This window comes from Variovorax sp. WDL1 (genome assembly GCF_001541225.1).
GTDB lineage: Bacteria > Pseudomonadota > Gammaproteobacteria > Burkholderiales > Burkholderiaceae_C > Variovorax.
The window spans coordinates 55,188-97,721 of sequence record NZ_LMTS01000247.1; the positions used below are offsets into that span (position 1 = coordinate 55,188).

The following is a 42,534-nucleotide window of genomic DNA, read 5'->3' on the forward strand; positions in this document are numbered from 1 at the left end:
GTGCCCACGGGTGTGGCGGTGACGTAGCTGCCGGCGGCTCGTCGGTTGATGGCGATGCGGTTGGCCATGTCGTTCAGCAGGATCAGCGCCTGCGAACGCTGGTAGGCCTCCATCTCGGACACCTGCAGGCGCGATTGCAGGCCCACCAGCCCGAGCAGGCCGAAGGCGATGATGACCAGCGTGACCAGGGCTTCCAGCAGGGTCGCGCCGCGCTGCGAATGAAGTTTCACCATTTTTCTGGGGGCTCCTTGAGGCCCTCGTTGTTGAGCTTGAGCGTGACGTCGCTGGCCTGGCTGCCCTTCGGCGTGAAGGTCACGGTGAAAGCCGGTACGGCGCCGGTGCCCAGGGTGATGGTGTAGTCGTAGCCAGTACTTACCTCGGCCGGCAGGATGTAGCCGCCGGCTTCCAGCGCGGTCTTGTCCGCATAGCCGCGGTTGGCGAGCATGTACTGCTGCTGCCGATTGGCGATATCCATCATCTGCGCCTGCGCCGCCGACCGCTTGGAACGAATGACGTACTGCTGGTAGCTGGGCAGGGCGATAGCGGCCAGGATCCCGACCACCGCTATCGTGATGACCAGTTCGATCAACGTGAACCCGTGCTGTTTGCGCATCAACTCTCCAACGGCCTTGCTCGAAGCGAGCTGTTCAGGGTAGCGGTCACCCACCACACTTGAGAAATGTGACGATATGTTAAGAATGTGAACTTATCACATGACGCCGTCAGAAAGCGCGACAAATGGTGGGTTCCGCCCGACAAGCGGCGCAGGGGCGTAGTCAGAAGCACACAAACGCAGGCCGAACGCGGTAGCGCGGTGGGGGAGACTTGTTACACCTTGTGATGCCTTGAACCCACCGACCGAAGCGCCGTCGGCTTCCAGGGCTCCCGCAGCACGGGGGAGCTCACCCGAGCTCCGCTGGGGCACGATGTCCATCGCGCACCGCACAATGGCGCAAGGGCGGCCAATGTCATTACCGGGCTTCGGCGACGGTCAATCTTGACCGCGCCGATGTCGCCGCCGGCCTGGAGCTTGTGCAGCGCTGGCCTGCGGCCACATACATTCCCGAAGTGGCGTCCGAGGCGCGGGCCGAGGAAGCGCTTCGGTTTCTTGTTTGATATTTGGAGGAAGACATCATGAGCGGCAGGAAGCGTATCGCCGTGATCGCCGGAGACGGCATCGGCAAGGAAACCATGCCAGAGGGGCTGCGCGTGCTCGATGCGGCGGCACGCAAGTTCGGCGTCGATCTGCATTTCGACCACTTCGATTTCTCGAGCTGGGATTACTGCGAGAAGCACGGCAAGATGCTGCCTGACGACTGGAAGGACCAGATCGGCGGCCACGACGCGATCTATTTCGGCGCTGTCGGCTGGCCCGAGAAGATTGCGGACCATGTCTCGCTCTGGGGGTCTCTGCTGCTGTTCCGCCGCGAGTTCGACCAGTACATCAATCTGCGGCCTGCGCGCCTGATGCCCGGCATCATCGCGCCCGTGGTGCGGCGCGACGGCTCTGCGCGGCAGCCCGGCGAGATCGACATGTACATCGTGCGCGAGAACACCGAGGGGGAGTACTCGAGCATCGGCGGGCGCATGTATGAAGGCACGGCGCGCGAGATCGTGATCCAGGAGACGGTGATGTCGCGCACGGGCGTGGATCGCGTTCTCAAGTTCGCCTTCGAGCTGGCGCAGTCGCGTCCCGGCAAGCACCTGACCAGCGCGACAAAGTCCAATGGCATCTCGATCACGATGCCGTACTGGGACGAGCGCGTCGCTGCGATGGCGAAGAGCTACCCGGACGTCAAGCTCGACAAGTTCCACATCGATATCCTGACGGCGCATTTCGTGCAGCGCCCCGACTTCTTCGACGTGGTGGTCGCCAGCAACCTGTTCGGCGACATACTGTCTGACCTGGGCCCTGCCTGCACCGGCACGATCGGCATCGCGCCGAGCGCCAACCTCAACCCTGAGCGCAGCACCCCGTCGCTGTTCGAGCCGGTGCACGGCTCGGCGCCGGATATTGCAGGCAAGGGCATCGCCAACCCGATTGGCCAGATCTGGTGCGGCGCCATGATGCTCGAGTTCCTGGGATACAAGAACGCGCACGACGCGATCCTTGCCGCGATCGAGAAGGTGCTAGCGCCGGAAAGCGGCGCGCCGCGCACACCGGATATCGGGGGCAGCGCGGGCACCATCGACCTGGGCCGCGCGATTGCGCAAGCGCTCTGAACGAAGCCGCATGGGAAAAATGGACTGCGCAAAACATCACTAGAATCGCGGGCCTCGCTGGTTTGCGCGGCGTCGCGTCGTATTGACACCCCGTGGACCAGTGGTTGTAATCCTTCTCGGCAGTGCGCTGCCGGCGCACCAGAACTGCCATCCTTCTTCTTAAACGAACCCCGTGGCTTCGTCACGGGGCCGGCACCGCTTCTGACGCCACCCGATCAACTATTTATCCTGCAAGGGGTCCTTGTGAACAAAACCGAACTGATTGAGCACATCGCAAAAAACGCCGACATCTCGAAAGCCGCTGCCACGCGCGCACTGGAATCGACCATCGGCGCCATTCGTACCACGCTCAAGAAGGGCGGCTCGGTCTCGCTCGTCGGTTTCGGCACTTTTGCTGTGGGTAAACGCGCTGCACGCACGGGGCGCAATCCGCGCACCGGCGACGCGATTAAAATCAAGGCCGCCAAGATCCCGAAGTTCCGCCCCGGCAAGGCGCTGAAAGATGCGCTGAACTGAGAGTCGGATCCCGGTGGGGTGCTTAGCTCAGCTGGTAGAGCGGCGCCCTTACAAGGCGTAGGTCGGGGGTTCGAGCCCCTCAGCACCCACCAACCGATGCAAAGGCGAACACTCAGTTCGCCTTTTTTGTTTTTCGCTGGAGAGACCCCCATCCATGTTCGATTTCATCCGACAGCACAACAAAATCCTGATGGCCGTCTTGTTCCTGTTGATCGTGCCGTCATTCGTGGTGGTCGGCGTGCTGGACCGCTACAGCGGTGCCGGGGACAAAGGCGAAAAGGTCGCCAGCGTGGCGGGCGAGAGCATTCATCGTCCGGAGTGGGACGCGCAGCATCGCAACGATGTCGATCGCATTCGCCAGCAGAGGTCGGATGTGGATCCCGCGATATTCGATACGGATGCGCAGCGCTACGGGACGCTGGAGCGGATGGTGCGCGAGCGCGTGCTGGCCGCCGCCGCGGCCCAGGATCATTTCGTGGTGACCGAGCAGCGCCAGCTGGAGATATTCCAGAACGATCCGGGGCTGGCGAGCTTCGTCGTCACCAAGGATGGCCAGCGCCAGTTCGACCGCGATCTGTTCTTGCGCGCCACGGGCATGACACCCGAGCAGCACCAAGCCGCGCTCGCTGCGCAGATGGTGCGCCAGCAGGTGCTGAAGGGCATTACCGATACCGCCCTCGCGACACCGGCGCAGACCGCCGTCATGCTCGACGCCTTCTATGACCGGCGTGAGGTCAAGGTGGCGCGCTTCACTCCCAGCGAGTTTGCGACCAAGATCACTGTCAGCGATGCGGACCTGGATGCCTATTACAAGCAGCATGTCGCGCAGTTCCAGGTGCCGGAGCAGGCGAGCATCGAATACCTCGTGCTGGATCTCGATGCTGCCAAGAAAAACATCGCCATCAACGAGGCCGACGTGCGCGCCTACTACGAACAGAACCGCGAACTTCTCGGCACGAAGGAGGAGCGGCGTGCCAGCCACATCCTGATCAGCGTGCCTTCGGGCGCCCCCGCCGCCGAGCGCGAAAAGGCGCGCGAGAAGGCGCAGGGATTGCTGGCCGAGGTCAAGAAGGCGCCAGGCAACTTCGCGGAGATCGCACGCAAGAATTCGCAGGACCCCGGCTCGGCGGAAAAGGGCGGCGATCTCGACTTCGTGACGCGCGGGGCGATGGTGAAGCCGTTCGAGGACGCGATGTTCGCGCTCAAGAAGGGCGAGATCAGTGACTTGGTCGAGACCGAGTTCGGCTTCCACATCATCCAGCTCAACGACATCAAGCCGGGCGTGGTGCCGCCCTTCGAGCAGGTGCGCGCGAAAATCGAGGATGAGGTGCGCAGCCAGCAAGCGACTCAGGAATTCGCCAAGGCGGCCGAGACCTTCACCGATGCCGTCTACCAGCAGCCCGACAGCCTGAAGCCGGCCGCCGAGAAGCTGAAGCTGGAGATCCGCACCGCCGACAAGGTGGCACGAATGCCGGCGCCTGGTGCAACGGGGGCGCTAGCCAGCCGCAATTTCCTGAACGCCCTGTTCGCAGCCGATTCGCTGGAGCGCAAGCACAACACGGAGGCGATCGAGATCGGTCCCAACCAGCTCGCGTCCGGGCGCGTGACGCAATACGCCCCCGCACGGGCGCAGCCTTTCGATGAAGTCAAGGACAAGGTCCGGGCACAGCTCGTTGCCGAACGCGCGGGAGCTCTGGCCAAGACCGAAGGCGAAGCCAAGCTCGCGGCCTGGCAATCGAACGCGGCCGGCGCGAACTTCGGCGCCGCGCTGACGGTTTCGCGACTGGAGTCGCAGTCGCAGCCGATGCCGGTCATCGAGGCAGCACTGCGCGCCGATCCGGCCAAGCTGCCCGCGATGGTGGGAGTGGACCTCGGCGCGCAGGGATATGCCGTCGTTCGCGTCAACAAGACCGTGCCGCGCACGCCGCCCCCAACTGAGATGGCGCAGCAGGAAACCCAGCAAGTCGCGTTGGCCACGTCTGCCGCGGAGGCGGCCGCCTACTACGAACTGCTCAAGAGCCGGTTCAAGGCTGAGATCCTGGTGCCGAAACCGGTCGATGCGGGCATTGCCATCGGACGCTAGCTTTTTTCCGGCTACAATTGCCGGCTCTGCGGTGGCTGTAGCTCAGTTGGTAGAGTCCCAGATTGTGATTCTGGTCGTCGTGGGTTCGAGTCCCATCAGCCACCCCAAACCCATTCATGCAAAGCGCCGGTCATTCGACCGGCGCTTTTTTTTTGGCGCGCGCGATGCTTGCGGCAATTCAGACTTGAATTAGAATTCGGCCTTCCTAATTCGGAGGAACCTGCACCAATGGCCTCAACACTTGCCGACATCAATTCCCAGATCAAGAAGCACGACGAGCAGATTGCGCAATTGCGCAAGCAAGCCGAGGAACTGCGCAATCAGGAGCGCGCGGGCGTGGTCGAGGAGTTGCGGAAGAAGATTGCCGAATACGGCCTGACGGCGGCCGATTTGAAGCTCGGGTCGCGCGGCACCAGACGGGGCGCTCCCTCGGCCGCGCCAAAGTCCGCTGCGAAGTACCGCAGCCCGACCGGAGAAACCTGGTCAGGCGGTCGCGGCCGCAAGCCGCGCTGGATCACCGAAGCACTGGCCGCCGGTAAATCGCTGTCCGAGTTCGAGATCCACTGAGGCATCTCGTCACCTTAAAAAGGGCCCGCGATGCGGGCCTTTTTTTGGCGCTCAGTTGACCATGACGAGCTTTCCCTTGACGCCCCTCGAGCCCATGCGGGCATAGGCCGTCTTGAGCTCGGCCATGGGCATGGTGCCGTCGATCACCGGCTTGATCTTGCCTTGGCCATACCATTTCACCAATTCGGCCATCATCTGCGCATTGGCCTTGGGCTCGCGCTTGGCGAAATCGCCCCAGAACACGCCGACCAGCGATGCACCTTTGAGCAGCATCAAATTGAGCGGCAGTGAAGGAATCGGTCCGGAAGCGAATCCCACCACCAGATAGCGCCCCCGCCAGCCGATCGAACGGAACGCGGGTTCCGCGAATTCGCCGCCAACGGGGTCGTAAATCACGTCGGGACCTTTGCCGTCGGTCGCCGTCTTGATTGCATCGCGGAAGCCATTGGGAAGCGCGTGCGTGGTGTAGTTGATGGCGAGGTCCGCGCCGATGGATTTGCACAGTTCGCATTTCTCATCCGTCGACGCCGCGGCAATCACCTTGGCGCCGGCAGCTTTGGCGATCTGAATGGCGGCGGTACCGACGCCGCCGGCTGCGCCGAGTACCAGCACGGTCTCGCCGGGCCTGAGCTGCGCCCGGTCCATCAGCGCGTGCCAGGAGGTGGCATAGATCATGATGAAGGCGGCCGCATCGACGTGGCCGAAACCCTCCGGCAGGGGCATGCAGAGGGCCGCGGGCGCCAGGGTGTGGGTACCGAAGCCGCCCGTGCCCGACAGACAAGCAACATTCTGGCCCACGCGCAAGTCGCTGACTCCTTCGCCAATGGCCGCAACCATGCCCGCGTACTCCGACCCCGGTACGAAGGGGAGCGGCGGCTTGATCTGGTATTTGTTCTGCACGATCAGCAGATCGGGAAAGTTCAGGCTGGCTGCCTTGATCTCGATCAGCACCTGGCCGGGGCCAGGCGCGGGGGTCGGCAGTTCCTTCCAGGTCAGCGCATCGACGCCGGTCGGGTTCTCACAGAGCCATGCATGCATGCTCGGGTCTCCTTGGGTGAATCTGAGGGCAACGGATCCGGTTCATGATAGGGCGGACTGCGGGCGGTCATTGTCCCTGCCGTGACGCGTCCGCCGCCTACAATCGCGCGCACTATCAAAGCCATGAAGATACTGATTTCGAACGACGATGGCTTCCAGGCTCCCGGCATCGTGGCATTGCACGATGCACTCAAGGATGTAGCGGAAGTCGAAGTAGTTGCGCCAGAGCACAACAACAGCGCCAAGTCGAATGCGCTCACGCTCGCGGCTCCGCTCTACGTGCAAAAGGCGCACAACGGTTTTCGCTACGTGACCGGCACGCCGGCGGATTGCGTGCATATCGCGCTCAAGGGGCTGCTTGACTATCGTCCCGATCTTGTCGTGTCCGGCATCAACAACGGTGCCAACATGGGCGACGACACGATCTATTCGGGCACCGTCGGAGCCGCCATGGAGGCGTACCTTTTCGGCATTCCTGCAATTGCCTTCTCGCAGATCGAGAAGGGCTGGGCGCATGTCGACGCAGCGGCGCGCGCTGCGCGAAGGCTGGTCGAACAGATCGAGCGCGATCGCATGCTCGGAGGGCCTGCTTTCCTGCTCAACGTCAACGTGCCGAACCTGCCCTTCGAGGAGCTCAAGCCCATCAGGGTCTGCAGGCTGGGGCGCCGCCATGCCGCGGAGAAGGTCATCACCCAGGACAGTCCGCGCGGCGAGACCATGTACTGGATCGCCGGCGCCGGCGGCGCGAAAGACAGTGGTGAGGGCACCGACTTCCACGCGACGGCCGCCGGCCACATCGCGTTGACGCCGCTGCAGATCGATCTGACCGACCACGCCAATCTGGAACAGTGGCGCCTGACAGTGGCACGACTGGGCGGGCCTTCCTGATCATGGCCAGCCAGCGGCCAGGGTTTCCGGTGCGGCTCACGCCCACCGCATCGGCGGCGACGCGTGGTCGGCCCTCGGCCGTTCCTGTGAAACCGCTCGTTCACCACACGCCATCCATGGCATCGGAGGCGGTGCGCGCCCGAATGGTCCAGCGGCTCGCGGCGCAGGGCGTCGCCGACACGCGCGTGGTGCGTGCCATGAACACGGTGGAGCGTCATCGATTCGTCGACAGCGCCTTGGTAAACCAGGCGTACGAAGACACGAGCCTGCCGATCGGACTGGGCCAGACCATCTCGAAGCCCAGCGTGGTGGCGCGCATGATCGAATTGCTGCTGGGTGCGCCTGCGATGGCGAACAAGCCCGGCGATCGACTTGGACGCGTGCTCGAGATCGGTACCGGCTGCGGCTACCAGGCCGCGGTGCTGAGCCATGTCGCAACGGAGGTCTACAGCATCGAGCGCCTGCGTGGCCTGCATGAGCGGGCGCGCGCCAATCTGCGCCCGTTCCGCCTGGCCACGGTCCACCTCCTGCTTGGCGACGGCATGGTGGGCTATGCAAAGGGCGCACCCTATGCCGGCATCATTGCCGCTGCCGGCGGCGATGCGGTGCCGGAGACATGGCTCGAGCAGCTCGCCATCGGCGGGCGCATCGTCGCGCCGACACAGTCGGCCAAGGGTGGACAGGCCCTCGTCGTCATCGACAAGACGGCACGCGGACTGGAGCGCCGCGTTCTTGAGGCGGTTCACTTTGTCCCCCTAAAATCGGGAATTGCTTGAAGGAAGAACACATGCAGGGTATTGGCAATCGGGGCTGGCTTGCTGGCGTGACGCTGCTGGTCGCACTCTTGATTGCGGGGTGTGCCGCGAAGCGCGGGCCCGTTCCGGTCGAGGACCGCGGCACGATGATCGGCGCGCCAGTTGCTGCTGCGTCGACTGCTGCGGGCGTACCTCCCATCACCACCGATGCATCGGGCAAGCCGCTGCCGGGCATCGAGAATTACGGCAAGCCTGGCTACTACGCGGTGCGTCCCGGCGACACCATCCGCCGCATCGGCACGGAGACGGGTCAAAACTGGCGTGACATCGCGCGCTGGAACAATCTCGAGAATCCCGACCTGATCGAAGTGGGTCAGGTACTGCGCGTGATTCCGCCTGCGGGCGCCACGACGCCGCCGGGAGCAACGCCTGCGCCCCTCGCCTCCGATGCAGCGCGGACCGCCGCGCCGACACCTGCCCCCGGACCCGCCGCTGCTGCCGCGCCGGCGCCCACTGCTGCCGCGAGCGCGGCCGCCAAACCGACGCCGTCCATCGTGACTGCCTCGCCTGCGACGCCGGCCGCGACGGCGTCCGGGGACGAAGATGTGGGCTGGATCTGGCCTGCACACGGTTCGTTGATCGCGGGTTTCGACGAGGCAAAGAACAAGGGCCTGGACATCGGCGGCAAGGCCGGCGACTCGGTGCTCGCCGCGGCCGACGGGCGGGTCGTCTACGCCGGCGCCGGACTGCGCGGCTACGGCAACCTGATCATCCTCAAACACAACAACACCTATCTCACCGCCTACGCCCACAACCGGACGCTGCTGGTGAAGGAGGACCAGTCGGTGCAGAAGGGCCAGAAGATTGCCGAGATGGGCAACAGCGACGCGGACCGCGTGAAGCTGCACTTCGAGATCCGCCGGCAGGGCAAGCCTGTCGATCCGGCGCGTTACCTCCCCGCCCGGTAGGACCATGCATGGCCGCCTCTCGCCCGCGTCGCGCCCAGATCGTGCAGCGCGCGGCCGGCGGCGGTGGTGCCGCACCCTTCAGCGCCTTCGGGCCGGCTGGTCCCGCGGAGGAGGCGGCCGATGCCGACAGTGAGACGGCGCGGCCGATCTCTCGTGACGGCGCGTCGCTCGATATCGGCGGCGAGGGCGGCGATTCGTTGACGCTCTACCTGCGTGAGATCCGGCGCACCGACTTGTTCACGCCCGACGAGGAATTTCGCACGGCCTGCGCCGCGCGCAGCGGGGACTTCTCGGCACGGCAGTCCATGATCGAGCACAACCTGCGACTCGTGGTGAACATCGCCAAGGGCTATCTCGGCCGAGGTGTACCGCTGGCGGACCTGATCGAAGAGGGCAACCTCGGGCTGATGCATGCGATCAACAAGTTCGAACCCGAACGCGGTTTTCGCTTCTCGACTTACGCCACCTGGTGGATCCGCCAGTCGGTCGAGCGCGCAGCCATGATGCAGGCGCGCGCGATTCGACTGCCGGTGCATGTGGTGCGCGAACTGCAGCAGGTGATGCGTGCCCGGCGCACGCTGGAAGGCGATGCAGACTTCATCGCCCGCCGCCCTGACGGCGTGCGGGTGGAAGATGTCGCGGCGCTGCTGGGCCGCGAGGTGCAGGCGGTGGCCGATCTGATGGCGCTGGCCGAGGCGCCGCGTTCGCTCGATGCCGGCAGCGAACGCAGTGAGGACAGCTTCAGCCTGGCAGACACGGTCGCTTCGGAGGACGAGCACAGTGATCCGACTGGCATCACGCAGACGCATGAAGTCGAGAAGCTCCTCGATCAGTGGATCCAGGCGCTGAGCGAGCGCGAGCGCGAGGTATTGGAAGGGCGCTACGGCCTCCACGACCGCGATCCGGAGACACTCGAAGTATTGAGCGTGCGCCTGGGCCTCACGCGCGAGCGCGTGCGGCAGATCCAGAACGAGGCCCTTGCCAAGATGCGCCGCCAGCTTGCACGAGCGGGCGTGCAGCGCGACGCGCTCCTGTAGGCGCACTCCGGGCGGGCATGCCGCCCTGAGACAATCCATCCATGACGGATCCGACAGAAAAGAAAGAAGCGCAGCAGCAGCTTCACGATGAATGGCTGCAGGTCGAGTCGCTCGACCTCGATGCTCAGGGCGTGGCACACAAGGCCAGCGGCATGGTGGTGTTCATCGAGGGCGCGCTGCCTTTCGAGGAAGTGCAGCTCAAGGTGCAGCGCAGGAAGAACAACTGGGAGCAGGGCACGGTGACTGCGATTCGCCGTGAATCCTCGCAGCGCGTGCGTCCCGGGTGCCCGCATTTCGGGTTGCATGCCGGTGCTTGTGGCGGCTGCAAGATGCAGCACCTCGACGCCGCGGCGCAGGTGGCGGTGAAGCAGCGTGCGCTCGAAGACAACCTGTGGCATCTGGGCAAGGTGCGGCCTGAGAATATGCTGCGGCCGCTCGAGGGTCCCGCCTGGCACTATCGTTATCGCGCCCGACTCTCGGTGCGTCATGTCGTCAAGAAGGGCGCGGTACTGATCGGCTTCCACGAACGCAAGAGCCGCTATCTCGCCGACATGCAGGTGTGTCCCGTGCTGCCGGCGCGCGTCAGTGCCATGCTGATGCCGCTGCGCGAGCTCATCGGATCGATGGATGCCCGCGATACCTGCCCGCAGATCGAGCTGGCCTGCGGCGATGCGCCTGACGGCGCCGAGCTCGGGGTGATTGCGCTGGTACTGCGCCACCTGGAGCCCCTGTCGGTCGGGGATATCGCACGGCTCAAGGCCTTTGCGGCCGTGCATGAGGGGGTGCAGTGGTGGCTGCAGGCGAAAGGGCCAGAGACGGTTCGGCTGCTTGAATCCAACGGGCCGATGCTGGCCTACCAGTTGCCGGAGTTCGGCGTCACGATGCCCTTCAAGCCGACCGATTTCACGCAGGTCAACGCATCCATCAATCGTGCGCTCGTCAGCCGCGCATTGCGCCTGCTCGACGTGCAGGCGGAGGACCGCGTCATCGACTGGTTCTGCGGACTGGGCAATTTCACGCTCCCGCTCGCAACCCGTGCTCGGGAGGTTCTGGGCATCGAAGGCAGCGCCACGCTGGTCGCCAGGGCGACGGAGAACCTGGCGCGCAACCAGGCCCCAGCGGCCGGCCGGGGAGCGCTGGCTCCGACCCGCTTCGTCGCGCGCAACCTGTTCGAGATCACGCCCGCGATGCTGATGGCGGACGGCGCAGCAGACAAATGGCTGGTGGATCCGCCGCGCGAGGGCGCCTTTGCGCTGGCCAAGGCGCTGGCCGATCTGCATCAGGAGGCCGACCTAGCCATTGAGGGCTGGACGCCGCCCAGGCGGATCGTCTACGTCAGCTGCAATCCATCGACCCTGGCGCGCGATGCGGGCCTGTTGGTCCATCAGGCGGGCTATCGTTGCACTTTCGCGGGCGTGGTCAACATGTTCCCCCACACGGCGCACGTCGAGTCGATTGCGGTGTTCGATCTGCCATGAAAAAAGGGCCCGAAGGCCCTGTTTCAGCTGAGGTGCCGAAGATCAGTCGCGCTCTCCGCCGAAGATGCCCAGCAGGGCCAGCAGGCTCTGGAACACGTTGAACATGTCCAGGTAGAGCGCCAACGTGGCGCTGATGTAGTTGGTCTCGCCGCCGTCCATGATCTGCTTGAGGTCATAGAGCATGAAAGCCGAGAAGATGCCGATCGCTGCGACCGAGATCGCGAGCATGCCGGCGCTGGAGCCGACGAACACGTTGATGATTGCGCCGATCATCAGGACCAGAGCCCCGACGAACAGCCATTTGCCCATCCCCGAGAGGTCGCGCTTGATCACCGTGGCCAGCGAGGCCATCACGAAGAATACGCCGGCGGTACCGCCGAAGGCCGTCATGATCAGCTCGGAGCCGTTCTTGAAGCCCAGCACCATGGCGATGAGGCGCGACAGCATCAGGCCCATGAAGAAGGTGAAGCCGAGCAGCACGGGAACGCCGGCGGCGGAGTTCTTGGTCTTCTCTATGGCGAAGATGAAGGCGAAGGCACCGCCCAGGAATACCATCAGGCCGATGCCGCCGCTGAGGGAGCGGGTGATGCCGGTTGCGACGCCCAGCCACGCACCCAGCACGGTGGGCAGAAGGCTCAGGGCGAGCAGCCAATAGGTGTTGCGCAGGACGCGCTGCCGCTCTGCTTGCGGCAGCGCCTGGCCGTAGCCGACGGAAGTGGCAAGGGTGTTGACGCGGTCGTTCATTGCTGAAACTCCTGATGTTGGCTGCGAAGCTGCAGTTGGGGTCATTCTAGGGGGCTGCAAGGATCCGTCTGCGAAAAGACCCGCCTCGGCATGGCGCTAAAGCGCATCCTGCATTTCGTCAGTGATCAGGCAGGCTCGGGCGCTATGCTTGGTGTTTGCCCACTATTCGCAAGACCATGAAGACCAAGTCTTTTCTCGAACTCGTCGACGTCAAGGCGATCGCCGCCGCTGCCGAGGCTGAAGCGCTCAAGAACAACTGGGCCGTGACCATCGCCATTGCAGACGATGCCGGCAACCTGCTGTGGCTGCAGCGGTTGGATGGTGCCGCCGCCATCTCGTCCCATATCGCGCCCGCCAAGGCCCACACGGCAGCCATGGGGCGACGCGAGAGCAAGGTCTATGAAGACATGGTCAACGGGGGGCGTACTTCGTTTCTGTCGGCGCCTGGCATGGACGGCCTGCTCGAGGGTGGCGTGCCCATCGTCAAGGATGGCCAAGTGATCGGGGCGGTCGGCGTTAGCGGCGTCAAGTCCAACGAAGACGCCCAGATCGCCAGGGCGGGCATCGCTGCGATCGGTCTCTGACGCCAAGGCCTCCAAGCAAAATGCCGACCTCCAGTCGGCATCTTTTGGGAGTCAAGGTGGAAAAAAAGCTTGGCTAGTCGGCACGAAGCCGTTGGCTAGCAAAAACGACCCTTCGGAGATCGCATCTCCTCGAGTCGCCCCACGATGAAACTTGCGCGAGGGGCGAGCTGATGACTACTTCGTGAGGATCAGCTTGCCGAGTTTGGTGGCTTGGAGCCGATACAACGAGCCGTTGTGCATGATGCCTACGGTCTTGCCTCCCTTGAGAAGATCCGCGCTCTCGAAGAGGGGCGCGGGCCGAGGAGGCTCACTGCTTGCGCGGCCACCGCCCGCATGATCGAGCGAGGGATGGCTCAGGACATTGAACGCGTTGGGCACGGCGTGCATCGGAATCCTTCATCGAAACGATGATTGAATGATAATGATTCTCAACAAAAAGTCAATCGGCACGATGTGTTTTCTGCTCGCATGCCGCGGCTATTTTGCTTCAGGTTCGGTAATGAAGCCGATCTTGCGCACGCCGGCTTCGCGTGCCGCAGACATGGCTTGCGCAACGCGCTCGTAGCGCACCGCCTTGTCGCCGCGGATGTGCAGTTCGGGCTGCGGGTCCTTGGCGGCCTCGGCTGCCAGGCGCGTTTTCAGTTCGCCGTCCTCGATCTTCTGCTCGTTCCAGTAATAGCTGCCGTCGGCCGCCACCGTGAACAGGATGTTCTGCGGCTTGGTCTGCTCCGGCTCGCTGCTGGCACGGGGAAGATCGATGTTCACCGCGTGCTTCATCACCGGGACGGTGATGATGAAGATGATCAGGAGCACCAGCATGACGTCGACCAGCGGCGTCATGTTGATCTCGTTCATTACCTCGTCCGGTTCGTCCTGGGTACCAAAAGCCATGTGTTCCTCAGCTTTTCTTGAGCGGGACCACGGTGGCCTCGACGCCGCTTTGCACCCGCGCCCCGGTGACGAAGTAGGCATGCAGGTCATGCGCGAAGCTGTTGAGCTTGGTCAGCACGAACTTGTTGCCGCGCACCAATGCGTTGTAGCCCAGCACCGCTGGAATGGCGACAGCCAGGCCCAGCGCTGTCATGATCAGTGCTTCGCCGATCGGTCCAGCCACCTTGTCGATGGTGGCTTGACCGGCCGAGCCGATGCTCATCAGGGCGTGATAGATGCCCCACACCGTCCCGAACAGCCCGATAAACGGCGCCGTGGAGCCGACGGAGGCCAGGATGGCGAGGCCTGTCTGCAGGCGCGCGGTGAATTCGTCGATGCCGTTGCGCAGCGCGCGGGTGATCCAGTCGCTGACGTCGAGCGCGTCGTGCAGATGCGCCTTGGTATTGCGATGGTGCGCCGCGGCCTCGCGACCTTCCAGCGCCAGCGCACGGAATGGGTTGCCGCCTTCATTGCCGAGCTTGTTCAGCGCGGTGGCAAAGTCTTCGCTGTGCCAGAAGTCCTGCGAACGCTTGGCAAGGCGCTTGTACCGGATGATGTCGAGCGCCTTGATCAGGATCACGATCCACGACGCGAGCGACATGCCGATCAGAAGCAGGGCCACAGCCCGGGTGACGAAGTCGCCCTGATTCCAGACGTTCATCAGGCCAAAGTGGGAATCCATAAACACTCCAAGGAAGATTTAGTTCAGTACGAAGTTGACAGGAGCGTCGTAGGACATCGTTTGCGCGACGCCGCCGACCTTGCCGGGTGAGAAGCGGCACCTCAGCATGGTCTCTCTTGCAGCCTCATCCAGGCGGTCGAAGCCGCTCGACTTGCGAATATCCGCCTGCTTCGGCAAACCATCAGCGCCCACGACGACCTTGACAATGACCTTGCCCTGCTCGCCGAGGCGCTTGCTCATTGCCGGGTAGTTGGGCTTGCAGCTTTGCGCATACTGCGCATCCGCGGAAGGAAGCTGCACGGCGGGTGGTGCCGGCGGAGCGGGGGGCGGTGCGGGCGGTGCCGGTGGGGCGGGTGGTGCGATAGGGGCCGGAGGCGGAGGAGGTTCGACCGTCCCCACGGGGGCATTTGGCGCGGGCGCGGGTTTGGGTTCGCGAATCGCCTGGGGCCGCGGTGGGGGTGGCGCCTTGGTGATCTGAGGCTTTGGTGGTGGTGGCGGCGGCGGAGGGGGGGGCACCTCCTTCGGCTTGGGCGGCTCGATGAATTCGGCCAGGATCTCTACCGGGATGACAACCTCGGCGGCCCGCCGCAGCAGACCGCTTTGCAACGCCCAGAGCGCCGCAACATGGAATAGAACGACGCTGCCCGCGATGAGCGCATTGCGAGAGAAGCCCAGGACGGAGGGGGGCGACGGAGAGAAGCGGTCAGACACGATCAAACATTCAAGTGCCGGACACCGTCGAGGCGCCGGGTACAGAACCGCTGGCTGTTACCTATGAAAAATCCACCAGGCGGAGCCGCTGACGATGATCAGGCTGATGCCGAGGGCCGAGAAGAGTTCCATGTCCTGCTGTCCGTGATGGGTCTGGCAAGCTGGATCGAACTCGGCTCCGATTCGCGGTTGAGCGCAGCGATCGGGTGGGAGGCGCTGCACTGTGCGACCACGTCGCGTGCGCAGCTCTCGCATTGGCCGCATTGTGTCGCGACGCCGAGTTCGAATTGCACGTCGTCGAAAGTCATCCCGGCCCGCACGTGGCGTGCGATCTCACGGTCAGACACTCGGCGACATACGCAAACGATCATGGCGGTGGGCGGCAGTCTGGCTGGCTGTTGATAGGAGCCATGATTATAAATACGAATTCCTCGCATTTGCAATAACTATGAGGGCCGGGTGGCCAAAAAAAAGCGGGGCCGTTGGGCCCCGCCGGATGGAGGTGGTGAGTTGCCCTACTCGACTTCGCCCATCTGCGACTGAAGGTAGTTCTGCAGGCCGACCTTGCCGACCAGATCGATCTGGGTCTCGAGGAAGTCGATGTGCTCTTCGGTGTCATCCAGGATCTCTTGCAGCAGATCACGCGAGACATAGTCGCGAACCGCCTCGCAGTGGGCGATGCCGTCCTTGATGGTGGCCTGAGCGCCCATTTCGGAAGCCAGGTCGCACTGCAGGATCTCGGGTACGTCCTCGCCCACACGGAGCTTGGCCAAGTCCTGCAGGTTCGGCAGGCCGTCCAGCATGAAGATGCGATCCATGATCTTGTCTGCATGCTTCATCTCGCCGATGGATTCTTCGTATTCTTTCTTGGCCAGCTTGTCCAAGCCCCAATGCTTGAGCATGCGGTAGTGCAGGAAATACTGATTGATCGCGGTCAGTTCGTTCTTCAGTTGCGCCTGCAGATGGTCAATGACTTGAGGGTCGCCCTTCATGGTTTCTTCCTTGTTCTTGAAAGCGTCGATTGTGCGAGCGGGGCGCAAGCGCAGGCAAGAGAGCCCATGTTGCAGCGGTCTGCATGCGTGTGAGGCTGATAGGTGTTCGCATTGGGTGTTGCCGGCTCATAGTGCGCCGCAATATTTTCCATAGTGCATTACTATCAAAAACAAAGAATCATTAGTTATACTGAGGGCTCGCTTTTTCATCAGTCTCACCTAGGAACCTGTACATGTCCCTGATCAACACCGAAATCGTCCCGTTCAAGGCCACCGCTTATCACAACGGCAAGTTTGTCCCGGTCAGCAACGAGAGTTTCAAGGGCAAGTGGTCCGTCGTCGTCTTCTATCCGGCCGACTTCACCTTCGTGTGCCCGACCGAACTCGGCGACCTGGCCGACCATTACGCCGAATTCCAGAAGCTCGGCGTCGAGATCTACGGCGTGTCGACCGACACCCACTTCACTCACAAGGCGTGGCATGACACCTCGGACACCATCGCCAAGGTGAAGTACCCCCTGATCGGCGACCCGAGCCAGCAGCTCGCGCGCGCCTTCCAAGTCCTGATCGAGGAAGGCGAAGACGCAGGCCTTGCCTATCGCGGCACCTTCGTGATCGATCCCGAGGGCAAGATCAAGACCATCGAAGTACACGACAACGGCATCGGCCGCGACGCCGCCGAATTGCTGCGCCGCGTGAAGGCTGCCCAGTACGTTGCCGCCCACCCGGGTGAAGTCTGCCCGGCGAAGTGGACGGAGGGTGCCGAGACGCTCAAGCCTTCGTTCGATCTGGTCGGCAAGATCTAAGCAGTCCGTTCGCGCCAGGCCCGGGCGCATCCGCACCCGGGCCTTTCTATTTCTGTCTTCCGATTTCCAAGAGGTGAGTTCACCATGCTCGACGCCGGCACCAAAGCACAACTGAAGAGTTATCTCGACCGCATCACGCAGCCAGTTGAAATCGTCGTTTCGCTCGATGACAGCAAGGCGTCTAAGGACGTGCAATCGCTGTTGAATGACGTGGCGGAGTCGTCGTCGTTGGTGAAGGTCATCGAGAGCCGCGACGACAACCATCGCAAGCCCTCGTTCTCGATCAACCGACCCAGCCAGAGCAACGGTCCCCGCTTTGCTGGCTTGCCGATGGGCCACGAGTTCACCTCGCTCATCCTGGCGCTGCTCCAGGTCGGCGGTTACCCGCCCAAGGTGGAGCAGGCCGTGCTTGAGCAGATCCGTGCGCTGGAAGGCGACTTCGAATTCGAGATTTATATCTCGCTCACCTGCCACAACTGCCCGGATGTGGTGCAGGCGCTCAACCTGATGGCGGTGCAGAACCCGCGCATCAAGACCACGATGATCGACGGCTCCCTGTTCCAGGACGAGGTGAAGGAACGCCAGGTCATGGCTGTCCCCACCGTCTTCCTGAACGGCACCGAGTTCGGCCAGGGCCGCATGAGCCTCGAGGAAATTCTCGCGAAGATCGACACCAGTGGCGTCGAGCGCGAGGCGAAGAAGATCGCCGGCAAGGCCCCCTTCGACGTCCTGATCGTCGGCGGGGGGCCGGCCGGCGCAGCGGCAGCCGTCTATGCCGCGCGCAAGGGCATCCGAACGGGCGTTGCGTCCGAGCGCTTCGGCGGCCAGGTTCTCGACACCCTGGGCATCGAAAATTTCATTTCGATCAAGGAAACCGAGGGCCCCCGCTTCGCGCTGGCGCTGGAGGAGCATGTGCGTCATTACGACGTCGACATCATGAACCTCCAGCGTGCTTCGGCACTGGTGCCAGGGAAGGACCTGATCGAGATCAAGCTAGAAAACGGTGCGTCGCTCAAGAGTCGCTCGGTCGTGATCTCTACTGGCGCACGTTGGCGCAACATCAACGTGCCGGGCGAGCAGGAGTACAAAAACAAGGGCGTGGCCTATTGCCCGCACTGCGACGGACCGCTCTTCAAGGGCAAGCGTGTTGCGGTGATCGGCGGCGGCAACTCTGGCGTCGAGGCCGCGATCGATCTGGCCGGCATCGTCGGCCATGTCACGCTTATCGAGTACGACACCCAACTGCGTGCCGACGCCGTGCTGCAGCGCAAGCTCAAGAGCCTTGCCAATGTCGAGATCATCACGAACGCGCAGACCACCGAGATCACCGGCGACCAGCAGAAGGTCAACGGCCTGATCTGCAAGGATCGCGCGTCGGGCGAGATCCGCCGGGTGCCGCTCGAAGGCGTGTTCGTGCAGATCGGCCTGGTGCCCAACACCGATTGGCTGAAGGGCACGCTCGAACTTTCGAAGCACGGCGAGATCGTGGTCGACGCGAAAGGTCAGACCTCGGTGCCTGGCGTGTTCGCAGCAGGCGATGCGACGACGGTGCCTTTCAAGCAGATCATCATCGCGGCCGGCGACGGCGCGAAGGCTGCGCTCAGTGCCTTCGACCACCTGATCCGGACTTCGGCGCCGGCGGAAAAGGCCGCGACCGCCGAAGCGATGGCTTAGAAGCGGTTCGCTGCGCGAGGCTCGCGAGCCTGCATCAGCAGGCGCGCGGCCGGTCGACCCACGGTCGTATATTCGCGGACTGAAGCAGGCGCTCAATAGGTCAGCCGCTCGGGCCGCAGTTCCTGAAGGATGGTTGTCGCGATCTCTTCGATTGATTTGGTGGTGGTCGATAGCCATCGGATGCCGGCGCGCCGCATCATGGCCTCAGCCTCGCTCACCTCGTGCCGGCAGTTCTCGATGCTGGCATAGCGCGAGTTCGGCCGCCGCTCGTTGCGGATCTCGCTTAGGCGCTCGGGCTGGATCGTGAGGCCGAAAATCTTCTTGCGATGCGGCATCAGCGCTGGCGGCAACTGCCGGCGCTCGAAGTCCTCGGGAATCAGCGGGTAGTTGGCCGCCTTGAGGCCATGCTGCATCGCCAGGTAGAGCGAGGTGGGTGTCTTGCCGCTGCGGCTGACGCCGATCAGGATCACGTCGGCATTTTCGAGGTCGCGGTTGCTCTGGCCATCGTCGTGCGCCAGACTGAAGTCGATGGCCTGAATGCGGGCGTTGTATTCCTTGCTCTTGCTGACGTCGCTGAAACGGCCGATGCGGTGGTTGGACTTCATTGCCAACTCGATCTCGAGGGGTCGCACGAAGGTCCCGAACATGTCGAGCAACATGCCCTTGCAGCCGGTCTCGATGACCTCCAGCACGTCCATGTTCGCCAGCGTCGTGAAGACGATGGGTCGAAGCCCCTCCACCTCGGCCGTATGGTTGATCCGCCGCACCGCCTGGTGCGCCTTGTCCACCGTGTCAGTGAAGGGCAGCCGCACATGGCGGGGCTTGATCTCGAACTGGGCCAGGACGGCGTTGCCGAATGTTTCAGCGGTAATGCCGGTACCGTCGGAGACGAAGAAAACGGTGCGTGTGTGCATGCTTGGCGGCCTTGTCCTGCGGCGCGCCGACCCACTCGGCGCCTACAATCCGGCCCATTATCGGGAATGCGGCCCGTCCGTTCCCGCCGCCTCATGCCTTCATCCATGCACACCGCCCTTGCGCCCAGAGCAATCAGAACGATCGCGCCGCGCCGTCTGCATGTTGCCCCGGTTTCAACTTCTGGAGCTTTCCCATGTCTGCACTCTTCGAAGCGACCGCCCTGGTCGTACCGTTTGAAAACCTGAGAATGACCGACGTCGAGTCGGTCGGCGGCAAGAATGCCAGCCTCGGCGAGATGATTTCCCAGCTGCCGCAAGGGGTGCGCGTGCCCACCGGATTCGCCACCACGGCGCACGCGTTCCGGCAGTTCCTGGCTCACGATGGCTTGGCCGACCGCATCAGCGCCAAACTCAAGAGCCTGGATACGGAGGACGTCCGTGCCCTGGCTGCAGCGGGGGCCGAGATCCGGGCCATGGTCGAGGCCCAGCCTTTCCCCGCCGAACTGGAGCAGGCGATCAAGGCAGCCTTCGCAAAGCTGAGTGCCGGTAATCCCGAGGCCTCTTTCGCCGTGCGCTCGTCCGCGACGGCGGAAGACCTGCCCGACGCCTCCTTCGCCGGCCAGCAGGAGACCTTCCTCAACGTCGTGGGCATCGACGACGTGCTCCACAAGATGAAGGAAGTGTTCGCCTCCCTCTATAACGACCGCGCAATCAGCTACCGAGTCCACAAGGGCTTCGCCCATGACGTCGTTGCACTGTCGGCTGGTGTGCAGCGCATGGTGCGCAGCGACCTGGGCGCCGCAGGCGTGATGTTCACCATCGACACAGAGTCCGGCTTCGACGGCGTGGTCTTCATCACGTCGAGCTATGGGCTGGGTGAAACGGTGGTGCAAGGCGCGGTGAACCCGGACGAGTTTTACGTGCACAAGCCCATGCTCAAGGCGGGCAAGCGCGCAGTGATCCGCCGCAACCTCGGCTCCAAGCTCATCCAGATGGAATTCGCCACTGCCGCCGAGAAGGCGGCCAGCGGCAAGCTGGTAAAGACCACGGACGTGCCGACCGAGCAGCGCAACCGCTACTCGCTCACCGATGCCGAGGTGGAGCAGTTGGCCAAGTACGCGCTGGTGATCGAGGAACACTACGGGCGCCCGATGGACATCGAGTGGGGCAAGGACGGTACCGACGGCCTGCTTTACATCCTGCAGGCCCGCCCGGAGACAGTGAAGAGCCAGCAGCAGGGCAAGGCCGAGCAGCGCTACAAGCTGCTGGCCAAGGGCGCCGTGCTGGCCGAGGGCCGCGCGATCGGTCAGAAGATCGGCACGGGCCCGGTGCGCCTGGTCCACAGCATCAGCGAGATGGACAAGGTCCAGCCCGGTGACGTGCTGGTGACCGACATGACGGACCCGAACTGGGAGCCGGTGATGAAGCGTGCCGCCGCTATCGTCACCAATCGGGGTGGGCGTACTTGCCACGCCGCGATCATTGCGCGCGAGCTCGGCATCCCGGCGGTCGTCGGCTGCGGCGATGCCACAGATCTGCTCAAGGACGGCACGCTCGTTACGGTGAGCTGCGCCGAGGGCGATACCGGCTTCATCTACGACGGCCTGCTCGAGACCGAAGTCACCGAGGTCCAGCGCGGCGAGATGCCCGAGATCGACATCAAGCTGATGATGAACGTGGGCAACCCCCAACTGGCATTCGATTTTGCCCAGTTGCCGAACCACGGCGTGGGCTTGGCGCGGCTGGAATTCATCATCAACAACAACATCGGCGTGCACCCGAAGGCCATCCTCGACTACCCGAATGTCGATGCCGACCTGAAGAAGGCTGTCGAATCGGTCGCTCGGGGTCACGCTTCCCCGCGCGCCTTCTATGTCGACAAGGTGGCCGAAGGCATCGCCACCATCGGCGCGGCCTTCTGGCCCAAGCCGGTGATCGTGCGCCTGTCGGACTTCAAGTCAAACGAGTACCGCAAGCTGATCGGCGGCAGCCGCTACGAGCCTGAGGAAGAGAACCCGATGCTCGGCTTCCGCGGCGCGGCACGCTACCTCAGCGAGGACTTCGGCGAGGCTTTCGCGATGGAATGCGAGGCGCTGAAGCGCGTACGCAACGAGATGGGCCTGACCAACGTGCAGATCATGGTGCCCTTCGTCCGCACCCTGGGCCAGGCGGCGCGCGTGACCGGATTGCTGGGTGACCACGGCCTAAAACGGGGCGAGAACGAGCTCAAGCTGATCATGATGTGCGAGGTGCCCAGCAACGCGATCCTGCCTGAGGAGTTCCTGGAATTTTTCGATGGCTTCTCGATCGGCTCCAACGACCTGACGCAGCTCACGCTGGGACTGGACCGGGATTCCGGCCTGGAGCTCCTGGCGGCAGATTTCGACGAGCGCGATCCCGCCGTCAAGGCCTTGCTGGCGCGCGTGATCAAGGCCTGCAAGGAGAAGGGCAAGTACGTGGGCATCTGCGGGCAGGGGCCCAGCGACCACCCCGACTTCGCGGCCTGGCTGGCCGAGCAAGGCATCGAATCGATCTCGCTCAATCCGGACAGCGTGATCGATACCTGGCAGCAGCTGGCTCAGCGCTGATTTGGCCCCTGGAAGCCGCGGCGGGGCTGGTTCTGTCCCGCCGCATTACTACTTTCGTCACAGGTCGAGGCTGTAATTTCGCTGTCAGCTTAAGCTGATTGCAGGCGAATGCTTCTTTGATGTCAAACTTGGCGCCCAGTGGAGGGAGTCACCTGGGGGAGTTCGGCAAGGGCCGGTTTGAGCCTGAGAGTCCCTTGATTTCGCATGAGGGCGCCATGATTCTTGTCAAGACAGAAGCCGGCCAGCAGGTGTTCAAGGATCGCTCGGTCCGGCTCACACCGCGTCAACGCTCCGCCTTCATCCTGTTTGACGGCAAGCGTTCCGTGAGCGAGGTGCTCGAGGCCGGTATGGGGATTGCTCGGGCGGACATCGACCAGATGGTCGAGCTCGGCCTGCTCGGGCGAGTGGGGGGCTCGGTCGAGGCAGCCAATGCAGGCACGGTAGCGATGCCTCTGACACCTGCGCCAGCTTTGACCCAGGCTGGGGACATGCCGACCTTGCAACAGCAACCTGCGATTTCTGCCTCATCGCCAGCCCCATTGGAGCGTTCCAGCCAGCAGCGCTATAAGGACGCCTATCCTATTGCGACACAGCTCACCGGCGGCCTCGGCTTGCGCGGTTTCAGACTGAACCTGTCGGTCGAAGGCAGCTCGACCTACGAGGACCTGCTTGCCTTGGCGCCGAAGATTCGCGCCGCCGTGGGGGCGGACAAGGCCGCGGCGCTGGATCGCGCGCTGGGCATCTGAGGCCGGCCGCGACAACACACTCCAGGACGGTCATGGCCTGCTACAATAGCCGGCTTTGCCTTGCCACACTGCAACTGACGCTGCGGGTGGCTTTATCCCTTCCACGGAAGATCCACAAGGAGTGCCATGCGTCACTATGAAATCATTCTGCTGATCCATCCGGATCAAAGCGAGCAAGTTCCGGCCATGCTGGAGCGCTACAAGGGCATGATTACCGCCGGCGGCGGCAAGGTCCATCGCGTCGAGGACTGGGGACGTCGCCAACTGGCCTACCAGATCAACAAGCTCAACAAGGCGCACTACCTTTGCGTGAACATCGAGGCCGAGCAGGCCGTGATGGCCGAACTCGAGCATGCCTTCAAGTTCAACGACGCCGTCCTGCGCCACCTCACTGTCGTGAAGAAGAAGGCGGAGACCGGCCCCTCGTCGATGATGAAGACGGTGGAGCGAGAAGAAGCCCGCAAGGCCCAGCAGGCCGAGTACGCCGCCAACAACAACTGATGGCGTGAGCACTGCCGCAGCCAATCAGCTGGTGCTGACTGCCTGCGTTGCCGAGCTCGGTGCCTTGCGTTTCACGCCTGCCGGCCTGCCCGCCATCGATCTGCGGCTCGAACACGAGTCGACGATAACCGAGGCGGCCCAGCCCCGGCAGGTCAAGGCGGCGGTCAAGGCTGTTGCGTTCGGCGCGGTGGCCGAGCGGCTCGCGAGGCAGGCGCTGGGAAGTCTCTGGCGTTTCCAGGGCTTCCTGGCCACACCGCGCAACGGCAAGCACCCAGTGCTGCACATCCAGGATTTTCAGCAAGATTAATTTTCAAGAGGTCCACACAATGGCCACGTTCAAGAAGTTCAACAAGGACAAGCGTCCGAAGCGCAACACCCAATCCCTGCTGTTCAAGCGCAAGCGCTTCTGCCGCTTTACTGTCGCCGGTGTCGAAGAGATCGACTACAAGGACATCGACACCCTGCGTGATTTCATCAGCGAGAACGGCAAGATCATCCCAGCGCGCCTGACCGGCACGCGCGCGATCTACCAGCGCCAGCTCAACACCGCGATCAAGCGCGCGCGCTTCCTCGCGATGGTGCCGTACAGCGACCAACACCGCGTCTAAGGAGGCGAACACACCATGCAAGTCATTCTTCTGGACAAGGTCGTCAACCTCGGCGTGCTCGGCGAGATCGTCAAGGTCAAGGACGGCTACGCGCGCAATTTCCTGATTCCCTCCGGCCGCGCGCGCCGTGCCACGGAGGCCAACAAGGCCGAGTTCGAAGCCAAGCGTGTTGAACTTGAGAAGGCCGCGGCCGCCAAGCTGACTGAAGCGCAAGCCCAAGGCGAGAAGCTTGGAGGCACCGCTGTCAAGCTGACGCAGAAGGCCGGCGTCGACGGCCGCCTGTTCGGCTCGGTCACAAACCACGATATCGCGGAGGAGCTCAACAAGCAGGGATACAAGGTCGCGAAGTCGCAGGTGCGCATGCCCAGCGGCCCGATCAAGACCGTCGGCGACAGCACCGTCAGCGTTGCGTTGCACACCGACGTGGTGGTCGACGTCACGGTCACCGTATACGGCGAGAGCGCATAACCTCTTCGGCGAGGAGAAAGCAAGGTCGTAGCTGCGGCCTTGTCCTTGTGGGCCGCCTTCGGGCGGCCTTTGTTTTTTTCGGCCGCGGTTGTCCCGCGTGCTGCACCGGTAAGTCACTGTTTATCCACAGCCTTATCAAGTGACGCGGCTCGTCGTGCGCCTTAGCATGTGCGGCTGCAAGGAAGTTCATGTCCGCCGTCTTCTCCTATGCCGACAATGACCCGTCGGCCGACCGCCAAATTGCGCAGTTGCGCATTCCCCCGCACTCGATCGAGGCCGAGTCGAGCGTGCTCGGCGGCCTGTTGCTCGACAACGGCGCGTGGGACCGCATGGGCGATCTGCTGGTGGACAGTGACTTCTACCGCCATGAGCACAAGCTGATCTACGCAGCCATTGGCGCTCTGATCAACGCCAGCAAGCCGGCCGACGTGATCACCGTTTTCGAGCAGCTTCAGAACCTGGGCAAAGCCGAGGAGGTCGGCGGCCTGAGCTACTTGAATTCGCTGGCCCAGTACGTGCCTAGCGCCAGCAACATCCGCCGCTACGCCGAGATCGTGCGCGAGCGTTCGATCCTGCGCAAGCTGGTTAGTGCGAGCGACGAGATCGCTACCAACGCCTTCAACACGCAGGGCAAGTCGGTCGACAAGATTCTCGACGAGGCCGAACAGAAGATCTTCAACATCGGCGAGGAAGGCTCGCGCATGAAGCAGGGCTTCCAGAGCATGGAATCCCTGGTGGTCGAGTTGCTCGATCGCGTGAGCGAGATGGCTGAGAACCCGAACGACATCACGGGCGTGCGCACCGGCTTCTACGAATTCGACAAGATGACTTCGGGCCTCCAGCCGGGGGACATGATCGTTCTGGCCGCGCGCCCCTCCATGGGCAAGACCTCGTTGGCGATCAACATCGCCGAGCATGTGGCGCTCAACGAGGGGCTGCCGGTGGCGGTGTTCTCAATGGAAATGGGCGCGTCGCAGTTGGCGGTGCGTATCGTCGGCTCGATCGGGCGCATCGACCAGGGGCACCTGCGCACCGGCAAGCTCAGCGACGAGGAGTGGCCGCGCCTGACCGAGGCCATTGAGAAGCTGCGCAACGTGTCGCTGCACATCGACGAGACACCGGGGCTGACCACCAGTGAGCTGCGGGCGAACTCGCGCCGCCTGGCGCGCCAGTACGGACGGCTCGGCCTGATCGTGGTGGACTACCTTCAGTTGATGAGCGTTTCCAGCAGCATGAACGACGAGAACCGAGCGACTGCGGTGGGTGAGATCTCGCGTGGCCTGAAGATGCTGGCCAAGGAGCTCAAGTGCCCGGTCATCGCCTTGTCGCAGCTCAGCCGCGGCGTGGAGAGCCGAACCGACAAGCGTCCCATGATGAGCGACCTGCGCGAGTCCGGCGCCATCGAGCAGGATGCCGACCTGATCATGTTCATCTACCGCGACGACTACTACAACAAGGACAGTAAGGAGCCCGGCGTGGCCGAGGTGATCATCAGCAAGCACCGCAATGGCCCGACCGGCACCGTCAAGCTGGCCTTTCTCAAGCCGCTCACCAAGTTCGAGAACCTGGCCAGCAGCGGCGACGATTTCTAAAGGCTACTGCAGCCGCGACGGCCGAGGCTCCGCCGGATCTTCTTGCAGCCGTCGCAGCATCTCGGCCAGCGTCTTGCCGGGCTCGTCGCGAAAGCGCTCCGGCAGGACCTCGACGCGATCGATGCGGTCAATGCGGAAGCCGCGAAAGTCCTCCCGCAGCTCGCACCACGCCGAGAATGTCCAGACCCTGCCCCAGTAGAAACAGCCCAACGGACGCACCACGCGCTGGCTCGGCGCTCCGCTCACGTCGTGGTAGTCCATGCGCAGCTTGTTGCGCGACTGGACAGCTTCGCGCAGTGTTTGCAGGCGTAGCCGCGTTCCATCGTCAAGCGCGTGTGCAGGTGCGAACAGCGCCAGGCTCTCGGCCGACACCCGCGCGGCCGGCGGGAGCACCGACAGGATCTTGCCTAGCGCGGTCTGGATGTCCTTCGCCATGGCCGGATCGACCCAGCTCTGGGCCAGGCGTGCCGACGCTACCAATGCCGCGGCCTCATCCTGCGTGAACATGAGTGGCGGCAGGTCGAAGCCTGCACCGAGGCGATAACCGACACCCGCCTCGCCCTCAATCGGCACGCCTTGGCGCTGCAGGTCGGCCACGTCGCGGTAGATGGTGCGGTCCGACACCTCTAATCGCTGCGCGAGGAAGGCGGCAGTCGTGAGGCGTCGACCGCGAATCAGTTGAACGATCTGGAAGAGGCGGTCGGCGCGGCGCATTTGTATCAACGGTCAAGGTCGACGAGCTTGTTCTTGAAGTCTTCCATGAAATGGTGCCGCCTGGGCGCGTCATGGCCTTCGTCCTCTCCTACAGGCAATCTCAGTCAGTGATCACGCCGATGTGGATGGCGACCTGGTCGGGGCCGCTGTAGGCTTCAAAATCGCTGCGGTAGTTGCGACGGATCTCGGGGTGCTGATCGAAGTACTGCCGAATCGATTCCCAAAGGGAGAGCACCATCTGCGGCATTTGACCCTGGCCTGCGAAGACCAGGTAGTCGCCCGCTTCGACTTGCACCGCGGAAGGTCCGCCTGAGACCGCGACGCCCGTCGTGAGGTCGAAGGGGCCATGCGCATCGGACTCGTACGCGGAATACACGCCGTAGAGCCGCATGTCTTCGACGCGGTTGGGCGTCATGGCATAGACGCGTTCGTCGAAGAAGCGGGTCCAGAGCTTCCCAATGCGCGCCGAGTGCTCCTCCTGCTCTGTGTGGTTGCTGGTGCGCACGGTGAGACCGGCGATGTTGAAGCCCTTATGGCGTTGAAGCTGAGGTTGCATGGTTCTCTCTCCAGGTTCATCTGATCGCTCGAGCTCGAGCTCGAGCTCGAGCGCCGATCCCCGGACGCTCAGCGCGTCGGAGATGCTGTCGTGTGAATTCAAGACGCCATGCTGCGCGCCGGCTACTGACAACGTCCTGTCAGCAGCCCCTTACTGCTGCGCGCAAGAAAAGTCGGCCCTGGCAGCCGACTTGGTTACAGCACCTCGCTCGCGAAATCCGCCAGCCGCGAGCGCTCGCCGCGTGCCAGCGTGATGTGGCCGCTGTGCGGCCAGCCCTTGAATTTGTCGACGGCGAAGGTCAGGCCAGACGAGCCTTCAGTGAGATAGGGGGTGTCGATCTGCGCCAAATTGCCCATGCAGATGATCTTGGTGCCGGGGCCTGCGCGTGTGACCAGGGTCTTCATCTGCTTCGGCGTCAGGTTTTGCGCCTCGTCGATGATCACGTACTTGTTGAGGAAGGTGCGGCCGCGCATGAAGTTCATGCTCTTTATCTTGATGCGGCTGCGGATCAGCTCGTTGGTGGCCGCGCGCCCCCACTCGCCCGCGCCGCCGCCGTCGCCCTTGGCCAGGAACTCGAGGTTGTCATCGAGCGCGCCCATCCATGGGCCCATCTTCTCCTCCTCGGTGCCAGGGAGGAAGCCGATATCCTCGCCGACGCTCACGGTCGCGCGGGTCATGATGATCTCGGTGTAGCGCCGATCGTCCAGCACCTGAGTCAGGCCCGAGGCCAGCGCCATTAACGTCTTGCCGGTGCCGGCGGTGCCGGTCAGGGTGACGAAGTCCACCTCCGGATCCATCAGCAGGTTCATCGCGAAGTTCTGCTCGCGATTGCGGGTGTTCACACCCCAGACGGCATTCTTGATCGAGCCATAGTCCTTGAGCGTCTTGAGCACTGCCGTCCTGTCGCGGATTTCGGTCACGCGGGCATACATGCTGGGCTCGCCCGGCGCCTCGAAATACACGAACTGGTTGATGTAGAGGTTGGGCACCAGCGGACCGCTGACGCGGTAGAAGGTGCTGCTGCCGCTTTGCCAGCTCTCGATCGGCTTGCTCTGGCGGGTCCAGAAGTCGGCCGGCAGTGCCAGCGCGCCGGAGTAGAGCAGGTCGCCGTCTTCCAGTGTCTTGTCGTTCTGGTAGTCGTCCGCCGCCAGGCCCAGAGCGCGAGCCTTCACACGCATGTTGATGTCCTTCGACACCAGCACCACTTCCTGCCTCGCGCGCCCCGGCCCGTCCTTTGCGTAGAGGTCGCGCAGTGCGTGGACCACGCCCAGGATCTGGTTGTCGGCCTTGCCCTGCGGCAGGCTTGTGGGCAGCGAGTAGTCCAGTGGATCGGTCTGGAAGAACAGCTTGCCGCCGGCCTCGCGATGTCCGGTGGTATCGAGTTTCAGGCCCTTGCCGATGTCGGCGCCTTGTGCTCCGGCGAGCGCGTCCAACGTGCGGCTGGTCTGGCGGCCGTTGCGGGCGACCTCGGTCGTGCCTTTCTTGTGGCCGTCGAGTTCCTCCAGCACGATCATCGGGAGGAAGATGTCGTGCTCCTCGAAACGGAACAGGCACATCGGGTCGTGCAGCAGCACGTTGGTATCCAGCACGAACAGCTTGGCCGGTCCGTTGGGTATGCTGCGCTTCCCCCTGATTGGGCTGGCCGCTTCCTTGGCCGCCGTTTCGGGGCGGCGCTCCTCCTTGCTGCGCGTGACGGATGTGACGGGCAGTGGGGCTTTCACGCTCGGCAGGGGTGGCGCCTCTATAGGGGCGCTACCTTCCGCCGCGCGCCGGTCGAACAGTTCGAGTGGGCGCGGCCCGCTGGACCGGGTCTCTTCAGCTTGCCGATCGGAGGAGCGACGGCCGCCTTTCCCATGGAGGGAACGGGCAGGCGCGTCGTGCGCGTCCGGCGAAAGCAGTGCGGCGCGTTTCGTGGGGGCGGGGGGCAGGGGCATGGGGCGGTTCGCTCGCAGGGAAGAAGGGGCCAGAAAGCGAAAAAGCCGCCTGAAGACCCAAGCGGCTTTGTTCGGTGGATGCGGTCGCGGAGCTCAACGGCATGGAACCATTATGCACATCGGCTGTGACAGGTTCCGTGATCGTTGCGCATCGCCAACGCGTGCTGGCAAAAGCTCACGAATGTTGCCTGGCAGGCGATTACTTCTTGAGGATCTTCACGGCCTTGAGGACTTCGTCGACATGGCCGGGCACCTTGAGGCCGCGCCATTCGGCCTTGAGCACGCCGTCGGCGCCGATCAGGAAGGTGCTGCGCTCAATGCCCTTGACCTTCTTGCCGTACATGATCTTGTTCTTGACGACGCCGAACATGTGGCACATCTTTTCCTCGGTGTCGGCAATCAGTTCGAAGGGAAGTTCGAGCTTGGCCTTGAACTCGTCGTGCGACTTCATGTTGTCACGCGAGACGCCGAACACGGTGGCTCCGGCCTTGACGAAATCCTTGTAGCGATCGCGGAACTGCATCGCTTCGGTCGTGCATCCGGGCGTGTTGTCCTTGGGATAAAAGTACATCACCAGCACTTGCCCGAGGTGCGAGGTGTTCGATACCTTGATGCCGCCAGTGGCGTTGGCGTCGAATTCAGGGATGGGTTTGTTGACAACGATCGCCATGAAACTTGTTTTCTCCGTTTGATTCCATGTTCGAGTCGGGCTTTTGGCACTCGCTCGCGGCTCACGCCTCGAGCGCTCGATACGATGGAGATTGGTCGTTGCTTGACTGGGCGGCTCCCTGGACGATTACTGGGTCGGGCCCCGGTTCGCAACCCAATATTTTAGCCCGAAACGCCCCCTGTTAGCCATCCGCGGGTCTCTCGATCAGCAGAGCCGCGACCACGTGCCGGCCCTCGCCCGCCAGGATGTTGTAGGTTCGGCAAGCGGCCCCGGTGTCCATGGTCTCGACGCCTGTGCGGCGGGCCATCAGCGGCTGGATCCACGCCGGCTGGGGAAAGCGGATACGCGCACCGCTGCCGAAGATGACCAGTTCGGCGCCCAGGGAAGCCAATTGCGCGAAATGCTCGGAGCCCAGCTCCTCGAAGCGCCCGCAGTCCCAGGCGAAGCGCTCGCCGCGCGAACCCACCACCACGCTGTTCTCGATCCGCTCGTTGTTGACGGCGACCCAGCCAGGGCCATGCGCAGTCAGGGTCTGGGCATCGGATTTGTCGGGCTGGAGCTTCATCGAGGAGGGGCGGGAACTGTGGTCAAATTATAGGTTTTCCCCCGTGCACCCCGCCCCTGGAGGGACTTTGAAACCGCTCAAGAAATCGGCCAAGCTGGCCAACGTGCTCTACGACATCCGTGGTCCGATCATGGATGCCGCGAAGCAGATGGAGGAAGAGGGCCAGAAGATCATCAAGCTGAACATCGGCAATCTCGCCCCGTTCGGCTTCGACGCACCTGAAGAGGTGCAGCAGGACATGATCCGCAACATCGCGGTCTCCTCTGGCTACTCGGACAGCAAGGGCATTTTTGCGGCGCGCAAGGCCGTGATGCACGAAACCCAGAAGCAGGGCATCGCCGGTGTCACCCTGGACGATATCTATCTCGGCAATGGGGCGAGCGAATTGATCGCGATGGCCGCCAACGCACTCCTCAACGACGGCGACGAACTGCTGCTGCCCGCACCCGACTACCCGCTGTGGACGGCGGTCGCGAGCCTCTCGGGCGGCAAACCGGTCCATTACCTGTGCGACGAGGAGAACGGCTGGATGCCCAGCCTGGCCGACATCCGCGCCAAGATCACGCCGCGCACCAAGGGCATCGTCGTCATCAACCCCAACAACCCAACGGGCGCGCTCTATTCGGACGAGTTGCTCAAGGGCATCGTGGCGATCGCACGAGAGCATGGCCTGGTGATCCTGGCCGACGAGGTCTACGACAAGGTGCTGTACGACGGCGTCAAGCACACCGCCATCGCGAGCCTGTCGAAGGACGTGCTGACGCTGACCTTCAACTCGCTGTCCAAGAGCTACCGCTCCTGCGGCTACCGCGCCGGCTGGCTGGTGGTCTCGGGCGACAAGAAGATGGCCCAGGACTACATCGAGGGCCTCAACATGCTCTCGAACATGCGCCTGTGCCCCAATGTGCCAGGCCAGTGGGCCATCCAGACCGCGCTCGGCGGCTATCAGAGCATCAACGACCTGGTTGGCCCTGGCGGCCGTCTGCGTCACCAGCGCGACCTGGCCTACGAGCTGATCACCGCCATACCGGGCGTCAGCTGCGTCAAGCCCAGCGCCGCGCTCTACATGTTCCCCCGGCTCGATCCCAAGATCTACCCGATCGAGGACGATCGCCAGTTCTTCCTCGAGGTTCTGAAGGAGACCCGGGTGATGCTGGTACAGGGCACCGGCTTCAACTGGTCCACGCCCGACCACTTCCGAATCGTGTTCCTGCCCCATGAGGAAGACCTGCGCGAGGCGATCCAGCGCATTGCCGACTTTCTCGAGCGCTACCGCAGCCGCAACACCTAGCAGACTCGCTTCTGCCCCAGTTCCACACCAGACGAATCGAATGAAACCCATCCAAGTAGGCCTGCTCGGCATCGGCACGGTCGGCAGCGGCACCTTCAAGGTGCTCCAGCGCAACCAGGAAGAAATCAAGCGCCGTGCCGGGCGCGGCATCGAGATCACGATGGTGGCCGACCTCGACATGGCGCGTGCCAGGGCGGCGGTGGGCGAGGGCGTGCAGGTGGTGAGCGACGCGCGTGCCGTCATCGCCAACCCGGACATCGACATCGTGATCGAGTTGATCGGCGGCTACGGCATCGCCCGTGAACTGGTGCTGGAGGCGATCGCGGCCGGCAAGCATGTGGTCACCGCCAACAAGGCGTTGCTGGCGGTGCATGGTACCGAAATCTTCGCGGCGGCCCACGCCAAGGGCGTGATGGTGGCCTTCGAGGCCGCAGTGGCCGGTGGCATCCCGATCATCAAAGCGTTGCGCGAGGGCCTCACCGCCAACAGCATCCAGTGGATCGCCGGGATCATCAACGGCACCACCAACTTCATCCTCTCCGAGATGCGCGACAAGGGCCTGGATTTCGCCACCGTGCTGAAGGAGGCGCAGCGCCTGGGTTACGCCGAGGCCGACCCGACCTTCGACATCGAGGGTGTGGACGCCGCCCACAAGGTCACGCTGATGAGCGCCATCGCCTTCGGCATCCCGGTGCAATTCGACAGGGCGCATGTCGAGGGCATCACCAAGCTGGCGGCACAGGACATCAAATACGCCGAGCAGCTGGGCTACCGCATCAAGCTGCTGGGCGTGACCAAGCGCAAGGCCCAGGGAATCGAGCTTCGCGTGCATCCGAGCCTGGTGCCGGCCAAGCGCCTGCTCGCCAACGTCGAAGGCGCAATGAACGCGGTGGTTGTCAACGGCGATGCCGTCGGCACCACGCTGTATTACGGCAAGGGCGCCGGCAGCGAGCCGACCGCGAGCGCGGTGATCGCCGACCTGGTCGATATCACCCGCTTGCACACGGCCGATGCGGCGCACCGCGTGCCGCACCTGGCCTTCCATCCCGACGCGATGAGCGACCTGCAGGTGCTGCCGATGTCCGAGGTGGTAACCAGCTATTACCTGCGCCTGCGCGTGGCCGACGAGGCCGGCGTGCTGGCCCAGGTGACGGGCCTGCTGGCCACGGCCGGCATCAGCATCGACGCGGTGCTGCAGCGCGAGGCCGACGAGGTGGGCGGCGAGGGCTCGACCCAGACCGACCTCATCATCCTCACGCACGACACGCGCGAAGGCACGCTGGATGATGCATTGGTCCAGCTTCAGGCGCTGCCTACCGTGCTCGCGCCAATCGTGCGCATCCGCAAGGAAGAGCTGTCCTGATGCGCTACCTGTCCACGCGCGGCCATCCGGAGCGCCGCCGCTTCTGCGAAATCCTGCTCGAGGGTCTGGCGCCCGACGGCGGCCTTTACCTGCCCGAGCGCTATCCGCAGGTGGACGCCGCAACGCTCGCGAGGTGGCGTGGACTGCCGTATGCAGAGCTGGCCTTCGAAGTCCTCTCGCTGTACATCGACGACATCCCCGTCGCGGACCTGAAGGCGATCTGCGCCAAGACCTACACAGCGGAGATCTTCGGAACGCCCGACATCGTGCCGCTGCGCGAACTCGAGGATGGCGTGTACCTCGAAGCCCTGTCCAACGGTCCGACGCTCGCGTTCAAGGACATGGCGATGCAGCTCCTGGGCAACCTGTTCGAGTACGAGCTCGCGCGCCGCGGCGAGGAGCTCAACATCCTCGGTGCCACCAGCGGCGACACCGGCAGCGCGGCCGAATACGCGATGCGCGGCAAGAAGGGCGTGCGTGTGTTCATGACCTCGCCCGACGGGCGCATGAGCCCCTTCCAGCAGGCCCAGATGTTCAGCCTGCAGGACCCCAACATCCACAACATCGCGATCGCCGGCGTGTTCGACGATTGCCAGGACATCGTCAAGGCGGTGTCGAACGACCTGGACTTCAAGCGCAAGTACAGGATCGGCACGGTCAACTCGATCAACTGGGCGCGCCTGCTGGCGCAGGTGGTCTACTACTTCGCCGGATACTTTCAAGCCACGGGCAACAATGACGGGGAGGTCAGCTTCACTGTCCCCTCGGGCAATTTCGGCAACGTCTGCGCCGGCCATGTCGCGCGCTCGATGGGTCTGCCCATCCGCACGCTGGTGGTTGCCACGAACGAGAACGACGTGCTCGACGAGTTCTTCCGCACCGGCATCTACCGCGTGCGCTCGGCCGCCGACACGCACGAGACCTCCAGCCCCTCGATGGACATTTCCAAGGCCAGCAACTTCGAGCGCTTCGTGTTCGATCTGGTCGGCCGCGATGCGGCCAGGACGCGCGGCCTGTTCGAAGAAGATCTGCGCAAGGCAGGCCGCTTCGACCTGAGCGCCGACCCGGTCTTCGCCCAGGCGGCCACCCGCTTCGGCTTCGCGAGCAGCCGCAGCACCCATGCCGATCGGGTCGCGACCATCCGCGACACCGACAAGCGCTTCGCCACACTGGTCGACACCCACACCGCCGACGGCCTCAAGGCCGCGCGCGAGCACCTGCAGCCCGGCGTGCCGATGATCGTGCTCGAGACTGCGCTGCCCATCAAGTTCGCCGAGACCATCGTCGAGGCCCTGGGCCGCGCGCCCGAGCGTCCCGCGCGCTTCGAAGGCATCGAGGCGCTGCCGCGGCGGGTGGTGCAGCTGCCGGCCGACGCCGAGGCCGTGAAGGCCTATATCGCCCGGCACTGCGCCTGAGAAGGTATGAGCGAAACCCTCATGCCCGCGCCGAGTTCATTCATGCCTTCCGGGCCGACGAGCTACGCATGAACGTCATCGGCTTCGCCGGCTTCTCGGGCGCGGGCAAGACCACGCTGGTCGAGCGGCTGATCCCCGTGCTCAGGCTGCACGGCCAGCGCGTCTCGGTGGTCAAGCATGCCCACCACAAGTTCGACATCGACCATCCGGGCAAGGACACCTACCGCCATCGCGAGGCCGGGGCCTTCGAGGTGGTCGTGGCTTCCGACAAGCGGCTCGCGCTGATCCGCGAATTCGAACGGCCGACGCAGCTCGGTGTGCACGACCTCGTCGCCGAACTCGACGCGGGTGTGGATTGGGTGCTGGTCGAAGGCTTCAAGCACAGCGACCTGCAGAAGATCGAGATCTGGCGCGAGCCCGAGGAAGGCGAGGCGCCCCGGCCCGCGCGCTATGCCGATGACGCCTTCATCGTCGCGATCGCCACCGACACCCCCGAGCGCCTGCCGCGTGCCACCATGCTGCCGGTGTTCGACCTGAACGACGCCGATGGCATTGGCACCTGGCTCCTGCATAACGCCAGCCGTTTCGAGTACAAGGTGGACCGCCATGGTTGACGCTTCCGGACGCCCTCCCTTGATGCCGCTCGACGAGGCCCTGGCGCGGCTGCTCGCTGCCGCCACGCCGCAGATGGGCGCCGAATCGGTGTCCACCTTTGAGGCTGACGGGCGCGTGCTCGCGCAGGACGTGCGCTCGGGCCTGACCGTCCCGCCGCGCGACAACAGCTCGATGGATGGCTATGCGGTGCGCATTGCCGACTGCGCGGCGCCGGGTGCGGTGCTGCGCGTGGCCCAGCGCATCCCCGCCGGCACCGTGGGCACGCCGCTGGATGCCGGCACGGCCGCGCGCATCTTCACCGGCGCGCAGATCCCCGCAGGCGCCGATGCGGTCGTGATGCAGGAAGACGCCGCCGCGCTGCCGAAAGAGGGCGGGCTGGGCAGCGTGCGCATCGAGATCGTGCCGACGGCAGGCCAGTGGATCCGCCGCGCCGGCGAGGACGTGGCCGCCGGCGACGTGGTGCTCACGCGCGGAGAGCGCCTCACCCCAGCGGGGCTCGGACTGGCAGCCAGCGTCGGCCTCGACCGGCTGCAGGTGGCGAAGCGCCCGCGCGTCACGCTGCTCTCGACCGGCGACGAACTCGTGATGCCCGGCGAGGTAGCGCCAGAGGCGATGCAGCCGGGCTCGATCTACAACTCCAACCGCTTCTTCATGCGGGCCCTGCTCTTGCGGCTGGGCTGCGAGGTGCTCGACCTGGGCATCGTGCCCGACCGCCGCGACGCGACCATCGAGGCGCTGCGCAGCGCCTCGGAGCGCAGCGACCTGATCATCACCACCGGCGGCGTCTCGGTCGGAGAGGAGGACCACATCAAGGCCGCTGTGCAGGCCCTGGGCCGACTCGACCTGTGGTCGCTGTCGATGAAGCCGGGCAAGCCCTTTGCCTACGGCCGCATCGGCAATGCCCATCTCACCGGCCTACCCGGCAACCCGGTCTCCAGCTTCCTGACCTTCCTGCTCCTGGTGCGGCCCTTCCTGCTGACGCTGCAGGGCGCTGCACGCGTGGCGCCGGCGCCAATCGCGATGCGCGCCGACTTCGACTGGCCGCGTGCCGACCGCCGACGCGAGTTCCTGCGCGCGCGCCGCAACGCCGCCGGCGGCCTGGATCTGTTCGCCAACCAGAGCTCGGGCGTGCTGACTTCCATGGTGTGGGGCGACGGCGTGATCGACACGCCGCCTGGCCAGCCGTTCAAGGCCGGCGACATGGTGCAGTTCATCCCCTTTTCTTCATTGCTGGATTGAGCATGAGGATCACGGTGCGCTACTTCGCCTCGGTGCGCGAGGCCCTCGGGACCGGCAGCGAAACCGTCGAGACCCGCGCCGCCGATCTCGGCGCGCTACGCGACGAACTGATCGCACGCGGCGAGCCGCATGCCAGCACGCTGGCCCGCGGCAAGGCGGTGCGCATGGCGCTGGACCAGGTCATGAGCGCCGAGGGCGCCGCGCTGCGCGAGGGCCAGGAAGTAGCCTTCTTCCCGCCGGTGACCGGGGGCTGAGCGTCGGCGCGGTGCCACAATCCCGCCATGAACGGCCCGCGCGTTTTCATCCAGACAGCCGATTTCGACCTCGCCAGGGAGGTCGCCGCGCTGCGCGCGGACGACAAGCGCGTAGGCGCGGTCTGCAGCTTCGTCGGCACCGTGCGCGACCGCAACGACGGCGATGCGGTGGCATCGATGGAGCTCGAGCACTACCCGGGCATGACCGAGAAGTCCATCGAAGCGATGATCGACGAGGCCCATCGCCGCTTCGACATCCTTGGCGCGCGCGTGATCCATCGTGTGGGGCTCCTGCAGCCCCTCGACCAGATCATGATGGTGGCCGTGGTCTCCGCCCACCGCGGCCAGAGCTTCCAGGCCTGCGAGTTCCTGATGGACTACCTGAAGACCCAGGCGCCGTTCTGGAAGAAGGAACAGACGCCTGCGGGCGCGCGCTGGGTCGATGCGCGCGTCGATGACGATGCCGCCCTGGCGCGCTGGGGCATCCAGGCCGGCAACGCCTAGACCGCTGCGGCCGCCGCAGGGCCACCCCAAGGCGGGCCGCGCCTCCCCCTCGGGGGGTGGAGTTACACGTAGCGCCGCGAAGTGAAAAGCCGCGGGGCTGACATCTACTGCGGCGTGAAGCCGCTCGCCTTGATGATGCCCGCCCAGGTCTGCGTGTAGCTGCGCACCCGGCCTGCGAACTGCCCTTGCGGTTCGTACGCCACCGTCAACCCCATGGTCGTGAGCTTCTGCTTCACGTCGGGCATGGCCAGCACCTTGGCGAGCGCCTCGCCGAAGCGGTCGATCACCGGCTGCGGTGTGCCCACCGGCGCGAACACGCCGTAGTACGGCAGGTCCTCCAGGTTGGCAAAGCCCAGTTCGGTGAAGGTCGGCACCTGCGGCAGCAGCGCCTGGCGCTTGGCGCCGATGGTGGCCACGATGCGGAGCTTGCCGGCCCGGTGGTTCTCGATGAAGTCGGGCACGGAGGCGATGCCGGCGCTGATCTGGTTGCCCAGCATGTCGGCCGTCATCGGTGCGCTGCCGCGGTAGGGCGCCGCCTGCACGTCGATCTTGTACTTGGTGCCGATCATCTTCACCAGGAACTCGGGGATCGAGGCCGGCGCGGGCACGCCGATGGTTTCCTTGCCGCCGCGCTGGGTGCGCACCCATTTCAGGTACTCGTCGAGACTCTTGGCCGGCGTTCCGCCCGAGACCGCCAGCACGTTGGCGAAGGTCGCGAAGCCGGCCACGGGCACGAAGTCGGAGGCCGAGTTGTAGCCGGGATTCTTCACCACCTGCGGCAGGATCGAGATGGTGTGGTCGTGCGACAGCAGCAGCGTGTGGCCGTCGGCCGGCGCGGCTTTGAGCGCCTGGGCTGCGATCTGGCCGCCGGCGCCGGCCCGGTTCTCGACAACCACCGGCGCGCCCAGCTGGTCCTTGAGCTTCTCACCCAGCGTCCGCGCGATCGCGTCGGTGCCGGCGCCGGCCGGGAAGCCGACCAGCAGCTTGATCGGTGCGCCTTGCTGCTGCGCCTGCGCGAGGCCTGCGAGGCTCGCCACCCCGGCGGCCAGCCCGAGCGCGAAAACACGGCGCGATGCACGCGGCATCCTTGTAGAGAACATGAGCGACTCCAGTCGATGTAAAAAGGGAACGAGACGAGGGCGCGAGCAACAGACGTGCCCACCGTCCGGCAGGCCGCTATTCTGAACGAGCCCAGCGAGTGGAATCGGCCTTCAGCGGCGGCGCAGCCGGTGCGCCATCGAGACGAAGGCAGCGAGCGCCGGGTTGTTGTTGGACGGGCGGAAGGCCAGCCCCAGCTGGTACTTCACCGGCACATGGCGGCGGCGCACCTGGAGATAGTTCACGTGCTCCGTCTGCACGGCCTGCATGGCTTGCGGCACCAGCGCGATGCCGATCCCGCCGCCCACCAGCGCGAGGATGGTTTGCATCTGCGCCGCCACCTCGACAAAGTGGGGGATGAAGCCGCAGTCCTGGCAGGCCGCCATCACCACGCTCTCGAACCCCGGCCCTTCCTTGAAGGGAAAGCCGACGAAATTCTCGGAAGCGAGGTCGCGCAGCTGCACGCGCTGTTGCTGCGCCAGCGGGTGCGTGTCGGGTACTGCCAGCATGAGCTCCTGCTCGCAATAGGGCTGGACCCGGAAGTCGCCGGCGTCGTGCAGCGGCGGCACGACGATGCCCACGTCCGTTGCACCGCTGAGCAGGGTGGCCATCTGGTGGGCGGTGGTGTCACCGGTAAGGACCAGCTTGACGTCCGGGTAGTCCTCGCGAAAGGCGCGCAGCAACTGTGGCACCACGCCCAGCGCCGCGCTGGGCACGAACGAAAGGCGCAAAGTGCCGAGCTTGCCGGCGGCGGCGCGCTGCGCGATCTCCACCGAAAGCTGCGCGTGGGCCAGCGTGCGCCGGGCCTCGCGCAGGAAGGCCTCGCCGGCGACCGTCAGTCGTACATGGTGTCGCGTGCGGTCCAGCAGGGTCGCCCCCACCTCGGCCTCTAGCCGCTGCACGGCCACGGAAAGCGGCGGTTGCGAGACATGCAGGCGCTCGGCCGCGCGCCGGAAGCTGCGCTCTTCCGCGACCGCGACGAACTGCCGGAGCTGGCGAAGATCCATCGGGTCATTCTAGGAGCGTGATCGCGATGCCCTATCACCAGGCCATGAAAACGGTATTGGACGGAACACGCGCGATGCCGGAGCATGCGTCTCGCAAGTCCTCGATTCCCCTGCGAAAGCCTCACGATGCAGCCATCCCTCCTCGAAGAACTCACACCCGTTCCCAACCCGTACCCCATCAAGTCCGAGATCGAATACCCGGAGGTCTGGCGCCTGTGCGAGCAGTCGCGCGAGCTGGCCTGGAACCCGGCGGCCATCGACTTCTCCGACCTCCGCGAGGCCGAGCTTCCGGCCGAGGTGCGCGAGGCAGGTGCCGAGTGGTGGAGCCTGCGCGCCTGGATGGAGCACGGCGCCATCCCCTATGGCACCGAGCGCCTGCGCGAAGCGGTCTTCGCACACCAGCCGTTCGAGATCAAGCAGCACATCGTCAACTTCATCGCCGAGGAGCTGCGCCACCACGAGGCATCGTTCCTGGTGGCGCGGGGCCTGGCCGGCTACCAGGACGAGCCGCGCGCCGACTACTTCAAGGCCGTGATCCCGCGCTTCCACGACGAGCGCGACGAGAAGGCGATGTCCTTCTTCGCCGGCTTGGCGGTCAACACGCTTTTCGAGCAGCTCTCGGGCGAACTGCTGCAGGCGCGCTACGAGAACGCGCGCTTCAAATCGATCCGCAGCGCCTGCCAGCTGATCCTGCGCGACGAGGCGCGGCACATCCAGTTCGGCCGCATCATCATGCGGCGCTTCTTCTCGGAGCTGTCGGCCGACGACCGCCGGCTCCTGGGCGAGAAAGTGGCCAAGAAGCTGCGCGGCAGCCTGCTCAACGGGGTCTATGCGGTGGTCAACCTGCCGGACGACGAGCGCGCGCGTGCCGGCCGCAATCGCGCGCTGGCCGCCGAGCACGGGCTGGGCGCCACCCATCCCGACGAGGAGATCGCGATCATCCGACGCGCGCTGGAGCAGATCCGAAGCGATGTCGCGCCGTACGGCATAGAAATCCCGGAAGTGCCGGAAGTCGACCGTGCCGCCGTGGTGATGCACTGAGGAGTACGCGATGAGCCGCACGGCCGCTCCGAAGGCGAATAGCACCGTAGCCGAAGGCGAAGGTACTCCAGTAACCCGCCTGCTGAAGATCCTGGGCTGCTGCGCGCTGGCGATCGCTGGCGCGGTCGCGCTCGCGCCGCCCGCGGGCGCGCAGGGCGCCTATCCGAACCGTCCGGTCACGATCGTGGTGCCTTATCCCGCCGGCGGGTCGGCCGACATCCTCGCGCGCACCGTGGGCCAGAAGCTGGCCGATCGGCTCGGGCAGCCTGTGGTGATCGACAACCGCGCCGGCGCCGGCACGGCCATCGGCGCCAGGCATGTGGCGGGCGCGCCGGCCGACGGCTATACGCTTTTGATGGGAACGGTCAGCTCGCAGGCCATCAACCCCGCGATGAACAAGGTGGGCTACGACCCGGTCAAGGACTTCACGCCGGTCGCGCCGCTGGCCTCCATTCCCTTCGTGCTGGTGGCCCATCCCTCCTTCCCGGGCCGGAGCGTTGCCGAGGTGATCGCGCAGGCCAAGGCGAAGCCGGGCGAGCTGAGCTACGCCTCGGCCGGGCCCGGCACCTCCAACCATCTGGCCGGCGAGCTGCTGGCCTCGGCCGCCGGCATCCGGATGCTGCATGTGCCTTACAAGGGCAGTGCGCCCGCGCTCAACGACGTGGTAGCGGGCCACCTGCCGCTGATGTTCGACCTGCAGGCCACGGCGCTGCCTTATGTGCAGTCCGGCAAGCTCAAGGCGCTGGCCCTGACCGGCAGGACGCGCAGCGCACTACTGCCCGACGTGCCCACCGTGATCGAGAGCGGCCTGCCGGAGTACGAGGTGAGTGCGTGGTTCGGCGTTTTCGCGCCGCCCGGCCTGCCCGCGCCGGTGCTGGAGCGCCTCAACAGCGATGTCAACGCCGTGCTCAAGGCGCCGGAGATGCAGAAGCGCCTGCAGGAGCTGGGTGCGGAACCAGAGCTGGGCAGCGCTGAAGACTTCGCGAAGTTCACGCGCAGCGAGACCGCCAAGTGGTCGGCGGTGGTGAAGAAGGCCGGGCTGGTGCAATGAGAAGCCGGGCCGCTTCCAAGTCGCACAGCACCGCAGCGCCTGGCGAGGAGGTTGCCTTATGAGCGCGGCGTCTGCTCGATGAGCACGGCGTCTGCCCGATGATCGAAGGCCCCGAGGCGCTGCGCGCCCTGATGGCCGACATCGGCCCGCGTTGGGCAGAGGACCTGCCGGGCCACAGCCGGCAGGTCAAGGAAGCCTATGCACCGCTGCTGGCCGCAGCGCCCAAGGCGCCGCTGACGGTGACGCGCAACATCCCCTACGGCGGCCATGCCCGCCAGGTGCTCGATCTGTTCAGCCCGGCCGGCGGGACGCGCGCGCCGGTCGTCGCCTTCGTCCATGGTGGCGCCTTCGTGCGTGGCGACAAGTGCGTCAGCACCGAGCTCTACGACAACGTGCTGCACTGGTTTGCGTGGCAGGGTTTCGTCGGTGCCAACATCGAGTACCGGCTTGCGCCGGAGGCCCCGTACCCAGCCGGCGCGCGGGACGTGGGCGAGGCCATGGCCTGGCTGCACGAGAACGTGGCGCGCTACGGCGGCGATCCGCAACGAATCCTGCTGATCGGCCATTCGGCGGGCGGTACGCATGTGGCCAGCCATGCCCTGGACCCGTCGCTGCGGCCCGGCGCCTGCCATGCGCAGGCCATCGTCCTGATCTCCGCGCGTTTGCAGGCCGACCAGTCCCCGCGCAATCCCAATGCGGCGGCCGTCAGGGCTTATTTCGGCGAGGACATCTCGTTGCACGAGGCTCGGGCTCCGATGCGCCTGGCGAGCCGCAGCGAGATCCCCACCCTCATCGCGATCGCGGAATTCGAGAACCCGTTGCTGGATGTCTATGGCCTCGAGTTCGCGCATCGCCTGGCAGCGGCGCGCTGCCGCGCGCCGCGCTTCCTGCAGATGCGGGGGCACAACCACATGTCCATCGTGGCCCATTTCAACAGCGGCGAGGAGCGGCTCGGGCGCGAGATCCTGGATTTCTTTTCGTCATTGTCTTCGTCCTCGTAGAGCACAAACTAGGCCGATGGGGCCCGGTTTAGTCACGCAACGCGCTTGAAATGCCGGTCCGGGCCCCTACCTCCGGGGGAATTCGGAGTCATTCATGCGCCAAGACAAACTCACCACCAAGTT

The 42,534-nt window shown here is 64.7% G+C and carries 47 protein-coding genes and 2 tRNA genes; 31 read left to right on the top strand and 18 right to left on the bottom strand.

Going from position 1 to position 42,534, the window contains the following annotated elements:
* The coding region (locus tag APY03_RS44835; protein ID WP_232324480.1) for a type IV pilus modification PilV family protein at nucleotides 1–233 on the bottom strand (233 nt) is incomplete at its 3' end.
* Complete coding sequence (locus tag APY03_RS30595) at nucleotides 227–613, bottom strand: type IV pilin protein (RefSeq protein WP_068683020.1); 387 nt, start codon at nucleotides 611–613, stop codon at nucleotides 227–229. The genes APY03_RS44835 and APY03_RS30595, both read right to left, overlap by 7 nt.
* 521 nt (nucleotides 614–1,134) lie before the next feature.
* Here APY03_RS30595 and APY03_RS30600 point away from each other — a divergent pair.
* The 6 genes from APY03_RS30600 to APY03_RS30625 all read left to right on the top strand — a co-directional run bounded on the left by APY03_RS30600 (nucleotide 1,135) and on the right by APY03_RS30625 (nucleotide 5,389).
* Nucleotides 1,135–2,223, top strand: coding sequence for a tartrate dehydrogenase (locus APY03_RS30600; RefSeq protein WP_068683112.1), 1,089 nt, complete (start codon nucleotides 1,135–1,137; stop codon nucleotides 2,221–2,223).
* 243 nt (nucleotides 2,224–2,466) lie between these two features.
* Nucleotides 2,467–2,739: an HU family DNA-binding protein gene (locus tag APY03_RS30605; protein ID WP_007830705.1), complete on the top strand. Its 273-nt coding sequence runs from the start codon at nucleotides 2,467–2,469 to the stop codon at nucleotides 2,737–2,739.
* A 16-nt stretch (nucleotides 2,740–2,755) separates the two neighbouring features.
* Nucleotides 2,756–2,831: transfer RNA gene (locus tag APY03_RS30610), tRNA-Val, on the top strand.
* A gap of 62 nt (nucleotides 2,832–2,893) precedes the next feature.
* A complete protein-coding gene (locus APY03_RS30615; protein ID WP_068683022.1) occupies nucleotides 2,894–4,822 on the top strand; it encodes a peptidylprolyl isomerase in 1,929 nt (642 codons plus the stop codon).
* A gap of 31 nt (nucleotides 4,823–4,853) precedes the next feature.
* Nucleotides 4,854–4,929 (top strand) — tRNA-His (locus APY03_RS30620).
* A gap of 61 nt (nucleotides 4,930–4,990) precedes the next feature.
* Nucleotides 4,991–5,389, top strand: a complete 399-nt coding sequence (locus APY03_RS30625) for an H-NS histone family protein (RefSeq protein WP_198161332.1) — start codon at nucleotides 4,991–4,993, stop codon at nucleotides 5,387–5,389.
* A 51-nt stretch (nucleotides 5,390–5,440) separates the two neighbouring features.
* Here APY03_RS30625 and APY03_RS30630 read toward each other — a convergent pair whose 3' ends face one another.
* Nucleotides 5,441–6,427: an NADPH:quinone oxidoreductase family protein gene (locus tag APY03_RS30630; protein WP_068683026.1), complete on the bottom strand. Its 987-nt coding sequence runs from the start codon at nucleotides 6,425–6,427 to the stop codon at nucleotides 5,441–5,443.
* A gap of 123 nt (nucleotides 6,428–6,550) precedes the next feature.
* Here APY03_RS30630 and surE point away from each other — a divergent pair, with 123 nt between their 5' ends.
* Genes surE through rlmD form a run of 5 tightly spaced genes read left to right on the top strand, consistent with a single transcriptional unit; the run spans nucleotide 6,551 to nucleotide 11,553 of the window.
* Nucleotides 6,551–7,315 (top strand): 5'/3'-nucleotidase SurE, encoded by a 765-nt coding sequence (surE, locus tag APY03_RS30635; protein ID WP_068683028.1) that lies wholly within the window; start codon nucleotides 6,551–6,553, stop codon nucleotides 7,313–7,315.
* A gap of 2 nt (nucleotides 7,316–7,317) precedes the next feature.
* Nucleotides 7,318–8,091, top strand: a complete 774-nt coding sequence (locus tag APY03_RS30640; RefSeq protein WP_068683114.1) for a protein-L-isoaspartate(D-aspartate) O-methyltransferase — start codon at nucleotides 7,318–7,320, stop codon at nucleotides 8,089–8,091.
* 11 nt (nucleotides 8,092–8,102) lie between these two features.
* Nucleotides 8,103–9,038, top strand: a complete 936-nt coding sequence (locus APY03_RS30645) for a peptidoglycan DD-metalloendopeptidase family protein (RefSeq protein WP_068683030.1) — start codon at nucleotides 8,103–8,105, stop codon at nucleotides 9,036–9,038.
* Between the two features lie 8 nt (nucleotides 9,039–9,046).
* Nucleotides 9,047–10,075 (top strand): sigma-70 family RNA polymerase sigma factor, encoded by a 1,029-nt coding sequence (locus tag APY03_RS30650; RefSeq protein ID WP_068683032.1) that lies wholly within the window; start codon nucleotides 9,047–9,049, stop codon nucleotides 10,073–10,075.
* 41 nt (nucleotides 10,076–10,116) lie between these two features.
* A complete protein-coding gene (gene rlmD, locus APY03_RS30655; RefSeq protein WP_068683034.1) occupies nucleotides 10,117–11,553 on the top strand; it encodes a 23S rRNA (uracil(1939)-C(5))-methyltransferase RlmD in 1,437 nt (478 codons plus the stop codon).
* A 42-nt stretch (nucleotides 11,554–11,595) separates the two neighbouring features.
* Here the strand turns inward: rlmD and APY03_RS30660 are convergent, their stop codons facing one another.
* Entirely contained in the window at nucleotides 11,596–12,297 is a 702-nt protein-coding gene (locus APY03_RS30660) for a Bax inhibitor-1/YccA family protein (RefSeq protein ID WP_068683036.1), read from the bottom strand.
* 176 nt (nucleotides 12,298–12,473) lie between these two features.
* Between APY03_RS30660 and APY03_RS30665 the strand changes: the two genes are divergently transcribed.
* Nucleotides 12,474–12,881, top strand: a complete 408-nt coding sequence (locus APY03_RS30665) for a GlcG/HbpS family heme-binding protein (protein ID WP_068683038.1) — start codon at nucleotides 12,474–12,476, stop codon at nucleotides 12,879–12,881.
* Between the two features lie 174 nt (nucleotides 12,882–13,055).
* Here APY03_RS30665 and hemP read toward each other — a convergent pair whose 3' ends face one another.
* The 6 genes from hemP to bfr all read right to left on the bottom strand — a co-directional run bounded on the left by hemP (nucleotide 13,056) and on the right by bfr (nucleotide 16,196).
* Nucleotides 13,056–13,268 (bottom strand): hemin uptake protein HemP, encoded by a 213-nt coding sequence (gene hemP, locus APY03_RS30670; protein WP_068683040.1) that lies wholly within the window; start codon nucleotides 13,266–13,268, stop codon nucleotides 13,056–13,058.
* A gap of 90 nt (nucleotides 13,269–13,358) precedes the next feature.
* Nucleotides 13,359–13,772, bottom strand: a complete 414-nt coding sequence (locus APY03_RS30675; protein ID WP_068683042.1) for an ExbD/TolR family protein — start codon at nucleotides 13,770–13,772, stop codon at nucleotides 13,359–13,361.
* A gap of 7 nt (nucleotides 13,773–13,779) precedes the next feature.
* Entirely contained in the window at nucleotides 13,780–14,493 is a 714-nt protein-coding gene (locus tag APY03_RS30680; protein ID WP_068683044.1) for a MotA/TolQ/ExbB proton channel family protein, read from the bottom strand.
* A gap of 18 nt (nucleotides 14,494–14,511) precedes the next feature.
* Complete coding sequence (locus APY03_RS30685) at nucleotides 14,512–15,210, bottom strand: energy transducer TonB (protein WP_068683046.1); 699 nt, start codon at nucleotides 15,208–15,210, stop codon at nucleotides 14,512–14,514.
* 92 nt (nucleotides 15,211–15,302) lie between these two features.
* On the bottom strand, nucleotides 15,303–15,575 hold the full coding sequence (locus tag APY03_RS40780) for a (2Fe-2S)-binding protein (RefSeq protein ID WP_083944662.1): 273 nt from the start codon (nucleotides 15,573–15,575) through the stop codon (nucleotides 15,303–15,305).
* 144 nt (nucleotides 15,576–15,719) lie between these two features.
* Nucleotides 15,720–16,196, bottom strand: coding sequence for a bacterioferritin (gene bfr, locus APY03_RS30690; protein WP_068683048.1), 477 nt, complete (start codon nucleotides 16,194–16,196; stop codon nucleotides 15,720–15,722).
* A 233-nt stretch (nucleotides 16,197–16,429) separates the two neighbouring features.
* On the opposite strand from bfr, the gene ahpC reads away from it, so the two are divergent.
* Both ahpC and ahpF read left to right on the top strand, forming a co-directional pair.
* Nucleotides 16,430–17,002 carry an alkyl hydroperoxide reductase subunit C gene (ahpC, locus tag APY03_RS30695; RefSeq protein WP_068683050.1) on the top strand — a complete coding sequence of 191 codons (573 nt, stop codon included), beginning with the start codon at nucleotides 16,430–16,432 and terminating at the stop codon, nucleotides 17,000–17,002.
* Between the two features lie 84 nt (nucleotides 17,003–17,086).
* Nucleotides 17,087–18,676 (top strand): alkyl hydroperoxide reductase subunit F, encoded by a 1,590-nt coding sequence (ahpF, locus tag APY03_RS30700; protein ID WP_068683052.1) that lies wholly within the window; start codon nucleotides 17,087–17,089, stop codon nucleotides 18,674–18,676.
* A gap of 92 nt (nucleotides 18,677–18,768) precedes the next feature.
* Here ahpF and ppsR read toward each other — a convergent pair whose 3' ends face one another.
* Complete coding sequence (ppsR, locus tag APY03_RS30705; protein WP_068683054.1) at nucleotides 18,769–19,590, bottom strand: posphoenolpyruvate synthetase regulatory kinase/phosphorylase PpsR; 822 nt, start codon at nucleotides 19,588–19,590, stop codon at nucleotides 18,769–18,771.
* A 194-nt stretch (nucleotides 19,591–19,784) separates the two neighbouring features.
* Here ppsR and ppsA point away from each other — a divergent pair, with 194 nt between their 5' ends.
* The 7 genes from ppsA to dnaB all read left to right on the top strand — a co-directional run bounded on the left by ppsA (nucleotide 19,785) and on the right by dnaB (nucleotide 26,093).
* Complete coding sequence (ppsA, locus tag APY03_RS30710; protein WP_068683056.1) at nucleotides 19,785–22,178, top strand: phosphoenolpyruvate synthase; 2,394 nt, start codon at nucleotides 19,785–19,787, stop codon at nucleotides 22,176–22,178.
* A 215-nt stretch (nucleotides 22,179–22,393) separates the two neighbouring features.
* Complete coding sequence (locus APY03_RS30715; RefSeq protein ID WP_068683057.1) at nucleotides 22,394–22,924, top strand: hypothetical protein; 531 nt, start codon at nucleotides 22,394–22,396, stop codon at nucleotides 22,922–22,924.
* A 126-nt stretch (nucleotides 22,925–23,050) separates the two neighbouring features.
* Nucleotides 23,051–23,425, top strand: a complete 375-nt coding sequence (gene rpsF / locus APY03_RS30720) for a 30S ribosomal protein S6 (protein WP_068683060.1) — start codon at nucleotides 23,051–23,053, stop codon at nucleotides 23,423–23,425.
* 4 nt (nucleotides 23,426–23,429) lie between these two features.
* On the top strand, nucleotides 23,430–23,732 hold the full coding sequence (gene priB / locus APY03_RS30725; RefSeq protein WP_068683062.1) for a primosomal replication protein N: 303 nt from the start codon (nucleotides 23,430–23,432) through the stop codon (nucleotides 23,730–23,732).
* Between the two features lie 19 nt (nucleotides 23,733–23,751).
* On the top strand, nucleotides 23,752–24,033 hold the full coding sequence (gene rpsR, locus APY03_RS30730; RefSeq protein WP_007830781.1) for a 30S ribosomal protein S18: 282 nt from the start codon (nucleotides 23,752–23,754) through the stop codon (nucleotides 24,031–24,033).
* Nucleotides 24,034–24,048: 15 nt separating this feature from the next.
* Nucleotides 24,049–24,501 (top strand): 50S ribosomal protein L9, encoded by a 453-nt coding sequence (rplI, locus tag APY03_RS30735; RefSeq protein ID WP_068683064.1) that lies wholly within the window; start codon nucleotides 24,049–24,051, stop codon nucleotides 24,499–24,501.
* A 188-nt stretch (nucleotides 24,502–24,689) separates the two neighbouring features.
* Nucleotides 24,690–26,093 (top strand): replicative DNA helicase, encoded by a 1,404-nt coding sequence (dnaB, locus tag APY03_RS30740; RefSeq protein ID WP_068683066.1) that lies wholly within the window; start codon nucleotides 24,690–24,692, stop codon nucleotides 26,091–26,093.
* Between the two features lie 3 nt (nucleotides 26,094–26,096).
* Here dnaB and APY03_RS30745 read toward each other — a convergent pair whose 3' ends face one another.
* The 5 genes from APY03_RS30745 to APY03_RS30765 all read right to left on the bottom strand — a co-directional run bounded on the left by APY03_RS30745 (nucleotide 26,097) and on the right by APY03_RS30765 (nucleotide 30,532).
* A complete protein-coding gene (locus APY03_RS30745; protein WP_068683068.1) occupies nucleotides 26,097–26,807 on the bottom strand; it encodes a helix-turn-helix transcriptional regulator in 711 nt (236 codons plus the stop codon).
* Between the two features lie 100 nt (nucleotides 26,808–26,907).
* Nucleotides 26,908–27,363 carry a GyrI-like domain-containing protein gene (locus APY03_RS30750; protein WP_068683070.1) on the bottom strand — a complete coding sequence of 152 codons (456 nt, stop codon included), beginning with the start codon at nucleotides 27,361–27,363 and terminating at the stop codon, nucleotides 26,908–26,910.
* Between the two features lie 194 nt (nucleotides 27,364–27,557).
* Nucleotides 27,558–29,297 (bottom strand): PhoH family protein, encoded by a 1,740-nt coding sequence (locus tag APY03_RS30755; protein ID WP_068683072.1) that lies wholly within the window; start codon nucleotides 29,295–29,297, stop codon nucleotides 27,558–27,560.
* Between the two features lie 199 nt (nucleotides 29,298–29,496).
* Nucleotides 29,497–29,967, bottom strand: coding sequence for a peroxiredoxin (locus APY03_RS30760; protein WP_068683074.1), 471 nt, complete (start codon nucleotides 29,965–29,967; stop codon nucleotides 29,497–29,499).
* 181 nt (nucleotides 29,968–30,148) lie between these two features.
* Nucleotides 30,149–30,532, bottom strand: a complete 384-nt coding sequence (locus tag APY03_RS30765; protein WP_068683076.1) for an Mth938-like domain-containing protein — start codon at nucleotides 30,530–30,532, stop codon at nucleotides 30,149–30,151.
* A 67-nt stretch (nucleotides 30,533–30,599) separates the two neighbouring features.
* Here APY03_RS30765 and APY03_RS30770 point away from each other — a divergent pair, with 67 nt between their 5' ends.
* From APY03_RS30770 to APY03_RS30800, 7 genes are read left to right on the top strand one after another with little or no spacing between them, the layout of a single operon-like run.
* Complete coding sequence (locus APY03_RS30770) at nucleotides 30,600–31,823, top strand: pyridoxal phosphate-dependent aminotransferase (protein WP_068683078.1); 1,224 nt, start codon at nucleotides 30,600–30,602, stop codon at nucleotides 31,821–31,823.
* Nucleotides 31,824–31,863: 40 nt separating this feature from the next.
* Nucleotides 31,864–33,186, top strand: coding sequence for a homoserine dehydrogenase (locus APY03_RS30775; RefSeq protein ID WP_068683080.1), 1,323 nt, complete (start codon nucleotides 31,864–31,866; stop codon nucleotides 33,184–33,186).
* A complete protein-coding gene (gene thrC / locus APY03_RS30780; protein WP_068683082.1) occupies nucleotides 33,186–34,601 on the top strand; it encodes a threonine synthase in 1,416 nt (471 codons plus the stop codon). The genes APY03_RS30775 and thrC overlap by 1 nt, the downstream gene beginning before the upstream one ends.
* Before the next feature lie 38 nt (nucleotides 34,602–34,639).
* The gene (gene mobB / locus APY03_RS30785) at nucleotides 34,640–35,215 is read left to right on the top strand and encodes a molybdopterin-guanine dinucleotide biosynthesis protein B (RefSeq protein ID WP_269475648.1); all 576 of its coding nucleotides are present in this window, start codon (nucleotides 34,640–34,642) and stop codon (nucleotides 35,213–35,215) included.
* Nucleotides 35,208–36,455 carry a molybdopterin molybdotransferase MoeA gene (locus APY03_RS30790; RefSeq protein ID WP_068683086.1) on the top strand — a complete coding sequence of 416 codons (1,248 nt, stop codon included), beginning with the start codon at nucleotides 35,208–35,210 and terminating at the stop codon, nucleotides 36,453–36,455. Before mobB ends, APY03_RS30790 begins: the two co-directional genes overlap by 8 nt.
* 2 nt (nucleotides 36,456–36,457) lie before the next feature.
* Nucleotides 36,458–36,709: a MoaD/ThiS family protein gene (locus tag APY03_RS30795; RefSeq protein WP_068683088.1), complete on the top strand. Its 252-nt coding sequence runs from the start codon at nucleotides 36,458–36,460 to the stop codon at nucleotides 36,707–36,709.
* Between the two features lie 27 nt (nucleotides 36,710–36,736).
* Complete coding sequence (locus APY03_RS30800) at nucleotides 36,737–37,213, top strand: molybdenum cofactor biosynthesis protein MoaE (RefSeq protein ID WP_068683090.1); 477 nt, start codon at nucleotides 36,737–36,739, stop codon at nucleotides 37,211–37,213.
* Nucleotides 37,214–37,317: 104 nt separating this feature from the next.
* Here APY03_RS30800 and APY03_RS30805 read toward each other — a convergent pair whose 3' ends face one another.
* Both APY03_RS30805 and APY03_RS30810 read right to left on the bottom strand, forming a co-directional pair.
* Nucleotides 37,318–38,298: a Bug family tripartite tricarboxylate transporter substrate binding protein gene (locus tag APY03_RS30805; protein WP_068683093.1), complete on the bottom strand. Its 981-nt coding sequence runs from the start codon at nucleotides 38,296–38,298 to the stop codon at nucleotides 37,318–37,320.
* Nucleotides 38,299–38,424: 126 nt separating this feature from the next.
* Nucleotides 38,425–39,318, bottom strand: coding sequence for a LysR family transcriptional regulator (locus APY03_RS30810; RefSeq protein ID WP_068683095.1), 894 nt, complete (start codon nucleotides 39,316–39,318; stop codon nucleotides 38,425–38,427).
* A gap of 126 nt (nucleotides 39,319–39,444) precedes the next feature.
* On the opposite strand from APY03_RS30810, the gene APY03_RS30815 reads away from it, so the two are divergent.
* From APY03_RS30815 to APY03_RS30825, 3 genes are all read left to right on the top strand, one after another.
* Nucleotides 39,445–40,359 (top strand): hypothetical protein, encoded by a 915-nt coding sequence (locus APY03_RS30815; protein ID WP_068683097.1) that lies wholly within the window; start codon nucleotides 39,445–39,447, stop codon nucleotides 40,357–40,359.
* Between the two features lie 10 nt (nucleotides 40,360–40,369).
* On the top strand, nucleotides 40,370–41,410 hold the full coding sequence (locus tag APY03_RS30820; RefSeq protein ID WP_083944663.1) for a Bug family tripartite tricarboxylate transporter substrate binding protein: 1,041 nt from the start codon (nucleotides 40,370–40,372) through the stop codon (nucleotides 41,408–41,410).
* 98 nt (nucleotides 41,411–41,508) lie between these two features.
* Nucleotides 41,509–42,411 (top strand): alpha/beta hydrolase, encoded by a 903-nt coding sequence (locus APY03_RS30825; RefSeq protein ID WP_068683099.1) that lies wholly within the window; start codon nucleotides 41,509–41,511, stop codon nucleotides 42,409–42,411.
* Nucleotides 42,412–42,534 lie beyond the last annotated feature (123 nt).

Coding starts and splice junctions, on each gene's coding strand:
- APY03_RS30595 (WP_068683020.1), bottom strand. CDS start 613: ATGCGCAAACAGCACGGGTTCACGTTGATCGAACTGGTCATCACGATA.
- APY03_RS30600 (WP_068683112.1), top strand. CDS start 1,135: ATGAGCGGCAGGAAGCGTATCGCCGTGATCGCCGGAGACGGCATCGGC.
- APY03_RS30615 (WP_068683022.1), top strand. CDS start 2,894: ATGTTCGATTTCATCCGACAGCACAACAAAATCCTGATGGCCGTCTTG.
- APY03_RS30630 (WP_068683026.1), bottom strand. CDS start 6,427: ATGCATGCATGGCTCTGTGAGAACCCGACCGGCGTCGATGCGCTGACC.
- surE (WP_068683028.1), top strand. CDS start 6,551: ATGAAGATACTGATTTCGAACGACGATGGCTTCCAGGCTCCCGGCATC.
- APY03_RS30640 (WP_068683114.1), top strand. CDS start 7,318: ATGGCCAGCCAGCGGCCAGGGTTTCCGGTGCGGCTCACGCCCACCGCA.
- APY03_RS30645 (WP_068683030.1), top strand. CDS start 8,103: ATGCAGGGTATTGGCAATCGGGGCTGGCTTGCTGGCGTGACGCTGCTG.
- APY03_RS30650 (WP_068683032.1), top strand. CDS start 9,047: ATGGCCGCCTCTCGCCCGCGTCGCGCCCAGATCGTGCAGCGCGCGGCC.
- rlmD (WP_068683034.1), top strand. CDS start 10,117: ATGACGGATCCGACAGAAAAGAAAGAAGCGCAGCAGCAGCTTCACGAT.
- APY03_RS30660 (WP_068683036.1), bottom strand. CDS start 12,297: ATGAACGACCGCGTCAACACCCTTGCCACTTCCGTCGGCTACGGCCAG.
- APY03_RS30665 (WP_068683038.1), top strand. CDS start 12,474: ATGAAGACCAAGTCTTTTCTCGAACTCGTCGACGTCAAGGCGATCGCC.
- hemP (WP_068683040.1), bottom strand. CDS start 13,268: ATGCACGCCGTGCCCAACGCGTTCAATGTCCTGAGCCATCCCTCGCTC.
- APY03_RS30675 (WP_068683042.1), bottom strand. CDS start 13,772: ATGGCTTTTGGTACCCAGGACGAACCGGACGAGGTAATGAACGAGATC.
- APY03_RS30680 (WP_068683044.1), bottom strand. CDS start 14,493: ATGGATTCCCACTTTGGCCTGATGAACGTCTGGAATCAGGGCGACTTC.
- APY03_RS40780 (WP_083944662.1), bottom strand. CDS start 15,575: ATGATCGTTTGCGTATGTCGCCGAGTGTCTGACCGTGAGATCGCACGC.
- bfr (WP_068683048.1), bottom strand. CDS start 16,196: ATGAAGGGCGACCCTCAAGTCATTGACCATCTGCAGGCGCAACTGAAG.
- ahpC (WP_068683050.1), top strand. CDS start 16,430: ATGTCCCTGATCAACACCGAAATCGTCCCGTTCAAGGCCACCGCTTAT.
- ahpF (WP_068683052.1), top strand. CDS start 17,087: ATGCTCGACGCCGGCACCAAAGCACAACTGAAGAGTTATCTCGACCGC.
- ppsR (WP_068683054.1), bottom strand. CDS start 19,590: ATGCACACACGCACCGTTTTCTTCGTCTCCGACGGTACCGGCATTACC.
- ppsA (WP_068683056.1), top strand. CDS start 19,785: ATGTCTGCACTCTTCGAAGCGACCGCCCTGGTCGTACCGTTTGAAAAC.
- APY03_RS30715 (WP_068683057.1), top strand. CDS start 22,394: ATGATTCTTGTCAAGACAGAAGCCGGCCAGCAGGTGTTCAAGGATCGC.
- rpsF (WP_068683060.1), top strand. CDS start 23,051: ATGCGTCACTATGAAATCATTCTGCTGATCCATCCGGATCAAAGCGAG.
- rpsR (WP_007830781.1), top strand. CDS start 23,752: ATGGCCACGTTCAAGAAGTTCAACAAGGACAAGCGTCCGAAGCGCAAC.
- rplI (WP_068683064.1), top strand. CDS start 24,049: ATGCAAGTCATTCTTCTGGACAAGGTCGTCAACCTCGGCGTGCTCGGC.
- dnaB (WP_068683066.1), top strand. CDS start 24,690: ATGTCCGCCGTCTTCTCCTATGCCGACAATGACCCGTCGGCCGACCGC.
- APY03_RS30745 (WP_068683068.1), bottom strand. CDS start 26,807: ATGCGCCGCGCCGACCGCCTCTTCCAGATCGTTCAACTGATTCGCGGT.
- APY03_RS30750 (WP_068683070.1), bottom strand. CDS start 27,363: ATGCAACCTCAGCTTCAACGCCATAAGGGCTTCAACATCGCCGGTCTC.
- APY03_RS30755 (WP_068683072.1), bottom strand. CDS start 29,297: ATGCCCCTGCCCCCCGCCCCCACGAAACGCGCCGCACTGCTTTCGCCG.
- APY03_RS30760 (WP_068683074.1), bottom strand. CDS start 29,967: ATGGCGATCGTTGTCAACAAACCCATCCCTGAATTCGACGCCAACGCC.
- APY03_RS30765 (WP_068683076.1), bottom strand. CDS start 30,532: ATGAAGCTCCAGCCCGACAAATCCGATGCCCAGACCCTGACTGCGCAT.
- APY03_RS30775 (WP_068683080.1), top strand. CDS start 31,864: ATGAAACCCATCCAAGTAGGCCTGCTCGGCATCGGCACGGTCGGCAGC.
- thrC (WP_068683082.1), top strand. CDS start 33,186: ATGCGCTACCTGTCCACGCGCGGCCATCCGGAGCGCCGCCGCTTCTGC.
- APY03_RS30790 (WP_068683086.1), top strand. CDS start 35,208: ATGGTTGACGCTTCCGGACGCCCTCCCTTGATGCCGCTCGACGAGGCC.
- APY03_RS30795 (WP_068683088.1), top strand. CDS start 36,458: ATGAGGATCACGGTGCGCTACTTCGCCTCGGTGCGCGAGGCCCTCGGG.
- APY03_RS30800 (WP_068683090.1), top strand. CDS start 36,737: ATGAACGGCCCGCGCGTTTTCATCCAGACAGCCGATTTCGACCTCGCC.
- APY03_RS30805 (WP_068683093.1), bottom strand. CDS start 38,298: ATGCCGCGTGCATCGCGCCGTGTTTTCGCGCTCGGGCTGGCCGCCGGG.
- APY03_RS30810 (WP_068683095.1), bottom strand. CDS start 39,318: ATGGATCTTCGCCAGCTCCGGCAGTTCGTCGCGGTCGCGGAAGAGCGC.
- APY03_RS30815 (WP_068683097.1), top strand. CDS start 39,445: ATGCAGCCATCCCTCCTCGAAGAACTCACACCCGTTCCCAACCCGTAC.
- APY03_RS30820 (WP_083944663.1), top strand. CDS start 40,370: ATGAGCCGCACGGCCGCTCCGAAGGCGAATAGCACCGTAGCCGAAGGC.
- APY03_RS30825 (WP_068683099.1), top strand. CDS start 41,509: ATGATCGAAGGCCCCGAGGCGCTGCGCGCCCTGATGGCCGACATCGGC.